Annotated in this window: 44 protein-coding genes and 2 pseudogenes (1 of these 46 running past the window's edge); 30 read left to right on the plus strand and 16 right to left on the minus strand. The window is 68.7% G+C overall.

Annotation, left to right across the window (positions count from 1 at the left end):
- Positions 1 to 352: 352 nt before the first annotated feature.
- From ACWDA7_RS21950 to ACWDA7_RS21960, 3 genes are all read right to left on the minus strand, one after another.
- Positions 353 to 1,060 carry a DUF4232 domain-containing protein gene (locus ACWDA7_RS21950; protein WP_450605917.1) on the minus strand — a complete coding sequence of 236 codons (708 nt, stop codon included), beginning with the start codon at positions 1,058 to 1,060 and terminating at the stop codon, positions 353 to 355.
- 455 nt (positions 1,061 to 1,515) lie between these two features.
- Positions 1,516 to 1,941 (minus strand): DUF1003 domain-containing protein, encoded by a 426-nt coding sequence (locus tag ACWDA7_RS21955; RefSeq protein ID WP_450605918.1) that lies wholly within the window; start codon positions 1,939 to 1,941, stop codon positions 1,516 to 1,518.
- Between the two features lie 1,585 nt (positions 1,942 to 3,526).
- The gene (locus ACWDA7_RS21960) at positions 3,527 to 7,384 is read right to left on the minus strand and encodes a S8 family serine peptidase (protein WP_450605919.1); all 3,858 of its coding nucleotides are present in this window, start codon (positions 7,382 to 7,384) and stop codon (positions 3,527 to 3,529) included.
- A 596-nt stretch (positions 7,385 to 7,980) separates the two neighbouring features.
- On the opposite strand from ACWDA7_RS21960, the gene ACWDA7_RS21965 reads away from it, so the two are divergent.
- The 15 genes from ACWDA7_RS21965 (at position 7,981) to ACWDA7_RS22035 (ending at position 24,753) form a co-directional block, all read left to right on the plus strand.
- Complete coding sequence (locus ACWDA7_RS21965) at positions 7,981 to 8,130, plus strand: hypothetical protein (RefSeq protein ID WP_450605920.1); 150 nt, start codon at positions 7,981 to 7,983, stop codon at positions 8,128 to 8,130.
- A gap of 429 nt (positions 8,131 to 8,559) precedes the next feature.
- Entirely contained in the window at positions 8,560 to 10,671 is a 2,112-nt protein-coding gene (locus ACWDA7_RS21970; RefSeq protein ID WP_450605921.1) for a glycoside hydrolase family 27 protein, read from the plus strand.
- 257 nt (positions 10,672 to 10,928) lie between these two features.
- Positions 10,929 to 12,221: an ABC transporter substrate-binding protein gene (locus ACWDA7_RS21975; RefSeq protein ID WP_450605922.1), complete on the plus strand. Its 1,293-nt coding sequence runs from the start codon at positions 10,929 to 10,931 to the stop codon at positions 12,219 to 12,221.
- Positions 12,222 to 12,223: 2 nt separating this feature from the next.
- Entirely contained in the window at positions 12,224 to 13,120 is an 897-nt protein-coding gene (locus ACWDA7_RS21980) for a carbohydrate ABC transporter permease (RefSeq protein WP_450605964.1), read from the plus strand.
- Positions 13,120 to 14,034 carry a carbohydrate ABC transporter permease gene (locus ACWDA7_RS21985; protein ID WP_450605923.1) on the plus strand — a complete coding sequence of 305 codons (915 nt, stop codon included), beginning with the start codon at positions 13,120 to 13,122 and terminating at the stop codon, positions 14,032 to 14,034. Before ACWDA7_RS21980 ends, ACWDA7_RS21985 begins: the two co-directional genes overlap by 1 nt.
- Positions 14,031 to 16,142 (plus strand): alpha-galactosidase, encoded by a 2,112-nt coding sequence (locus tag ACWDA7_RS21990; RefSeq protein WP_450605924.1) that lies wholly within the window; start codon positions 14,031 to 14,033, stop codon positions 16,140 to 16,142. Before ACWDA7_RS21985 ends, ACWDA7_RS21990 begins: the two co-directional genes overlap by 4 nt.
- Before the next feature lie 56 nt (positions 16,143 to 16,198).
- Positions 16,199 to 16,957, plus strand: coding sequence for an SDR family NAD(P)-dependent oxidoreductase (locus ACWDA7_RS21995; protein ID WP_450605925.1), 759 nt, complete (start codon positions 16,199 to 16,201; stop codon positions 16,955 to 16,957).
- 49 nt (positions 16,958 to 17,006) lie between these two features.
- Positions 17,007 to 17,768: a FadR/GntR family transcriptional regulator gene (locus tag ACWDA7_RS22000; protein WP_450605926.1), complete on the plus strand. Its 762-nt coding sequence runs from the start codon at positions 17,007 to 17,009 to the stop codon at positions 17,766 to 17,768.
- A complete protein-coding gene (gene dgoD, locus ACWDA7_RS22005; RefSeq protein WP_450605927.1) occupies positions 17,765 to 18,910 on the plus strand; it encodes a galactonate dehydratase in 1,146 nt (381 codons plus the stop codon). Before ACWDA7_RS22000 ends, dgoD begins: the two co-directional genes overlap by 4 nt.
- 5 nt (positions 18,911 to 18,915) lie before the next feature.
- Positions 18,916 to 19,731 (plus strand): hypothetical protein, encoded by an 816-nt coding sequence (locus ACWDA7_RS22010; protein ID WP_450605928.1) that lies wholly within the window; start codon positions 18,916 to 18,918, stop codon positions 19,729 to 19,731.
- Entirely contained in the window at positions 19,728 to 20,363 is a 636-nt protein-coding gene (locus ACWDA7_RS22015; RefSeq protein ID WP_450605929.1) for a bifunctional 4-hydroxy-2-oxoglutarate aldolase/2-dehydro-3-deoxy-phosphogluconate aldolase, read from the plus strand. Before ACWDA7_RS22010 ends, ACWDA7_RS22015 begins: the two co-directional genes overlap by 4 nt.
- Entirely contained in the window at positions 20,360 to 21,265 is a 906-nt protein-coding gene (locus tag ACWDA7_RS22020) for an SMP-30/gluconolactonase/LRE family protein (RefSeq protein WP_450605930.1), read from the plus strand. Before ACWDA7_RS22015 ends, ACWDA7_RS22020 begins: the two co-directional genes overlap by 4 nt.
- A gap of 10 nt (positions 21,266 to 21,275) precedes the next feature.
- Positions 21,276 to 22,253, plus strand: a complete 978-nt coding sequence (locus ACWDA7_RS22025) for a sugar kinase (RefSeq protein WP_450605931.1) — start codon at positions 21,276 to 21,278, stop codon at positions 22,251 to 22,253.
- Positions 22,254 to 22,786: 533 nt separating this feature from the next.
- A complete protein-coding gene (locus ACWDA7_RS22030; RefSeq protein ID WP_450605932.1) occupies positions 22,787 to 24,142 on the plus strand; it encodes an NAD(P)/FAD-dependent oxidoreductase in 1,356 nt (451 codons plus the stop codon).
- A 266-nt stretch (positions 24,143 to 24,408) separates the two neighbouring features.
- A complete protein-coding gene (locus ACWDA7_RS22035; RefSeq protein WP_450605933.1) occupies positions 24,409 to 24,753 on the plus strand; it encodes a hypothetical protein in 345 nt (114 codons plus the stop codon).
- A gap of 198 nt (positions 24,754 to 24,951) precedes the next feature.
- Here the strand turns inward: ACWDA7_RS22035 and ACWDA7_RS22040 are convergent, their stop codons facing one another.
- From ACWDA7_RS22040 to ACWDA7_RS22060, 5 genes are all read right to left on the minus strand, one after another.
- Positions 24,952 to 25,545 (minus strand): hypothetical protein, encoded by a 594-nt coding sequence (locus tag ACWDA7_RS22040; protein WP_450605934.1) that lies wholly within the window; start codon positions 25,543 to 25,545, stop codon positions 24,952 to 24,954.
- A gap of 255 nt (positions 25,546 to 25,800) precedes the next feature.
- Entirely contained in the window at positions 25,801 to 26,052 is a 252-nt protein-coding gene (locus tag ACWDA7_RS22045; protein WP_450605935.1) for a hypothetical protein, read from the minus strand.
- 561 nt (positions 26,053 to 26,613) lie between these two features.
- A complete protein-coding gene (locus ACWDA7_RS22050) occupies positions 26,614 to 27,549 on the minus strand; it encodes an RNA polymerase sigma-70 factor (RefSeq protein WP_450605936.1) in 936 nt (311 codons plus the stop codon).
- A 544-nt stretch (positions 27,550 to 28,093) separates the two neighbouring features.
- Complete coding sequence (locus ACWDA7_RS22055; protein WP_450605937.1) at positions 28,094 to 28,987, minus strand: sigma factor-like helix-turn-helix DNA-binding protein; 894 nt, start codon at positions 28,985 to 28,987, stop codon at positions 28,094 to 28,096.
- Between the two features lie 25 nt (positions 28,988 to 29,012).
- Positions 29,013 to 29,156 carry a hypothetical protein gene (locus tag ACWDA7_RS22060; protein WP_450605938.1) on the minus strand — a complete coding sequence of 48 codons (144 nt, stop codon included), beginning with the start codon at positions 29,154 to 29,156 and terminating at the stop codon, positions 29,013 to 29,015.
- A gap of 314 nt (positions 29,157 to 29,470) precedes the next feature.
- Here ACWDA7_RS22060 and ACWDA7_RS22065 point away from each other — a divergent pair, with 314 nt between their 5' ends.
- The 4 genes and pseudogenes from ACWDA7_RS22065 to ACWDA7_RS22080 all read left to right on the plus strand — a co-directional run bounded on the left by ACWDA7_RS22065 (position 29,471) and on the right by ACWDA7_RS22080 (position 33,723).
- A complete protein-coding gene (locus ACWDA7_RS22065; protein WP_450605939.1) occupies positions 29,471 to 29,761 on the plus strand; it encodes a WhiB family transcriptional regulator in 291 nt (96 codons plus the stop codon).
- A 416-nt stretch (positions 29,762 to 30,177) separates the two neighbouring features.
- Positions 30,178 to 31,797 (plus strand): cytochrome bc1 complex cytochrome b subunit, encoded by a 1,620-nt coding sequence (gene qcrB / locus ACWDA7_RS22070; RefSeq protein WP_450605940.1) that lies wholly within the window; start codon positions 30,178 to 30,180, stop codon positions 31,795 to 31,797.
- 241 nt (positions 31,798 to 32,038) lie between these two features.
- Positions 32,039 to 32,988, plus strand: a pseudogene (locus ACWDA7_RS22075) (alpha/beta hydrolase).
- A 207-nt stretch (positions 32,989 to 33,195) separates the two neighbouring features.
- The gene (locus ACWDA7_RS22080) at positions 33,196 to 33,723 is read left to right on the plus strand and encodes a hypothetical protein (RefSeq protein WP_450605941.1); all 528 of its coding nucleotides are present in this window, start codon (positions 33,196 to 33,198) and stop codon (positions 33,721 to 33,723) included.
- Between the two features lie 450 nt (positions 33,724 to 34,173).
- Here ACWDA7_RS22080 and ACWDA7_RS22085 read toward each other — a convergent pair whose 3' ends face one another.
- From ACWDA7_RS22085 to ACWDA7_RS22100, 4 genes are all read right to left on the minus strand, one after another.
- Entirely contained in the window at positions 34,174 to 34,344 is a 171-nt protein-coding gene (locus ACWDA7_RS22085) for a hypothetical protein (RefSeq protein WP_450605942.1), read from the minus strand.
- A 95-nt stretch (positions 34,345 to 34,439) separates the two neighbouring features.
- Positions 34,440 to 35,027 (minus strand): YceI family protein, encoded by a 588-nt coding sequence (locus tag ACWDA7_RS22090; RefSeq protein ID WP_450605943.1) that lies wholly within the window; start codon positions 35,025 to 35,027, stop codon positions 34,440 to 34,442.
- A gap of 333 nt (positions 35,028 to 35,360) precedes the next feature.
- Positions 35,361 to 37,061 carry an L-aspartate oxidase gene (locus ACWDA7_RS22095; RefSeq protein WP_450605965.1) on the minus strand — a complete coding sequence of 567 codons (1,701 nt, stop codon included), beginning with the start codon at positions 37,059 to 37,061 and terminating at the stop codon, positions 35,361 to 35,363.
- Positions 37,062 to 37,250: 189 nt separating this feature from the next.
- On the minus strand, positions 37,251 to 38,474 hold the full coding sequence (locus tag ACWDA7_RS22100) for an NAD(P)/FAD-dependent oxidoreductase (protein WP_450605944.1): 1,224 nt from the start codon (positions 38,472 to 38,474) through the stop codon (positions 37,251 to 37,253).
- Between the two features lie 398 nt (positions 38,475 to 38,872).
- On the opposite strand from ACWDA7_RS22100, the gene fdxA reads away from it, so the two are divergent.
- Positions 38,873 to 39,259: a ferredoxin gene (gene fdxA / locus ACWDA7_RS22105; protein WP_450605945.1), complete on the plus strand. Its 387-nt coding sequence runs from the start codon at positions 38,873 to 38,875 to the stop codon at positions 39,257 to 39,259.
- Positions 39,260 to 39,293: 34 nt separating this feature from the next.
- Here the strand turns inward: fdxA and ACWDA7_RS22110 are convergent, their stop codons facing one another.
- Together ACWDA7_RS22110 and ACWDA7_RS22115 are read right to left on the minus strand one after the other, a co-directional pair.
- Positions 39,294 to 39,716: an OsmC family protein gene (locus tag ACWDA7_RS22110; protein WP_450605946.1), complete on the minus strand. Its 423-nt coding sequence runs from the start codon at positions 39,714 to 39,716 to the stop codon at positions 39,294 to 39,296.
- A gap of 592 nt (positions 39,717 to 40,308) precedes the next feature.
- Complete coding sequence (locus tag ACWDA7_RS22115) at positions 40,309 to 40,806, minus strand: Ohr family peroxiredoxin (RefSeq protein WP_450605947.1); 498 nt, start codon at positions 40,804 to 40,806, stop codon at positions 40,309 to 40,311.
- 841 nt (positions 40,807 to 41,647) lie between these two features.
- On the opposite strand from ACWDA7_RS22115, the gene ACWDA7_RS22120 reads away from it, so the two are divergent.
- From ACWDA7_RS22120 to ACWDA7_RS22135, 4 genes are all read left to right on the plus strand, one after another.
- Complete coding sequence (locus ACWDA7_RS22120) at positions 41,648 to 42,439, plus strand: sigma-70 family RNA polymerase sigma factor (RefSeq protein WP_450605948.1); 792 nt, start codon at positions 41,648 to 41,650, stop codon at positions 42,437 to 42,439.
- A gap of 203 nt (positions 42,440 to 42,642) precedes the next feature.
- Positions 42,643 to 43,116, plus strand: coding sequence for a carboxymuconolactone decarboxylase family protein (locus ACWDA7_RS22125; protein ID WP_450605949.1), 474 nt, complete (start codon positions 42,643 to 42,645; stop codon positions 43,114 to 43,116).
- Between the two features lie 636 nt (positions 43,117 to 43,752).
- Positions 43,753 to 44,157, plus strand: coding sequence for a cupin domain-containing protein (locus ACWDA7_RS22130; RefSeq protein ID WP_450605950.1), 405 nt, complete (start codon positions 43,753 to 43,755; stop codon positions 44,155 to 44,157).
- 96 nt (positions 44,158 to 44,253) lie between these two features.
- Positions 44,254 to 44,850, plus strand: a complete 597-nt coding sequence (locus ACWDA7_RS22135) for a DUF5134 domain-containing protein (RefSeq protein ID WP_450605951.1) — start codon at positions 44,254 to 44,256, stop codon at positions 44,848 to 44,850.
- Positions 44,851 to 44,949: 99 nt separating this feature from the next.
- Here ACWDA7_RS22135 and ACWDA7_RS22140 read toward each other — a convergent pair.
- Positions 44,950 to 45,278 (minus strand): annotated as a pseudogene (locus ACWDA7_RS22140) (thiolase family protein); the annotation flags it as partial.
- 442 nt (positions 45,279 to 45,720) lie between these two features.
- Here ACWDA7_RS22140 and ACWDA7_RS22145 point away from each other — a divergent pair.
- From ACWDA7_RS22145 to ACWDA7_RS22165, 5 genes are all read left to right on the plus strand, one after another.
- The gene (locus ACWDA7_RS22145; protein ID WP_450605952.1) at positions 45,721 to 46,854 is read left to right on the plus strand and encodes a maleylacetate reductase; all 1,134 of its coding nucleotides are present in this window, start codon (positions 45,721 to 45,723) and stop codon (positions 46,852 to 46,854) included.
- Positions 46,847 to 47,716: a dioxygenase family protein gene (locus ACWDA7_RS22150; RefSeq protein ID WP_450605953.1), complete on the plus strand. Its 870-nt coding sequence runs from the start codon at positions 46,847 to 46,849 to the stop codon at positions 47,714 to 47,716. The genes ACWDA7_RS22145 and ACWDA7_RS22150 overlap by 8 nt, the downstream gene beginning before the upstream one ends.
- Before the next feature lie 137 nt (positions 47,717 to 47,853).
- On the plus strand, positions 47,854 to 50,778 hold the full coding sequence (locus ACWDA7_RS22155; protein ID WP_450605954.1) for an AfsR/SARP family transcriptional regulator: 2,925 nt from the start codon (positions 47,854 to 47,856) through the stop codon (positions 50,776 to 50,778).
- A gap of 126 nt (positions 50,779 to 50,904) precedes the next feature.
- Complete coding sequence (locus ACWDA7_RS22160; protein ID WP_450605955.1) at positions 50,905 to 51,393, plus strand: flavin reductase family protein; 489 nt, start codon at positions 50,905 to 50,907, stop codon at positions 51,391 to 51,393.
- Positions 51,394 to 51,482: 89 nt separating this feature from the next.
- Complete coding sequence (locus ACWDA7_RS22165; protein WP_450605956.1) at positions 51,483 to 53,750, plus strand: LuxR C-terminal-related transcriptional regulator; 2,268 nt, start codon at positions 51,483 to 51,485, stop codon at positions 53,748 to 53,750.
- A gap of 19 nt (positions 53,751 to 53,769) precedes the next feature.
- Here ACWDA7_RS22165 and ACWDA7_RS22170 read toward each other — a convergent pair whose 3' ends face one another.
- Positions 53,770 to 55,287 carry a 4-hydroxyphenylacetate 3-hydroxylase family protein gene (locus ACWDA7_RS22170; protein ID WP_450605957.1) on the minus strand — a complete coding sequence of 506 codons (1,518 nt, stop codon included), beginning with the start codon at positions 55,285 to 55,287 and terminating at the stop codon, positions 53,770 to 53,772.
- A 158-nt stretch (positions 55,288 to 55,445) separates the two neighbouring features.
- Between ACWDA7_RS22170 and ACWDA7_RS22175 the strand changes: the two genes are divergently transcribed.
- On the plus strand, positions 55,446 to 57,671 hold the 5' portion of the coding sequence (locus tag ACWDA7_RS22175) for a helix-turn-helix transcriptional regulator (RefSeq protein ID WP_450605958.1). The gene runs 627 nt beyond the window's last position; the window shows 2,226 of its 2,853 coding nt (coding positions 1-2,226); it begins with the start codon at positions 55,446 to 55,448; the stop codon falls past the right edge of the window.

Genomic DNA, 57,671 nt, shown 5'->3' on the forward strand with positions numbered 1-57,671 from the left:
CGCCGACCAGACGTAACACCTGCTCGTCGTCCGGCGTGAGGGCCTTGAGGCGGGTGCGGATCGCCACGCCGGACGGGCCGACGGCCACGAAGGGGACAGCGATCGTGCGCAGCGACTCACCACGCATCGATCTGCCCCCTCCCCAACACGTGATCAGCAACAGGAAGAACGGTACAGGCCGGCACTGACAGTGCCCGCCATGCGCCGTGCGCGCTGCAACACCACGAACAAGTACATGCTCGTGCACACGCACGCACACTCCTGCACACCCGAAACCGAACAGCTCCCAACCCCGCTGCCGCAGAGCGGTTGGCGGTTGCTCTGCGGCAGCGGGGCGTGGAGCGGAGGTGGGTCAGTCGCCGGTGCCCGCCTGGAAGGCCGTCAGCTTTGCGGCGGACGATACGGGCACCGGGCCGCCTGTCCAGTCCACCTTCAGGGAGTCCTTCTCGTCCGGCGGGGTGATCAGGATCCCCGTGGGCGTGGCCGTGCTGGCCCCACTCACCTCGGGGTTGCCGAAGCTCAGCCCCGCCCAGGCGCTCTTGCCCGACGCCAGCGTGATCTTGGTGGGGCTTCCGGAGCCGCGCTTGGGGTCCGGTCCCAGCTGCTTACCCGAGGCGTCCACGAAGGCGGCGCCCGGGTAGCCGTCGATGGTGCAGGTGCGCGCGGAGAAGTTGGTCACGATGAGGGGGAAGTTCTCCTGCCCGGCGCCCGGGTTGTTCTCGCCGACGTGCCCGCGCAGTTCGGACGCGTTGCAACGAGTGCTCGCGGCGCCGCCTCCAGAGGCGGGTGTGCTGCCGGAGCCCTGCGGCGAACCGGTGTTGGCGGAGGAGCCGCCCGTGTTCGTCGTGGTGTCGGCGGCGCTCGAGTTGTCGCCGGAGGCCGGCTGGGCTGTCCCGGACGCCGTCTGCGGAGCGCCGGCGGTGCCTTGGCCGTCGTTGCAGGCTGTGAGCAGGCTCAGGGCAGCTACCGCACCGAGCGCTGACATCACGCGTCGTGCCGTCAGGAAGGTGGCTGTGCTGTCGGGGTCCGGGCTCGCCGTGCCGCGCCGGAAGGTCGCCATGTCTGTTTGCTCCTTGGAACTTGCCGCCCGAGACGAGCGTGTGTGAACGGCGCCGTGCGCCCGGTCATCTCTGTCCGATGCACGCCGGCGCGGAAAAGTTTGCGCGTATTTCAGCGTGCTGTGAGGGCATTCCCACGGTGCCGTACCAGCTGGTGACTCGCGCTCAACTCGGTCGCTGTCGGTCGAGTTGCTGCCGTCGTCCTGGCGCAGCTGTACGTACACCCGGGGCTGGTCCTGGCCATTGGCCGGACTGAGGGAGACCTCCGCGGCGGGTCCCTTTTCGCCCGCGCAGTCGTTACAGATGCGTACCCGCCCCGCCGGGCCGTGCCCCGGTGTTCGTGGCCGATGGCCTTCCCCTGAGTGGTGTGAGCAATCAAGGCAGTAGGCGCGTCGGCTTTGGGCCCACACGCAGCCGTCCAGGCGCGTCGTCGGCGCAGCCGGTCTCCAGGCCACGTTCACAGGGCCTCTGGGTCCACCGGCTGTACCCCGGACCCCGGGTCCATCGCGCTCCTGCTTTGCTGGATGATCTCCTGGACGTGACGCTCGATCTCCTCCGGATTCAGGCCGAGTGCCTTGCCTGTGTGCACCGCCCAGACTTCGGCGCGAAGATTGGTCTCGAAATCCAGATCGGCCCGCACCTTCTCTCGTGCGGCCTGCCGATTCTGGCTCACCATCACGAACGTGGACAGGAAGATGGCCTCCAGGCTCACGATCGTGGTGAGCAGTCCGAACGGGTAAGGGTCGAAGACCGCTGACGAGCCGAAGACCCCGAGGTTGAGAGCGATCCACACCGCAAACCAGACGGTATGGACGTAGACGAACCCCATCGTGCCCGCGAGAGCGGTGATCGCGTCGGCGAACCGGTCTCGCGACGTGCGCATCCTGGCGAACACCAGCTGCTCGTGACGCAAGCTGGGGTCGAGGCGATCAGTAGCGCCGGGAGTGGAGCTCGATCGGAAGGCGCGGTCTCTGGAGTGTGCGGTCATTGTGTCAGCCGTTGTCAGCCTTCCGGTACCGAAATGGCTGGTCGGCCTGCGGGGCGCGCAGGTGGGCCCGCTTCAGCGGTTCGTGGTGGCCGAAACACGGTCCCGAGTGGCGGTGGGGAGAAATTCCGGGGTGATCGGGAAGCCGTTCGACGAGGACGGTCATCCGCGAAGCACCCTTGGGGATGGAGGGCGGCTTGGTGTTCTGCAACATCCTGGGTCCGAACGTCGCCGGGCTCTCCGGCTCGGCAGTCCCGTCCACTGAGTCGCTCTGCGACACTGCGCTGCACCTCCGTAGGGCTGCCCGGAACGAACGATCTCGCATCGTCACCGCCTCCTGGGCCGGTGTACCGGCCTCTCGTTCGGCGGTGACCGCGTTCGTTGATTCCGGGGTCACACACAACTTGCGTCGTAGTGAAGACAGGGCAGGGCCCGTATCTGTGACGCGCCCTGCGCCGTCTGCCTCGCGCGGCGCGGAAGAACGCCAAGCTTCAGATCGACCAGATAGACCAGACCGTCCTGAGGTCCTGGGGAGGCGAGACAGAGCTGGACAACCTGGAGCCGCTCTGCCAGTGGTACAACAACGGCAAGAAGACGTTTCCTGTCGCCCTGCAGCTCTCAAGGGGCCCGGTCAGAGTCGGTGCTCGCCGGCACCGAGGGGCAGGCGTGGCTGCGCGTGCCTGACAGCAAGATCGCTCTGGCAGGATGCCGACATGGGGAACACACGTGCGTGGCCCGTGTTGCGGACTACGGACTTGGCTGAGGCGTTGAGCTGCGCGCAGCGGTTGCTGTCGGTCGCGTCCTGGTACGAGCCGAGCGGCTGCCACCTGGATGCCTGGGCGCGCAACGATGATGACCTGCGGCGTCTGGCTGATGCTTTCCCGGGAGTGGAAGTCACGTCGTACGGAACGGGCGGTGCCGCCTTGCCTGCGAGCCTGTGCCTGGGCGTCGGGACATTTACACAGGTATGCGAGGCTCTGGGAACCTGGGCGGACATCACGCGGTGTTACGTCCTCTGGCACAACCTGAAGTGGCCTCCGGTGCCTGAACTCGGGCTGTCAGAGGAGTACAAGTAGGCCGAGTTGCAGATCGCGTGCAACAGCCACGACATTCACTGTGGAGAGTGGGCAGCTGGGCACACCGTCTTCGTCCATACACGCCCCGGGGATGATGAGCGGGTCGCTTGGTTGGTGGCGCAGATCGACGCCCGAGTTGACGGGCTGCCCGAGTTCGGGTGGTAGCCCGACGAATGGACCGAGTCTCACCAATCGAGTCGTTCGTCTCTCGTTGCCGGAAGATCGTCCAGGGCAGACGTCAAGCATCGCCGACGTCGATCCGTCAACCAGTAACTGAGACTCGATGACTTGACTCTCCGCGTGGTGTGGGCCAAGCCCCATGGCCGGGCCGCACGGCACGGCGGGTGCCAGGGCCTGAAGGGCCCTGGCACCCGCCGTGGCTAAGCCGTGTCAGCGATCCCGGCGGCTCATGCGGTCCCGTGGTGCAGATAGGCGCGGTTCACGATCTGCTGGACGCTGTTGCCGGCGGCGTCCGTGGCGGTGACCCGCAGCGTCACGTAGGCGTCGCCGTGCACGCTCGACGGCCGCGTCACGTTGGCGGTGAACTGCCCGTCACCGTCGTGCCGCGCGGTGCGCGCGGTGGTCCAGGTCTGCCCGTCGTCATACGACGCCTCGACCTTCAGCGTCACCCCGCGGGGCGTTGCCAGGCCGTCCTGCATGCGGACGGTCAGGCCGAGGGTGTGCGTGCGGTCCGAGTCCACCGCGTTCTGCGCGTCGACCGGTACGGCGTAGTCGAGCTGGAGCAGCGGCAGCAGGGTCGACTCGGGCGCGGTGTCCGAGCGGAACGTCCACGAGGTGTGCGTGCCGGTGCCGAAGCGCCAGTCGTCCGAGGTGCGGGCGGTCGTCAGGTCCAGCCGGTACTCGGCGTCGCCCGCGGGCACCTCGAAGTTGCCCCACGCACCGTTGTCGGACGTGGCGATCTGCTCACCGTTTCGGTACAGCTCCGCCTTGGACGTGTCGTTCACGGAAGCCGTGCCGGCGCCGCCGATTCCGCCGATTCCGCCGAAGGGGTCGCTCTCCGGGAACGACCAGTGGCCGGCGCCGGAGTCGTTGAATTCCGGAACGTAGACCGACAGGGTGTCGCCGTGGCGCACCGACGGCAGGCCCTTACCGCGCGGGATCGACGGGCGGACCACTGCTCCGAACCACCGCTCCGTGGCGCGCTGGCCGGGCTGGTAGGTGTGCGAGGCGTCGTGCATGCCGGCCCCCAGCGGGAGGTCGGGGTCGAAGACGACGTTGTGGTGCACGACGTGCTGCCACAGCGTGTCTCCGGCGCTCACGTACTCGACGCGTCCCTGTCCCACCGGAACGTAGCGGCTGTACTGGTCCCACGCGGTGTCCTGGTACGGCCGCCACGCGAAACGCTGCTCGCTCTCCCAGTCCGTTGCACCGGTGCGGGTGTACGTGCTGTGGACCTCTGCGGTGTTCTGCTTCGAGACGGTGTAGACGATCTGCTGGGGAATGGAGCCCTTCGAGACCTGCATCACGTCGTACAGGTACGGGCTGCGTACGGTGCCGGAGAACTCGACCGTCGTGGCGCCCTTCGCCATGCGCTCCAGCAGAGCTGTCCCGTTCTTCCAGGAGGTCTGCATGGTGGGCAGGGCCATCCGGTCACCGTTCGGCTGCCACCTGGTCCAGTCGGAGAATCCCTTGGGCTGCACGATCAGCAGCGCCTTGGCCCCCGCGGCCGCCGCGGACTTCACGAGCGCCTGTCGGTCGTACCAGGCGGAGTTGTCGTCCTGTACGACGGCCAGCTTGCCGCGCGCCCCGCTGAAGTCGGGCGCCGCCGCCAGGCCGGCGGCCGCAGCAGTCAACCGCGCGCCCTGGTCCCCGAAGACCGGGGAGAGCGGCTGGTAGTACGGGGTGAACGCCAGTGAGCTGTCCGAGACCTTGGCCTGCAGTTGCGGAGCGACCATCTGCCAGCGCGAGTAGAACTCAAAGTCGCCGTCGGTGACCGGAGCAGTGGGGCTGACATAGAGCCGCTTGACGGTGTCGAAGAACAGGGCGCCCTGGAGCAGGCTGTGACCGTCGATCTGCCGGTAGAAGGTGGTGCTGAGGACGCCGTGCTGCTCGGCGGGGCGAGGCGTGCGGATCTTCACCTCGGTGGCCTCGGCGGCGTTGAGCGTCACCGTCGTGTCCTTGGTGACCTTCACCTCGGGGTTGACGATCTGGCCTTCCTCTTCGCCGTCATCGGCCCGGTCGTAGAAACCGGCGTTGACGTTGTACGTGCCCTCTTCCACGACGGCGACCCCCGCGGCCCGGTCCGTGTACTGCACGAACCCGTCGGGACCCCAGATGGTCGGCAGTGCGCCCGGCACGATCTGGCCGGCGCGGTTGCGGTAGACCACGGTCAGCCGGTGCAGCGGAGCGTGCACCACGAGGGAGACGGTGGTGTGGGCGAGCACCGTGCCATCGGCGGACTTCGCGGTGATGTATCCGTAGTACTTGCCGCGGACGGCGTGCGTCGCGTCGGTGCGCAGCGGTACCTCGGCGGTGGCGCCGGGGGCCACCTGCACGGTGCTGGAGTCGAGGCTGACCACCCCGTCCGGGAGCGCGCGCCCGACCTCGGTGGCCAGGTTGACGGCCAGGGAGAGCGTGAGCGGGTGATCGCTGGTGTTGGTGTAATGGAGGGTGGCCGCCTGCTGCTGTCCCCCCGTGCCGCCGATCGTCAGCGGGGCGAGGGTGATGGAGCCGGTGGCGGTGACCGGGCCCATGGCCGCGGCCACGTCGATGCGGCCGCCACCCTGCTCGGTCACCTTGGTGCCGGGCACCGTGTGGGCGGTGCTGATCAGGGCGTCCTTGAGCTGCTGGGCGCTCCAGTCGGGGTGCTGCTGGGCCAGCAGTGCGGCGGCGCCGGCAACGTGCGGGGTGGCCATGGACGTCCCGGACAGCGCCACGTAGTTGGCGTCGATCGGGTCGCCCAGGGTGGTGCCGGCCGCGCGGGCGGCGACGATACCCACGCCGGGGGCGGTCACGTCGGGCTTGACCGCCCCGTCGCCGAAGCGCGGGCCGCGGCTGGAGAAGGGGGCGAGGGAGTCGTCGCGGTCCACGGCGCCCACGGTCAGCGCGGCGTCGGCGGCGCCCGGCGTGCCGACGGTGGACTGGCCTGGGCCCGAGTTGCCCGCCGCGATCACGAAGAGAGTGCCGGTGGAGGCGGTCAGGTTGTCGACGGCCTGGCTGAGCGGGTCGGTGCCGTCGGTCTGCTCGTCCGCACCGAGGCTCATGTTGACGACCTTGGCGTGCTCACTGGCCGCCGCCCACTCCATGCCGTCGATGATGCCCGACTCGTCGCCGTAGCCGTTGTCGTCCAGCACCTTGCCGATCAGCAGGTCGGCCTTGGGCGCGACACCGCGTCGGGTCCCGCCGGACGCGGCGCCGGTGCCGCCGACGATGGAGGCGACGTGCGTGCCGTGGCCGAAGTGGTCGCCGGTGTTGCCACTGCCGGAGAAGTCCTTGGCCTCGGCGATGCGGCCGACCAGGTCGGGGTGGTTCGCGTCGACACCGGTGTCCAGCACGGCGACCTTGACGCCCTGGCCCTCGTAGCCGGCCTGCCAGGCGGTGGGGGCGTTGATTTGCTTAGTGCTGCGGTCCAGGGCGGCCTTCATCTTGCCGTCCAGCGAGATCCGCGGGGTGACCGCGGCACGGGCGGCGTCCGACGTTCCGCCGGGGTTCAGCGTCTTCCAGAACGTGCCCAGGTCGTCGTCGGCGACCCGCAGCGACCGCGCGTGGATGCTCTCCAGGTTGCGGGAGGGCGTCTTGGCCGCCTTGAACGCCACCAGTCGGTCGGCGGTGGTTGCGGCGGCCCTCGTCGCCTGCGCGGTGACCCTGGCCCCCTCCCGTGACGGCTCAGGCTGCGAAGAGACGATCAGCGGCAGCGCCGAGGTGTGGGCCTCGTCGTAGCCCTCGGCGATCAGCGCCGTCACATTGAACAGCCGCCGGTCCAGGGTGCCGGCCGACACCAGCGCCTCGGCGTCGAACGGCATCACGGTCAGCGACTTGTCGTCCTCCTCCAACGTCTGGAAGGGGATGTGTTCGCGCCCCGGACCGGGCTGCACCGACGCGGTGCGGCGACCGCCAGGCAGCGTCGTCACGGTCACCCGGTCACCGGTCACAAGCCGCACGGTCGCGGAGCGAGCCCCCGGCACGGCGGCGGGATGAGTGGGGGTCCCGGTGGCTGCCGTCTGCGTCGCGAATGCGGCCGGCACAGCTCCGGCAACCAGCATCAATCCCGTCGATATCGCCGCCGTCAGGCGGATTCTAGACATCAGTAAGGCACCTCTCGTACAGCTGGGGGGGCACAAGCTGTCCGAAAGCATCCGTTGATGAAGCTCAGCTGTCACTGGCCTCAGGTGTCGCAACTGCGACATGTTCCAACTGCGACACGCGCCACCTGCGCGCCGCCGCCACACTGTCAGCACGACAGGGATGGTCATGAATCAGGTGCGTTTCTTCCCAGGGGAAGCCACGTGATGAGGATGAGTACGACGGCGGATGACCCCACCCAGTGTGGTGACGGTCTGTCACTTGCCGAGACTGCTTGATGGAGCGGGGGCGCGGTCCGGCTCGGCCAGGAACGGCTTCACCAACTCAGGTGCGGCCTCAGACCCGCACATCGTCCGGGTGACGGTCATCGCGAGCGGCAGTCCCTCGCCGTCGGCCGAACGTGGCGGCTGTGCCGCCGTGGGGCCTGCGCATGGCGTATGAGGTGCTCATTCTCACAGGCCACCCCCTTCGCTGTCACAGAGGGAGAGGACGTCCGGTCCTGGTGGATGCAGGTCGATTCCGAGCCACCATGCCGGTGATCGTCGACATCCCGCTCCCAGGGGGAGTCGGTCACCCCACTGCCAGGAGGAGAACCGTCATGAGTCCCCCCTTCATCGCGATCGCCTGTCACTCCGGCTATGACCACGCCGAGAGCGGCGACTACCTCCACACGCTTCAGTACTTCGCCGCTCCGGCGGCCGGGCGCGATCGCGGTGGGCTCGTACAGCTCCACCGGCTCCGAGAGTGATCTCGACCGCTCCGGCTTCTACCTGAGTGCGGGCAGACCGGGCGGTCCCTCTCCATTGGCGACGCCGACGTCGGGCTCCGCCTCCGGCAGCGCACCGGTGACCCTCCGGCGCAACGGGTACGGCCGCCGGACAGCACGCTGTTGACGTGCGGCCGCGGGGGCCGTACGCCGACGAACCTCGCCGCACGCGGCGAATCGAGGCCGTCCGGCGCCAGGGCTGGGACATCGCCGCACCCATCGAGACCGTCCAGGGAGCAGTGGCTGAATCACTGCGCGATCCCGTTTTTAAGTTAATTAGCAATTAATATTGACAGGCTTCAGGGGCCTGGGCACAGTTTCGGCCGTGGCACCGGCGCCCGGTACGACCGGAGTGCGGTGCCCCGTACCCCCAACTATCGGGAGACTTCAGTGGCTTCGCATCGTGCAGAGATGGCGCGTGTGCGGCGGACCGCGGCGGTGCTTGGCGCCGCGGTGCTGGTTGGGTCGGCGGTTCCGGCGGCGCATGCCGCGGACGACCAAGGCGCGCCGCAGTACTACGACAGCGGCCTCGCACCCACGCCGTACATGGGATGGAACACCTACTACGGGCTCGGCGCCCCGACCGAGGACCAGGTAAAGAAGGTCGCCGACTACCTCGTCAGCAGCGGGTTGCGCGACAGCGGCTACAACATCGTCTGGCTGGACGGCGGTTGGCAGGCGGACCAGCCGCGCGACCCGGAGACGGGCCGGCTCGTGGCCAACCCCACGCGCTTCCCCTCCGGCATCCCCGCCCTGGTGACGTACCTTCACAACCGCGGTCTCAAGGCGGGCATCTACACCGACGCGGGTGAGTACGACGGCGGCAAGTGGTGCGGCCTCGGCAGCCGCGGCCACTACGAGCAGGACGCCCGCCAGTTCGCCGGCTGGAAGGTCGACGCCATCAAGGTCGACTTCCTCTGCGGCATCGGTGCGGGGATCGACCCGGGGCCGGCCTTCAAGGAGTTCAGCGCCGCCGTCGCCAAGTCCGGCCGGAGGATGTTGCTCAACCTGTGCAACCCGCTCACCGACGACTGGGGCATGCCGCACACCCCCGAGCAGGACGCGCACAACACCTTCGTCTACGGCCCGACGATCGCCGACTCCTGGCGCACCGGTACCGACCTCGCCTGGGGCAACCCGACCGCGGGGGAGTGGCCGAACATCCTGCGCAGCATGGACGCCAACGCCTGGCACCCCGAAGCGCAGGGCCCCGGGCACTGGAACGACCCGGACTACCTCATCCCGATGCGCAAGCTCGCCGAAGGCGGCTACGAGCTCAACGAGGAGGAGTCCACCACGCAGTTCGTGATGTGGGCCGAGATGGCCTCGCCGCTGGTCATCGGAAGTGATCCGCGCACCCTGCCGCAGTCGATGCTCGACACGCTGCGCAACCCCGAGATCCTCGCCGTCGACCAGGACCCGCTGGGCATCCAGGGTGCCCGCGTGGCCACCGACTCCGTCGGCGACGTCTACAGCAAGGTGCTTCAGGGTGCGGGCAAGCGGGCGGTCGTCCTGCTCAACCGCTCCGACCAGGCGCAGGACCGCACGGTGAACTTCGCCGACGCCGGTCTTGCGGGCAAGGTCGCCGTCCGCGACCTGCGGGCCCGTACCTCGCGCGGTAGCTTCACCGGTTCGTACACGGTGCGCGTCCCCGCGCACGGCACCGCGTTCCTCAAGCTGACCGGCACTGACGACGCCCCGGGTACGCAGCTGCCCGGTCGTTCCTCGGCGAGCCCGGCGCTGGTGCGCGACGGCGACGACCTGACCGTCTTCACTCGTGGCACGGACGGGTCCCTGCGCGCACAGACGGCGCGCGGCGGTGACTGGTCCAAGGCTCAGACCACCGACCTGGGCGGCCCGACGCACGGCCGCATCCTTGGCCAGCCCGCCGCGTACGCCTCGGCCGGCGGACGGATCGACGTCTTTGTGCGCGGCGCCGACGACACCGCCTACCGGCGCGTGTACGCGAACGGGCACTGGGGTCGCTGGGAGAACCTGGGCGGCACGCTGACGGACGCGCCGACCGTCGCCTTCGCGGGTCCGGACGACTGGACGCTCTTCGCTCGCGGCGCGGACGGCAAGCTGTGGTCGCGCGGCCCGGCCTCCGGCTGGACCTCGCAGGGCGCCCCGCAGGACAAGGCGTTCTATGGCCGTCCGTCGGGCGTCGTGGACGACGCGGGCCGGCTGCATGTGGCCGTTCGCACTCCGGACGACTCGGTCTGGACGCGGACCCGCGACGCCTCCGGCGCCTGGTCCGACTGGACGGCTCTGGGCGGCACGATCAGTGGCAGCCCGACGCTGGTGGCCTCCGGCGACACGGTGCACCTGTATGCCCGTGCCGGTGACTACACGCTGTGGATGCGCAGCTGGACCGCGTCCGGCGACTGGGCCGGCTGGAGCAAGGACAACGACTTCGTCAGCGGTGCCTTCGACGGCGCGCTCGGGGCCGTGGCAGGGCCGGACGGTGGCGTGCTGGCCGCCTTCCGCGGAGTGGACGGCCGCGTCCACCAGACCGAGCTCTGAGCTTCGCGCCGACCCCGCTCCACCTGGTTCGACCTGTGTCGATCCGCACCACCGCACCACCGCGTCACCCGGCATCACCCAGCAGCAACAGGTGTGCCTCAGGGTCTTCTCGGCCCTGAGGCACACCTCCGGAAAATAAATTACTAATTAATCTTGACGGCGCCCTGACCCCTGCGACAGGCTGTGCCTGCCGCGCCCGGAGCCGGGCCGTCAGGGGGCCTCAAGCTCCGTCCCGTGGGCACCTAGGGAGTACACAGATGACCGACTTCACCGCCACCCGCCGCAGATTCCTCATAGGAACGGGCGCAGTCGGCGCCGGCGCCCTGCTCAGCAGCTGCGTCACCAACAGCTCGTCCTCCTCCGGAGGAAAGTCCGGCGGCCCCGTGACCCTGCAGTCCAACCTCTCCTCCCCGCAGGCCAAGACCGCGATGCAGCAGATCGTCGCCGCCTTCGACAAGCGCGGCGACACCAAGGCGCAGCTCAACACCGTCGCGTCGGAGACCTTCCGCACACAGCTGCCGACCTACCTCACGTCGGCCAACCCGCCGGACGTCTACACCTGGTACCCCGGTTCCGTCGCCGAGTCGTACGCCAAGAAGGACCTGCTCCTCAACCTCGACGACATCTGGACGAAGCCCGAGCTCTCCGGCTACTCCGACGCGTTGAAGAAGCTGTGCACCTCGGCCTCCAGCGGCAAGAAGGTCTTCGTGCCCACCAGCTACTACTGGTGGGGCATGTTCTACCGGAAGTCCAACTTCGCCAAGTGGGGCGTCCAGGAGCCCAAGACCTGGGACGAGTTCCTCGGCCTGTGCGACAAGCTCAAGAGCAAGGGCGTCGCCCCGATCGGCCTCGGCGCCGGCGGCGACACCCCGTGGGTCGCCTCGGCATGGTTCGACTACCTCAACATCCGCGTCAACGGCGCCACGTTCCACCGCGAACTCCTCGCGGGGAAGCACGGTTTCGACGGCCCCGAGGTCCGCAAGGTCTTCGACAAGTGGGACGAGGCCCGCCCGTATTTCGACCCCAACGGCACGGCGATCCCCTTCCAGGACGCCACCACCGCCCTCCTCCAAGGCCGCACGGGCATGATGCTCATCGGCACCTTCTTCGCCGACGCCGCGCCCAAGGACGCACTGGGCGACCTGGACTTCTTCCAGTTCCCCATCATCGACCCGAAGGTGCCGGTCGCCGAAGAGGCGCCTACCGACGGCTACTTCGCCAGCGCGCGCAGCAAGCGCGCCGACGGCGTCAAGGAGTTGCTGCGCTACCTGGCCACCGCTGAGTCGCAGGAGCTGTACATCAAGAGCTCCTCGGGAACCGTGCTGCCCACCCACCCCGACGCCAAGGACGCCGGCACCCCGCTGGTCGCCAAGGGCCGCAAGCTCGTCGAGAGCGCCGCGGAGATCACCCAGTTCTTCAACCGCGACTCCAGCGACGCCCTCCAGCCGACCGCCGACACGGCGCTGGTGCACTACCTGGCGAAGCCCAAGGAGATCGGCTCCATCCTCACCACGTGGCAGCGCAGCGCACAGAAGATCTGGAGCCAGTGACAATGGCGCTGATCGGCTCCACACGACGGTCCAGGGCCACTCGGGTGCCCCCGGTGGTCCTGGCCTTCGTCCTCATCCCGCTGCTCGCCGAGGCGTTCTGGGTCTTCTGGCCGGCCCTCCAGGGCTTCTACCTCTCCCTGACGTCCTGGGACGGCCTGGGGTCCGCGAAGTTCGTCGGCCTCGGCAACTACAGCGAGATGGTGCACGACACGGTCTTCCGCACCGCCGCGATCAACACGGTGCTGTGGCTGCTGCTCTTCGGCGGGCTCTCCGCCGCCCTCGGGCTCGGTGCCGCGATGCTGCTCCAGAAGGAGCGGCGCGGCATCGGGTTCTACCGGGCGGCGCTCTTCCTGCCGGTGGTCTTCTCGCTGGTGGCGACCGCGCTGGTGTGGCAGGCCATGTACCAGCCGGACGGCATGATCAACAACCTGCTGGAGGCCATCGGTCTCGGCGGCTGGAAGCACGCCTGGCTCGCCGACCAGGACACCGCCTTCTACGCGGTGATCGTGCCCGCACTGTGGCGCCAGGTCGGCTATGTGATGGTGCTGTACCTGGCCGGCCTCAAGGGCATCGATCCCGTCCTCTACGAGGCGGCCAAGGTCGACGGCGCCACCCGCTGGCAGCAGTTCCGGTACGTCACGCTGCCGCAGCTGCGCAGCGTCAACGCGGTCGTCCTGTCGGTCATCATCATCGACTCGCTGCGCTCGTTCGATGTGGTGTGGGCGCTCACCCGCGGTGGCCCCTACCACTCCTCCGAACTGCTGAGCACCTACATGTACTCCACCGCGTTCCAGTCCCTGCGCCTGGGATACGGCTCCGCGCTCGCCGTCGTCATCTTCGTGCTGGCCTTCGGCGTCATCGTGAGCTACCTCGTGCGCGCCTTCCGGGAGGCCGACTGATGACCGCCACCCACGCCACCAGGCACACCGAGGACATCGAGGGGCAGGCCGGCCCCGCCGAACTCGCGCCGCCCCGTCGCTCCGTCCTGGACGGCCGCAAGCTGCGCACCGCCGGCTTCCACCTCACCGCGAGCCTGCTGTCCGCACTGTGGCTGTTGCCGATCGCCCTCGTACTGGTCACCAGTACCCGGACCTTCGACGATATCGCCGCGCATGGCGTCGGCAGCTGGCCGCACTCGTTCACCTTCGACAGCTTCCGCCAGGCGTGGGTGGACGGCGGCCAGCAGCGCGCCCTCATCAACAGCCTGCTGGTCACCATCCCCACCGTACTGCTCTCGCTCGGCCTCGCCTCCATGGCCGCCTTCGCGCTCAGCCGCTACGAGCTGCCCTTCCGGCGCGGCCTGCTGCTGCTCATGCTCGGCGGCAACCTGCTGCCCCCGCAGATCCTGCTGATCCCGGTCGCCAAGGTCAGCGAAGCGCTCGGCATCTACGACCATTTGTACGCCCTGATCGGCGTGCAGGTCGGCTTCGGTGTCGGCTTCTACGTCTTCGTCCTGCACGGCTTCATGCGGGCGATCCCCAACGAGATCCAGCAGGCCGCCGTCATCGACGGGGCGGGCCCGTGGCAGATCTACTGGCGGATCATCCTGCCGCTGGCCCGCCCGGCACTGGCCGCGCTGACCGCGCTGTCGTTCACCTGGATCTTCAACGACCTGCTGTGGGCCATCACGGTGCTGCGCACCGACAGCCAGATGCCCATCACCGCCTCGCTGATCGGACTGCAGGGCCAGTACGTGTCCATGTGGAACGTGATCGCGGCCGGCTCGGTGATCGCCGCCGCCCCGACGGTGGCCGTCTTCCTCCGCTTCCAGCGCCACTTCGTGGCCGGACTGAACCTCGGAGCCGTGAAGTGACCGCGCACGACCGGTGGCTGCTGCGTACCGACACCACCACCTACGCCGTCACCCTCGGCGGCGACGGACGCTGGGCCGAGCTCGCCGCCTGGGGGCCGCACGGCGCCGAGGACGGCCCGTCGCCCTTGGACTGGTCGCGCCGCACCCACTTCATCACCCCCGCAGACGCCGCCCCGGCCGAGTACATCCCGTACGGGCTGCGGCCGTTCACCGGCGCCGACCTGATCGCCTCCCGCCCCGGCGGCGACCGCGGCAGTTGGTGGCGGTTCACCGGCGCCACCCAGGACGGCGAGCGCGCGCTGCGCCTGGAGTTCGCCGACGACCTCCTCGGGCTGAGCACCGCGCTCTGCTACGAGACGGTGCCCGGCACCGACGTCGTCCTGCGCTGGACAGAGCTGACCTGCACGGGCGAGGACCAGGTGCGCCTGGAGCGCTTCGACTCCGCGGCCATCAACGTGCCCGTCCAGGGCGGCGCGCGGCTCACCTACCTGGCCGGCCAGTGGTCGCAGGAGTTCCAGCTCAAGGACGTGGAACTGGAGCGAGGGCGCTTCGAGATGGAGAGCACCCAGGGCTCGGCGGGCCACGCCTACCACCCCTGGCTCGCTGTCCAGGACGCCGCCGCCCCTGCCGAGGGAGCCACTCCCACCTACGGCATCGCGCTGGAGTGGTCCGGCAACTGGCGGATCACCGCCGACGCCGAACCCGGAGGCGCCGTACGGGTCCGCGCCGGGCGGGTACCCCACGAGGGCGCCGTCCGCCTCGCGCCCGGCACCACCCTCGTCACGCCCCGCCTGGCCTGCGCCTTCAGCCCGTACGGTCTCGACGGCCTGGCCCGCGTCTGGCACCGCTATGAGCGGCACCTGACCGGCGAGCGTATCGACCGGCCCCGCAAGGTCCTCTACAACTCCTGGGAGGCCACCGGCTTCGACGTCAACGCGGCAGGCCAGCTGGAGCTCGCCAAGGTCGCCGCCGAACTGGGCGCGGAACTCTTCGTCGTCGACGACGGCTGGTTCACCGGTCGTCCCGACGACACCGGCGGCCTCGGCGACTGGGACCCGGACCCGGCCGAATTCCCCGGCGGATTCGACCGGTTCATCGAGGACGTGCACGCCCTCGGCATGGACTTCGGCCTGTGGGTCGAGCCCGAAGGCATCAGCCCGCGCTCGAAGCTCTACGCCGAACACCCCGAGTGGGTCTACCGGATCGACGGCCGCCTCGCCACGCTCGTGCGCAACCAGCTTCTGCTCGACCTCGGCCGCGAGGACGTCCAGGAGTTCGTCATCGGCACACTCGACCGGCTGCTCGGCTCCCACGCCATCGGCTACCTCAAGTGGGACATGAACCGCCCGCCCACCGAGCGCGGCCGTCCCGGCCACCCGGCGGGCAGCGACCCGGAGCGGCAGGACCTCGATGCCGCACACGTCGCCGGCTACCTCCGCGTCCTGGACCATCTGCGCACCGCCCACCCCCATGTCACGGTCGAGGGCTGCGCGGGCGGCGGCGCCCGAGTCGAGCACGCCACGATCGCCCGCACCGACGTGGTGTGGCCCAGCGACAACACCGCGCCCATGGACCGGCTGCGCATCCAGTACGGCTACCTCCACGCGCACGCTCCGCACACCATGAGCTCCTGGGTCACCGACGCCCCCGGCGTCTTCGACCCCCGGCCGCGCTCGCTCGCCTTCCGCTTCGTCAACGCCATGGCGGGCGTGCTCGGCATTGGCGCCGACATCCGTCACTGGATGCCGGAACAGCGGGCCGAGGCCGCGCAGTGGATCGCCCGGTACAAGGAGATCCGGGACGTCGTCCACCACGGCGAGGTCCATCTGCTGAGCAGCCCCGCCGAGCCGACGTGCGGTGTCCAGTACGAGGAACCGGGCGGTGGCCGCGTGGTGGTGACGGCCTGGAACACCGGGCCGCTGGACGGCGCGCCCCTGGTTCCCGGACGGCCCGCCCGGCTGCGGCTGCGCGACCTCGCCCCGGACGCCGTCTACACCGACAACGCGACCGGCACCCGGTACAGCGGCGCGTATCTGCTCCACTCGGGGCTGCCGTTCGCCTGGACCGCCGAACACGACGCGCAGTTGACCGTTCTGGCCCGTCAGTGACGACAGCGGAAGAATCTGCACCCCACCGGCCTTTCGAACAGGAGAAGATCCACCCCATGAACCCAGCCGCCCGCTTCACCAACCGCGTCGCGGTCGTCACGGGCGCCGCGTCGGGCATCGGCGCGGCCACCGCGGCACGCCTCGCAGGAGAGGGCGCGGCCGTCGTCCTTGTTGACATCGCCGCCGAACGCGGCGAGGAGGCGGCCGAGCGGCTGCGCAAGGACGGAGCCCGGGCCCTCTTCGTCGCCGCCGACGTCGCGAGCGAGGACGACTGGCAGCGGGTGATCACCGCCGCCCATGGCTTCGGGCCCGTGGGCGTCCTGGTCAGCAACGCGTACACGGTGGCGGTCGCGCCGGCCCACGAGACCAGCCTCGCCTCCTGGGAGCGGCAGCTCTCGGTCAACCTCACCGGTGCCTTCCTCGGCGTCAAGGCCGCCCTGCCGGACCTGCGTGAGCACGGCGGGGCCGTGGTGCTCGTCTCCTCCGTCCACGCGTACCGGGGCATCCCGGGCCACCCGGCGTACGCGGCGAGCAAGGGCGCACTGCTGTCGCTGTGCGGACAGCTCGCCGTCGAGTACGGCCCGGACGTCCGCGTCAACGCGGTGCTGCCGGGGCCGATCCTGACCGCCGCCTGGGACCGGGTGGCGCAGGCCGACCGTGAGCTCAGCGTCGCGGAGACCGCGGCCCGCCGCTTCGGCACCCCCGAGGAAGTCGCCGCCGCCGTCGCCTTCCTCGCTGCCGACGAAGCCTCCTACATCACCGGATCGAGCCTGCTCGTGGACGGCGGCTGGAGCGTCGCCAAGGCCTCCGCCTGATGGAACCGACCGCTTCGGCCACCGACCGAACAGCAAGAAAGGCATAGACATGACGCCATACGCGCGCCGCGGAGTGCACGGCCAGACCGTGGAGACCCTCGCCCGCCGGGTGCTCAGCGGCGAGATCCCCGAGGGTGCGACGCTCGACATGGCGGCCCTGCAGAGCGAGCTGGACGTCAGCCTGACCGCTCTGCGCGAGTCCTTGAAGGTGCTCGCGGCCAAGGGCATGGTCGACGCCCGGCAGAAGCGCGGGACCTTCGTCCGGCCCCGCTCGGACTGGAATCTGCTCGACGCCGATGTGCTGCGCTGGCAGTTCGCCGAGAGCAGCGGCACCGGCGCCGATCCCACACTGCTGCGCAACCTCGGCGAGGTCCGCGGCATCATCGAGCCCGCCGCCGTGCGCCTGGCCGCGGACCGGCGCACCGACTCCGACCTCGAGGCGCTGGATGCGGCACTGACCGCCATGGGCCAGGAGGGCGGCGCGAGCGACGCCGTCGAGGCCGACCTCGCCTTCCACCGGGCGCTTCTCGCAGCCACCCACAACGAACTGCTGGAACGCATGGAGATGGTCATCGAGTCGGGCCTGGCCCAGCGAGACCAACTCGTGCACAGCGCCCCGCACAGCGAGGACCCGGTGCCCAGCCACCGTGCCGTCCTCGACGCCGTGCGCGACCAGGACCCGGACGCCGCGGAACACGCCATGCGCGCCCTGCTCGACCAGGCGACGCGCGATCTGGACAAGGTCAGCGGTCCCTCCGCGCCCGAGGGCGCGGACGGTTCCACCGAGGAGAAGGACGGTCAGGGACAGTGAAGATCGCGCGCGTCGAGACCTTTCTCATCCCGCCCCGCTGGCTGTTCTGCCGGATCGAGACCGACGACGGGGTCGTCGGCTGGGGCGAGCCGGTGGTCGAGGGCAGGGCCGAGGTGGTCCGGTCGGCCGTCGAGGTGTTCTCGGAGTACCTGATGGGCCAGGACCCGCTGCGTATCCAGGACCACTGGCAGGTGCTGACCAAGGGCGGCTTCTACCGGGGCGGCCCGGTCCTCTCCAGCGCCGTCGCCGGCATCGACCAGGCCCTGTGGGACATCGCGGGACGCGCCCTCGGAGTGCCTGTGCACACCCTGCTCGGCGGTCCGGTCCGCGACATGGTGCGGGTGTACGCCTGGGTCGGCGGTGACGAACCCGAACGACTCAAGGAGGAGGTCACCGCCCAGGTGGAAGCCGGCTTCACCGCCGTCAAGATGAACGCCGCCGGGCGCACCTCGCGGATCGGCAGCCCCGCCGAGACGGCTGCCGTCGTCGAGCGCGTCGCGGTCGCCCGAGAGGCCCTGGGCCCGCACCGCGATGTCGCCGTCGACTTCCACGGCCGCTTCAGCGCCGCCAACGCGCGGCGCGTGCTCCACGAGATAGCCCCGCTGCACCCGCTGTTCGTGGAGGAGCCGGTCCTGCCCGAGCAGGCGCACCTGCTCCCGGGACTGGTCGCCGCCTCGTCGGTGCCGCTCGCCACCGGTGAACGGCTCTACGGGCGAGCCGACTTCCTCCCCGCCCTGACCGCGGGCGTCGCCGTGGCGCAGCCCGACCTGTCGCACGCCGGCGGGATATCGGAGGTCACCCGGATCGCCTCCCTCGCCGAGACCTTCGGGGCCCACCTGGCACCGCACTGCCCGCTCGGCCCCATCGCGCTGGCCGCCAGCCTCCAAGTCGCCTTCGCCACGCCCAACTTCCTGATCCAGGAGCAGAGCCGGGGCATCCACTACAACAAGGACGCCGACCTGCTGTCCTACCTGATCGACACCGAGCCCTTCCGCTTCGTCGACGGTCAGGCGCACCGCACAGGACTGCCTGGACTCGGCATCACCGTCGACGAGGACGCGGTGCGCGCCGCCGACCGGTCCGGCCACGCCTGGCGCAATCCGGTCTGGCGGCACGCCGACGGCTCCTTCGCCGAATGGTGAGCGTCATGCGGCTGCCTGTCCGCGTCGTCACCGACGCGGACCACGGCGGGCGCTGGACGTCGCTGACCGCGGGGGACCGCGAGTGGCTGTGGCACCGCGACGAACCCCGCCGCCGTGGGGTCCGGCCCGGTGACGCCTTCGCCGACGCCGGGGGGCTGGAGGAGTGCGTGCCGACCGTGCGCGGGCTGCCCGACCACGGGGACGCCTGGTCGCGGCCCTGGCGGACGGCCGGGGAGGAGGACGTCGTGGAGTGCCCCGACTTCCGTCTGACCCGGCGCATCCGCGAGCGGGAGGATGCGGTCGTCGCCGACTACACGCTCGCCGCCGAACCCGGCTACCGCTTCGTGTGGGCCGCACACGCCCTGCTGGACCTCTCCGAGGCCGCCCGGATCGACATCGGCGGACCAGCGGCGACCCGGCTCTACCCGGACGAGGGCGACCGCTGGGCCGGCGGCGCCTGGCCCACCGTCGACGGCATACCGCTGGACCGGCTCGGCCCGCACGACGGCAGCGCCGTCGGAGCGGTCGTCCTCGCCTCCCAGGTGTCCGTACACGACGGCACCGACGCCCTGCACCTGTCCGTCGAAGCCGACGGCCAGCCGGTCGCGGTCGCCCTCTGGCGCAACCTCGGCGGCTTCCCCCAAGAGGCGCCGTACCGTTCGATCGGCGTCGAGCCGATGCTCGGCCGCGTCTTCGACCGCGCCGCGGCGGACGACGGGGACACCGCCGTCGTACCGCCGACCGGCGAGGTCGCCTGGCGGCTCACCGTCACCGCGACCCGCCGACCCTCAACCCCCGTCACCAGAAGGGATGCCGGATGAACCTGCTCGCCGCGCTGCGCGACCACCGGCTGCTCGCCATCGTCCGCGGCAGTGATCCGGACGCCGCGCTGACCGCCGTGCTCACCCTCGCAGAAGAGGGCGTCACCCTCATCGAGGTCTCTCTGTCCGGACGCGACGCGCTCGATGTGATCGCGCGGGCCCGCGCCGAGCTCGGCCCCGGCGCGACGCTCGGCGCCGGAACCGTGCTCAGTTCCGACGACGCCCGTGCCGCCCAGAAAGCCGGCGCCGCGTTCCTTGTCACGCCGGCGGTCAGCGACGGTATCGCCACCGGGCGGGAACTCGGACTCCCCGTACTCGCGGGCGTGATGACCCCCACCGAAATCCTTGAGGCACGGCGGCTCGGCGCCGAGGCCCTCAAGCTCTTCCCGGCGGGCAGCGCCGGGGGCCCCGGCTATCTGAAGGACCTGCGCGCCCCCTTCCCGGACCTGCCCTTTGTACCGGTCGGGGGAGTGGACGCGGCCGCGGCCGCGGACTACCTGCGCGAGGGAGCCACGGCCGTCGGCGTCGGATCGCCCCTGGTCGGCGACGCCGCCGCGGGTGGCGACCTCACCGCCCTGCGCGAGCGCGCCCGCGCCTTCCTGGACGTCATCCGCACGCAGGCCCGCCCGTGACCAATCCCGCGGTCCTCGGGACCGACCGCCTGGAACTGGGCGAGGGCATCCGCTGGACGGACGGCCGCGCCGTGCTGACCGACATCCTCACCGGGCGGCTGCTCGCCCTGCCCGAGGGGCCCAACGCGCCGCTCACCCCGATCACTCGACTGCCCTGCCCCTTGGGCGCCGTGGCACCGGTGGAGGGGCACCCCGGCCACTGGATCGCGGCGGCGGGCACCGGCATCTGCCGCATCGACCCCGCGGGTCGCGTCGACTGGATCGCCCGCCCCGAGGACGACGCACCCGTAGCGATGCGCATGAACGACGGCGTCGCCGACCCGCACGGCCGCTTCTGGGCCGGCAGCATGGCGTACGAGGCCACCGAGCACGCAGGCTCCCTCTACCGCCTGGACCGCGACGGCCGCGTCACCCGTGTCCCATGGGACATCACGATCCCCAACGGCCCTGCCTTCAACACCGACGGCACCGTCATGTACCTCGCCGACAGCGCCCGGGGCGTCATCCGCCGCTACCCGGTCGACCCGGAGAGCGGCGACCCGGGCACCCCCGAGCCCTTCGTCACCGTCGAATCCGGCAGCCCCGACGGCATGACCACCGACGTCGAGGGCGGCCTGTGGACCGCCATCTGGGGCGCCGGGCAGCTCCGCCGCTACCACCCCGACGGCAGCCTCGACCGGATCGTCGACCTGCCCGCCGGGCAGCCCGCGGGAGTCTGCCTCGGCGGCCCCGACGGCCGTACGCTCCTCGTCACCAGCGCGCACATCGGCCTTTCCGCCCCGGAACCCCTCGACGGTGCCGTCTTCGCGGTCCGGGTGGACGTCCCCGGCGTACCGGCCGCCCCGTACCGCCCGGCGGCCCTCTCCGGCCCGGCCCCGGCGGACCGCGCCGACACACCCTAGGAATCCCACCATGAGCACCCATCGGCCACTGCGCCACGGCCCCGTGGCCTGCGTCGGCGAGACCATGGTCGCCCTCGCCCCCGACCCCCTGGGGCCGCTGGACGGCGCCGACCTGCTGCACGTCGACATCGCGGGCGCCGAGTCGAACGTCGCCCTCTACCTTGCCGACCACGGCATCCCCGCCCGCTGGGTCTCCGCGGTCGGCGACGACCCCTTCGGCCGTCGCGTCCGCACCCGGATCGCCGCGGGCGGCGTCGACGTGAGCGGCGTCCGCATCGACCCGAAACGACCCACCGGACTGCTGCTCAAGGACCCGGGCGCGCACGGCACCCGTGTCCACTACCACCGCTCCGGATCCGCCGCCTCGGCCCTCACCCCCGACGTACTCGACGACCCGGCGCTGGCGGGCGCCGCGCTCGTCCACCTCAGCGGTATCACCCCCGCCCTGTCGCCCGGCTGCCGCTCTCTCGTCGAACGCGCGCTGCGCCCCGACCGTCCCTGGCCCGTCAGCTTCGACGTCAACCACCGCCCCGCCCTGTGGGTCGGCCGGTCCGCTGCCGACGTGCTGCGTCCGCTCGCGGACCTGGCCGACATCGTCCTTGTCGGACTCGACGAGGCTCAGGCTCTGTGGGGGGACGGCATCACCGACGCCGAAGGAGTGCGTGACCTGCTGTCCGGTCCGCACATCGTCGTCGTGAAGGACGGGGATCGCGCGGCCACCGCCTTCGTCGGGGAAGCCGTCCACAGCGTGACCGCCCTGAAGGTGCGTGTCGCCGAACCCGTCGGCGCGGGCGACGCCTTCGCCGCAGGATTTCTGAGCGGCCTGCTGAGGCAACTCCCCGTGGACCGAGCCCTGCGCCTCGGCCACCTGACCGCGGCATCGGCCCTGAGGGTCGCCGCCGACCACGGACCGCTGCCGGACCCCGCGCTTGTCGCGGCGCTCCTGGACGCCGACGAGGGCACCTGGCGGGCCGCCGTGATCGACTGATCCCTTCGGAGGGAACCGTCCGGGGTGCCTCTTCCCCCGGTGTGATGTGTCGTGACGGACCGGGCGGTTGCCGCACCCGCCAGGGCACGGTCCATCTCACGGTTCATCGCGAGGAGTTCACCACCCATCCCCACCCCGTCCCGCGTGGCTGCGGGAGTGGGGCCCGCGGTGCGTGCGCCCGCCCCGAAGCCAGGGAACCGTGTCTGATCGTCGGCCACTACATCCGACAGTCGCCCTCACGGACTTTTGGTTCGCCAAGGACTTCCGTGTACCGGGACCCCTCTCGTAGTACGACGAGCCAGTCCTCGGCCGGCGTATGCCTCACCCCCGCCCGGCACGCGTCCGGTTCGCCCGTGCCGGGCGTTGTATCGGCCGCATGCTCGTGGTGCTGGGCGGTCGCATGGCCGGCGACCTGTCGTCCGGGTGTGCTCTGGACCTGCGGAGGAGGCGGTGAGACTCTTCACCGCCATGGCGTGTCACACCACCTTGCGTCGCTCTGTCTATGTGGTGTCGAACAACGAACAGAGGACAGCATGCGTGAGATTCTGATCGTCGGTGGTGGCTACGCGGGCTTCTACACTGCATGGCGCCTTGAGAAGAAGCTGCGTGCGGGTGAGGCGCGGGTCACGGTCGTCGATCCGCGTCCCTACATGACCTACCAGCCCTTCCTGCCTGAGGTGACGGCCGGTTCGGTCGAGGCACGTCATGCCGCCGTGTCGCTGCGCCGGCACCTGCGCAGAACCCGGCTGATCGCTGGGAGTGTGACCGAGATCCGCAACGCGGACCGGACGGTCACGGTCCGGCCCGTGAACGGCCCCGACCATCAACTGAGTTACGACACCATCGTGGTGACCGCCGGCGCCGTGACCCGCACTTTCCCCATCGCCGGAATTGTGGAGCAGGCGATAGGCCTGAAGCACGTGGAGGAGGCGGTGGCCATCCGCGACCGGTTGATGACCGCGTTCGACCAGGCCGCTTCACTGCCGCCCGGTGCCGAACGACAGAGACTGCTCACCGTCACGTTCGTGGGTGGCGGGTTCTCCGGCGTCGAAGGCTTCGGTGAACTGCTGGCGCTGGCGACCGCGATGCTCAAGTCCTATCCGGAGCTGAGCATGGCCGACCTCTCCTTCCATCTGGTGGAGGCCCGGGGCCGCATCCTGCCCGAGGTGGGCGACAAGCCCGGGGCCTGGGTGGTGCGCCACTTGGAAGGCCGCGGCGGCCACGTCCACCTGAACACACAGATGGTCTCCGCCGTGGACGGGCATGTGGTGCTCTCCGACGGAACGGAGTTCGACTCGGCGCTCATCGTCTGGGCCGCCGGCAACGCCTCGAACCCCGTCGTTCACAACCACACGGATCTGCCGGTCGACGAGCGTGGCCTGATCGTGGTCCGGGCCGATCTTCGGGTGGGCACCGACAGCGATCCTGTGCCGAACGTGTGGGCGGCGGGAGACGATGCGGCCGTTCCCGACCTGGCTTCCCCTGTGCCGGGGGCGCACACGGTGCCGAACGCGCAGCACGCCGTACGGCAGGGCAAGCGCCTTGCCAAGAACATCGTGGCAGACCTGCGCGGGGGAAGGGTCCGTGACTACCGCCACAACAGCCTGGGAGTGGTGGCGACCTTGGGCCTGGGGCGAGGCATCTTCCAGTACAAGGGCCTTGTCATCAAGGGATTTCCCGCCTGGCTGATGCACCGGGGCTACCACGTCCTGGCCGTGCCTTCCTGGGAGCGCAAGGTGCGCGTTCTCGCCGTCTGGCTCACCGCCGCCGCGTTCGGCCGGGATCTCGTCTCCCTCGCCTCTGTACAGCACCCGCGCGACGCGTTCGTCGCGAGTGGCAATCCGCCCCGTTCCGGCCAGGACCGCGAGGGTGACCACACCACCGCTTGAGCACGCGAGGGGGCTGTCGCTTCGGCTGACGGGCGGTTCTGACACGCGTGCCGTCAGGCGATGAGCGTGAGCCGTCCGGCCCGATGACGACCAGCAGCACGGTGAACACCCTTGCCTCTGTCCGGCGGGGCCGACGCTATCGGCGGCCCCGCCGGACAGACGCCACACGGCCCGGACCTCCGCCGCCCGCCATGCACACCTTTTCTTCCACATGTCCGAATCCGGCATCGCCGGGACCGAACTTTCCGTACCCCCTGGAGCACACCATGGACGCGAGTGAGGAGGCCGCACGCGGCCTGAGCGACATCGAGAACTTCCTCTACAGAGAGGCCCATCTGAAGGCAGCACATCGGCGTGTGGCGGCTTTCACCGCACGGATGCCCGAACTCACCGAGGAGCAGACATCGGACATCGAACGGTGGTACGTCGGAGAGCAGATGTACATGGCCGAGATGGTGACCCAGCACATCGCCGACAGTGTCACTGCGACGGAGACGCGGTACCGGACCCGTCTGACGCGATGGCGTCGCGGAACACTGGCCGCGATGAGCCTGCTCAGCGCGGCCATGATGAGCCTGTGCATCGCTCTCATCCTGAGCAGGAGCGTTTGACCCGCGAGGTCGCCGTCGGCGTGCCCGACCAGCGGCTTGCGCGCCACACCGCTCGAGGAACGGCGATGTCTCAGCGCGCCCTCCGAGTACACGAGCGTGTTCTGATGATTGCTGGTGGTTACCCTACTGCCCTCGGGTACGTGTCGGAGGAGCACCAATGCCGCCGCCGACAAAAGACTCCCGCACGGCGCTCGCGCGCTAGGAACGTTTGGCGCGGTAGAGGCCTCGGCCGGTCCGCTGGATACGGGACGTACCGACCAGGCGATCGAGGGTACTGCGGACCGCGTTGATGGTTCCGCTGTCGGAGTCACGACCCAGCGCCGTGGCGACATCACGGGCCCGCACGTCGGCGTCGCCGACTGTGCCGAAGTACTCCATGATCTGCTCGGTGAGCTTGCCGTATTTCTTCTGACCGTCCGTGTCGGTGCCGGCGGGAACAGTGCGCTCCTCGTCATTGCCGCTCTTCGGCTTCTGTGCCAGGGACGCGGACTCAGCGGTGGCCTCCGCCGACCTGGGGGAGGCTACGTTCTTCTCCGGGGTGGTGGGCAGCGCAGCCTGGCCCACCTCGGCAATCCCGGCACCGGTGGTGCCCGCCGAGGTCACCGCGGCAGCCGGGTTGCCCATCACGGCCTGAAGGGCACGGAGGGCCCGCTGCACCGAGCTGAGATGCGCCACGACCGCAGCCAGTTCCCTTTCCAGCGCCTGCTTCTGGATCTGCAGGCGGGCCAGGTCCTCTTGAAGGCTCTCGGCGGTGATCTCGATGTCGTGTGCCGCGCGAGTTACGGAGACCATGTGTTCCTCTCGTCCTCTACCCGTTCTGTCGCTCCCCGGCTCGCCTGCTGCGCCAGCCGGCCTGAACGCGAGAGTGGGTCCACTTCACATCATATGCAGTGGGCACTGGGAATGGAGAGGCATCAGAACGGCCCAACGGCCTCACAAATGTTCACCCTGCCTGCGCTGAGGACGGTTCGGTGCGCCCTGAGCGACGTCGTACTGATGATTGCCGCTGTTCGCGGAAGATGCAGCGGGAGTGAAAGTACATGGTTGTCAGTCAACTGATGGTTTGCCCGTCCTGTCGCCGGACGGTCCGCAGCGTTCCTCGGTGCCCTCAGCTCCGGCTGGAGTGTGGGACATGGTGTGCAGTCGCCGCAGCGCGTCGCCGATTGCCTCGATGCGCGCGTCGACGGTGTCGATCGCCTCTTGAATCATGCGCATACGGGCCTCGAGGAGGGCGGCCTCGGCTGCCAGAGACGCACTGGCCGCGGCAGGATCGGGGTGCTTGTCCGGGTCTCGTGCCATTATGTGTCTTTCTGCGGCTTCAGCCGGTTTTCGTACCAACCAGTGGGTGTGCGGGGCAGCAGAGCATCGGCAGGGCCGCCCGTACGGTGCCGCAGTCGCCCGCGGTCGGTACCGCGAACAGGCCGGCGCCGCCGCATCAGTACCCCCTGCATCGGGCGTGCCCAGAGGTACGCCGGACGGGACACACAGGATGCAGTGTGTCGACAGAGCTCGACGACGGCCGGGACCTGAAAGGACGGATGCCCTGATGCCGGCCCCGCCGGCCGGGGAAAGCGGGGCCATTCGACGCGTGGACGCATCGGTGGTCCCTGGCTTCTGAGGCCATACGTGCTCCCTTCCTCGCTGCGAGAGCTTGCGCGAGTGGCCGCACAAGTCACATCCGCATTGACCGAGTAACTGAGAGAGCTGTGACAGACGCGGGCGACGGACGCTGTCTGCCTTGCGGGGCCGGCCCGTCGCGCCTGAGATCGCCTACAGCCAGGGCACCGGGGCATTGCGCCAGGCGGCCACGGGGTGGATCAGCCGCTCGTCCCCGGCGGTGCCCCGCCCTGCCTGCTGCAGTCACCCGTCGCTCGGCACGGGGCCGAGAGCGGCTGTGAAGCGGGAACGCGAATCGAGGAACGCAGTGATCTTGCTCGGGTTGAATACCCACATCACCTTGTGGACGCCTTCCTCCGAGGCGGCCATCGTCAGGATGGTGCTGGGCACACCACGGTGGTAGAGCATCACGCCGGCGCGGCCGTTGACCTCGACGAATAGGAGATCCGCGGTACCCCAGAACCATGGAGCGGCGGTCGACAGATTGGCCACCCTTGCACGACCCAGAACCGGTTTGCGCGCGGCTCCCCGGATTCCGTTGCCGTCGGACAAACTGACGGCATCCGGGGTGAGAAGGGCTTCCAGCGCCGCCACATTCCCGGTTTGAGCCGCTGAGACGAAGGTATGCAGCAGGCGGCGGTGCTCCGTCGTGTCAACGCTCTCCCGCTGCTCGGCCGTCAGATGCTTGCGTGCACGGCTCACTATCTTGCGCACGTTGACGAGGCTGAGCTTCAGGATCTCGGCGATCTCGGGGTAGCTGTAATCGAACGCCTCGCGGAGTATGTAGCAGGCGCGCTCAGTGGGGTTCAGCCTCTCCAGCACCAGCAGCAGGGCCAGTTCCAGAGCCTCTGCGCGCTGCGCCCCCACCTCCGGGTCCGAGCTCGTGTCGATGGGTTCGGGCAACCACGGCCCGATGTAGGTCTCCCGACGCAGACGCGCGGATTGCGCGACGTTGATGGCCAAGCGGGTCGTGGCGCTCGACAGGAAGGCCACCGGGCTCACCACGGCGGAGCGGTCGGTCTTCTGCCATCGAAGCCAGACTTCCTGGACCACGTCCTCGGCCTCGACCACGCTGCCGAGTACGCGGTACGCGATTCCGAAGAGACGCGGCCGGTGCTGCACAAAGACGGAAGCAGCCTCACCGAGGGTACTTGTCGTGGGGGAAGGCTCGAGATGCATGATCCTGCGGCCTTCGTCTCTGCGGTCGTGGCTGTCTGAAGGTGGGGTCATGCTGGTACTGCGTTCACGAGGGGTGGCGTCGACGAGCGGTCCTCGGACGCATTTCTCGAGCCCGGTGTCCTGCAGGGTGAGAGGCGCTGCGTGGCCAGCTCCGGCATTGCAGGAACTGCGGTCACTGCGAGTCACGGCTGCTCCAATTGCATGTGTTCCAGAGGCCGAGACCGGCCCCGTTCATGTGTCAGGACCTGAGCAGAGGGACGTCACCGCCTGCCGTAGGTGGAGGCAGCCTCATTTGCAGGCACACCGTGTTTTCACGGACCCGCGGCTTGACCGTCTGATCAAGCAAACTTCTGAGCAAGAGTGCCTCATACAGGTAACGACGCCCGTATGGCCCTCAGGTCAAGGCTGTGGAACCGTTCCCAACAGTGTCATTAGAACACTGTCACACCGTTGACCGGTGGGTGGGTCGGCCTACGGTGCCGATGAGACCTGAGGGCGCCCCCGTATCGGCGCTGTCATGGCGGCGTGGCGCCGGTCGGCAGGGCTATGCGGAGCTGGGGTCCGGGAGCGGGGGCCGGTTCCAGGAGTGCAGCTTGTCGGGGTTGAGGACGACCCAGATTTGCGCGACTCGACGGTCGGCGATGCCGAGGGTGATGACGGCGGCAACCTGGTGGTTGTAGCGGGCGACGAGGCCGGTTCGGCCGTTGACGGAATGCGTGGACAAGCTGGTGCGCAGGGGGCGCGCCAGCAGCGTCAGCATGCTGTCGGCGACCTGCCGACTGCCCCGTACCGCCTTGCTCGCTGCCCGGACCTTGCCGCCGCCGTCGAACCAGGCCGTGACGTCCGGGGACAGCAACGGCGCCAGCAGTTCGGCTTCCCCGCTCACGCAGGCCTGCCGGAAGGCGCGGGTGAGGATGTCGTGCTCCTTCGGTGTCGTGGGTCGTGAACGCTGAATCCGAAGGTGACGGCGTGCCCGATCGATGAGTTCGGCGTACTCCGGTTCTGTGCGTCCCACGATGTCGGCGACCGTGTCCGGACTCATCCCGAAGACGTCATCAAGCACGAACGCCGCCCGTTCGGCCGGCGGCAGGGAGTCCAGCGCGTCCAGAACGACCGGGCCGACCTCCTCCTCCCGTGTGGCAGGGGGAGGCTCGGTCCCCTGGAGGTCAGGGACCGTTGCCGGGAAGCCGGAGCTATCGGCCCAGTCAGGCAGGACAAGCCGGTCCAGACAGATTTCGCCCGCGGTCTTCGCAAGCCAGGACCTGGGAGAGGTGATCCGCTTGTGCACCCCATCCGGCAGCCGGTACCAGCGGCGGTAGGTGTCGTCGACAACGCTCTCCGCCTCGCTGGGGCTGCCCAGCATCCAGTAGGCGACTTCGAGCAGATACCGACGCTCCTCGAGCAACTCCGCGATCGGCGCCACGTCAGTATGGTCCATACCGCATCTTCCCCCTCGCACGACATCACTCGACGGAGCCACACATATCGGCCCAGTCGACGTCCAGGAAGGCTTCAGCGACACCGACGACCTGGCGGTGCGCCACCCACGAATTGCCCGGGCGCCCGGTACGGGGGCCGCAGTAGCCGACGGCTGAATCCTTGAGCACGACACACCTCACCCATTTTGTCGGCTCAATTCTTTAGACCGAGTACGCACTGAACCTGTGACATGGGTCTCCGCACACGATCACGGGGACGCGGGCGCCGTCATTACGCCCAGGCCCACCGAGCTGCGCGGGTGCGAAGGGCTCCGGCGCTCAACGATGCCCGCAGGGGCCCGCACACGCCTCCTGCGTGTCACACATGTGCCGGTTGTCCGGTCTCACGTGACGGCCCTGTCACCTCTTCGCAGAGATGAGAAAGCCCGTGATCAAGTTCGGCCTCTCCCGCCGACTTTCGAACCCAGAAAGGTCCCCTCCCCATGGCGATTGCACAAGGTGACTACGCGACGTACTGGCGCGAACGGGCGGCTTGCCTGCGCATGGACCCTGATCTTTTCTTCCCCGTGGGAAACAGCGGCCCGACGCTCAAACATATCGAGGAAGCCAAGGCCGTCTGCGGGCGCTGCCCTGTCGTAGAGCAGTGCCTCGCCTGCGCCATGGAGTTGGGGCAGGTGGACGGCATCTGGGGCGGCACCACGGCGAGCGAACGCCGGGCGATGTATCGGCGTGCGGGCCGCCGAGAGAAGGAGACGGTCACCACAGTGGCGTGAGAGACCGAGTACACCACCCGGCCGGCCTGAGAACGACACAGCTGCACCGGGCCTGCGCCCGCACACTCAAGGAGGAACCGTGGCCGGGAGCGTCCTGGAACGCACCCCCCGGCGGCGCGAACTTCGCAGCCAGACTCGACGAATTGCGCTGGGCCGCACTCGTGGACGCAATGGAACGGATCCACGATCACCGCGCGCATCCTGCCTATGGCCAGCCCCGACTGTATATTCGCCAACTCTTCGGGCGCGGCCGTCATACCCGCCCGGAGCCTGCACCGAGTGCTGGAGGTCGCTCTTGAATACGAAAGTCAAGACTCCCTTTTCATGAAGGAGACCCAGACCGAGGAAGTGCCCTTCTGGGGATCTGCGGAGTCGAACGCATTCCTTGTGGGTGATCTATGAATGGTGGTTGCGGCATGAGTGGCGGGAATCGGGAAAAAGAAGCGCACCGAGGCGGCAAGGGGGAAATAATTGCCGAATGGGTCGACGGGCGCCTGGGTGGGTACAGTTCAGTCAGAGCAAAGGCACGAAAAGCCTTTCCTGACCACTGGTCGTTCATGCTCGGCGAGATCTGTCTATACAGCTTCATCGTCATCGTCGTCACGGGCGTGTATCTGTCACTGTACTTCCATCCGTCGATGAATGCAGTGGAGTACAACGGCGGTTATGTGCCGCTGCAGGGCCGGGTGGTTTCGGATGCATTCAATTCGACCATGCACATCTCCTTCGATGTGCGTGGCGGGCTGCTGATCCGTCAGGCCCATCACTGGGCAGCGTTGGTCTTCGTTGCCGCTCTATTCGCCCACATGATGCGTATATTCTTCACCGGAGCCTTCCGTAAACCCCGTGAGCTCAACTGGGTCTTCGGATTCCTGCTGCTCGTCCTCGGGCTGTTCGCAGGACTGACGGGATACGACCTTCCGGATGACCTTCTTTCCGGAACCGGACTCGCAGTCGTGAACGGAACAATCCTCTCCATTCCGATTGTCGGAACCTACTTCTCGATGTTCCTCTTCGGTGGCGAGTTCCCGGGGGGTGATCTGGTGGCACGTTTCAACACGATCCATGTTCTGCTCATCCCTGCCCTCATGGTGGGACTGCTCGCCGCCCATCTGTTCCTGGTCTTCTATCACAAGCACACGCAGTATCCAGGCCCGGGACGGACCAACGAGAATGTTGTGGGCCTGCCGCTCAAGGTGCACGCCGTGAAGTCCGCAGGATTTTTCTTCCTGGTCGCCGGCGGCATCTTCGTCATCGCTGCGGTTGCACAGATCAACCCCATCTGGCTGTACGGCCCCTATCGTGCCGACCAGGTCTCGGCCGGATCGCAGCCCGACTGGTACATGGGCGTAGCGGACGGGCTGCTGCGGGTCATGCCCGGCTGGGAAGTCGACTTCTGGGGCCACACCCTGGCTCTGGACAACCTGATCCCGCTGGTGGTGGGCGTCGGCCTCTTCTTTGTCATGGGCGCATACCCGTTCATCGAGTCCTGGGTGACCGATGACGACCGTGATCAGAACATCCTCGATCGACCACGTAACCGCCCAGTGCGAACGGGGCTTGGTGTCGCTTGGCTCAGTTTCTTTCTCGTGGCCCTGATCGGTGCCGCGAACGACATCATTGCCACTCGGTTCGGTGTCGCGGTCGAATCAGTGTCGTGGGCGGTTCGCATCGGGCTCTTCGTTGTGCCTCCCACTGCTTTTGCCGTGGCCAAGCGCTTTGCTCTCGGTCTCCAGCGCCGAGACCGCGACAAGGTGCTGCACGGCCGCGAAACGGGCATCATCAAGCGGTTGCCGAACGGCGAGTTCATCGAGGTGCACGAACCGCTGAGCCGAGAAAAGCTCCACGCCCTTACCCAGTACGAGCAATACAAACCGATCACCCCCGAACCTTCAGGTGACGCGAGCGGCCCGGATACGGGATCTGGTCTTGCTCGGCGCCTGCGCGCCAGGCTCAGCCGGGGCTTCTACGGCGAAGACGCGCAGATCACCAAACCGACGGCGGTGGAGTACAAGGAGATCACCAGCAAGCATTGACGCACACCCGTGGGTGCAGCGGTGGATCCGTGCAGTCTCGGCACGAACACCGTTGTCCACGCGTACGCACCTTGCGCTCTTCCCGACGGTACTTCCTGACCTCGCCGAAGCCCTCCCGCGGCGCGCTCCGCGAGCGGGAAATGGTGGCGCCTGCTTTTTCTTGGCATGTGTCACATCTTCAGTCAATGCCCTGTCATACAGGTGAAAGCAGGAAAAGCCTGCCGATCCAAGGAGTGCAGTGATGACCGAGCCCGTACTCGAACCTGCAGCGCAGGCGTTCGAGGACGCGACGGCCAACCCGCCTTTTCTGTACGAGGTCGGTCCGGAGGGTGCCCGGAAGGTCCTTGACGACCTGCAGGCGGCACCGGTGGAGAAGGCGGAAGTGGAGGAGAAGTGGGTCACGGTGCCTGCCGAGGTGGGAGACGTGCGGGTACGCATCGTGAAACCTGTCGGCAGCGACAGCCCGCTGCCGGTCGTCCTGTATATGCACGGTGGCGACTGGGTCATCGGCAACGCCGGCACCCATGACCGTCTCGTGCGGGAGCTGGCCGTCGGAGCGAATGCAGCCGTCGTGTTCGTCGAGTACGACCGTTCTCCGGAGGCCACATACCCGGTAGCCATCGAGCAGGGATACGCGACTGCTCGGTGGATCACCACGAACGGCGCCGAGGAAGGTCTGGACACCTCCCGCCTGGCTGTTGCCGGCGACTCCGTCGGCGGCAACATGGCCGCGGCACTGACGCTCATGGCCAAGCGGCGCGGTGACGTCACTTTCATCCACCAGTCGCTGTACTACCCCGTCACGGACGCGGCCCAGGACACCGAGAGCTACCGGGAATTCGCGGACGGGCCCTTCCTCACGGCCAAGGCCATGGCTGGTTCTGGGACTGCTACACCACTGGCCCTGTCCAGGAGGCGGAGATCACCGCCTCGCCGCTGCGGGCGAGCCTGGAGGAGTTGCAGGGGCTGCCGCCCGCGCTCGTCATCGTCGACGGTTACGACGTGCTGCGGGACGAGGGCGAGGCGTACGCCCGTAAGCTGCCCCAAGCCGGCGTTCCCACCACGAGCATCCGTATCAACGGCACCCTGCACGACTTCATGATGCTCAACCCCCTCAGGTCCACGCAGGCCTCAACCGCAGCGATCGAGCAGGCGGTTCACACCCTGCTCACCGTTCTGCGTGACAACTGAGAGTTCGACGCAACCACCTGAGAGATCGGGCACCGAGGCTGCTCCCAGCCGCCGGCAACGGGGCCTCGTGAAACTCATCGGCTCCCCGGCAGGCCCCGAATACCTTCCCGCTTGCCGACTCCGGCCCCTCTCTTCGTACATGCGACAGCGTCGGCCGTATCCGTGCGTCCGGACACGGCGGAGACGTCTGCCTCGAAAGGGTCCTTCATGAACCGTCGACTGCTCTACCGACGTGCCCGCACTCCGCTCTCCCTCTTGGTCACGGTCACGGTCGCCGCCGGTCTTTTCGCCGCCTCGATCCGTCCGGCCGGCGCCGGCGAGCACGCTGTCTCGCAGCAGAGCAAGCCGACCGTTGCGCGCGTACACGGCGCGTTCGCCGACTCCACCGGCTGCAACGGCGTTGTCAAGAAGCTGAAGCGCGAGGGCTATCCGGTGCTGGCGGAGGCAAGTCCGTTGCGCGGGCTCAGGATCGACGCCGCTTACCTCAAGGATCTCCTCGCGAGCATCGGCGGCCCGGTTGTGCTCGCCGTGCATTTCTACGGCGGAGCGGTCATCGGCAACGCCGGCTACGGCGCCGGCAATGTCAAAACGGCCGTCTACATCGACGCGTTCATCCCGGACAAGGGGGCGAGCGCGCCGACCCTCGCGGACACGTTCCCGGGAAGCACCCTCGGCGATGCTCTGCGCCCAGTTCCGATCTCCCTGTTGGACGGCTCCAACGGGACTGACTTCTAGATCGACCAGAGCAAGTTCAACCACCGGCTCGCCGCAGATGTCCCCTCCGAGGCCGAGGGACGTCCGCTTGCACCAGGAGCGTCCATGTCACCTGCCCATCTGGGGCTACCTCGTGGACACGGACATGGCTCACGGAAGAGGTGAGCGAGTCCGAGATGACCGGCCGCATGCGGGCCAGGAGAACGTCAGCGCGGGTCTGACCAGTCGGGCACGGGTCGGCGTCGGGATCGCGAGGAGGCGTGGACGACCGAGTGCACAAGCCCAGCCGTGCGCGGCCGAGACAGCGGCAGAGAACGGGTCAGAGTGCGACGGCCGATGGCATCGCAAACACCCCTGGACCTTGATGCGGCCTCGGCTCGGCCCCACCACGGGCCACTGGCATGGATGGATGCGCCTCAGCCTGCCGCTTCGGAGTCCGACCGACGGCTGGGTCGCGCGCCTGCCGACCGCTCAACCGACGGTGGACCGGTGCGGCGCGGAGGAGACGATTCTCATCCGTTCGTTGAGGTTCTCGAGCTCTTGGCGAAGCTCGTCGGCCCGGGCCTGAAGCGCGGTGGCTTCGGCGGTCAACGACGCGACTGTGGCCGCGATGTCGAAGTGGTTGTCAGCGGTTTGGGTCATGGTGTGTCCTTCAACGGCAACGGTCGTGAGGAACGGGGCTGCGCCCGCTGGGGAGCACTGCCGGTGTACGCGACATGGGCATGGCCTCCGCCGGTTCAGGCGGCTTCCGCCTGCTGTACCTGTACAGCGGAGATGTCGAGGGTCAGCTTCACCTTGTCGCTGATCAGGGATCCGCCTGGCGCCATGGCCGGGTTTTCGTCAAGCCCCCAGTGGGAGCCTTGCAGAGTGGCCCTGGCCTTGAAGCCGACCCGATGGCGACCGCGGGCGTCCTGGTGAGCTCCGCCGAACTCGAGGTCGACGTGAACAGGCAGCTCGAGGCCCTTGATCCGGAGGTGTCCCGCCACGCGGACGTGGTCGTCCCCTGCATCGAGGAGTCCGGTGGAGCGGAAGGTCAGGAGGGGGAACGTCGCCGCATCGAGGAAGTCCGGTCCGGTGACATGCGCTTCCCCCTCGGGAGACCCTGTGTGGAAGCTGCCGGTCTGGACACTGAGGTGGACCGCGGATCGGGTGGGACGTGATCCGTCGAGCCTGAGGATCCCCTCGAAGGTGGTGAACTTTCCGCGCAGGCCGGTGCGTTGGGCGGAGAAACCGACCGTGCTGTGGACCGGGTCGACGAGGTAGACACCGGCCGGGTCGTCATAGGGGCGTGTGCGAAAAAGAGTGGATTTCCCGCGGTTGGACATGATGAACGGTTCCTCCGTCCGTGGATTGAGCAAGGCGCACATTCCGGCACACAACGGCCGTCAGCCGGATTCAGGGATGCCAGTCGAGCGAAGTGGTGCCTGCCGCACGTTCCGAAGCCCGGCCCTGAAGCGGGCGCGCCTGGGTGGCCCCGTTCGTCGTAGGGGCCACCCAGGCGCAGGGCCGCTGCGCGGCCCAGTGGGCGAACCGTCTCTCTCGGTGCTGCGGGAGACGAGCTGCTCACCGGTCGTGAGCACATCGGCTGCACCAGAAATGACAGGGCGGCGGCACTGCTTGTGACAGAGGTTCGCAGGAATCGGAAAAAGCGAGCGAGGCTATTCGGCGAGTTTTCCGTCCGTGGAGACCTCCTCCATGAGAGTGGAAATCTCCTCCGGGATGGGGGCAATACTCTCGTGGGTGATGCCGGTCGCCGGGGACCACACGAGGTTGACGTGCAGTGCGGGGTCCAGGGCGGGGTAGTCGCTGCGGTTGTGGCAGCCGCGGGTCTCGCGGCGCTCCAGTGCTGCTTCGAGGGTGGCCCGCGCTGCCAGGGCGGCGGATTTGAGATCGAAGGCGTGGGCGAGGTCCTGGTAGCCGGCGATGTCGGGGTGGACGCCGACGTCCTGCATCCTCTTCTCGATCGCGGTGAGCTCGGCCAGTCCGGTGCGCAGGCCCTCTTCGTCGCGTACGACTCCGGCATGCTCGGTCATGGTGTTGCGGATGGCGCGCTGCAGGGCGCGGACGTTTTCCGGTCCGTCGGCGGCGAGAAGGTCGTTGATCTCGGCACGGGCCTGTGCCACAGCCGTGGCCGAGCGCGGCTGACCGGTCAGCGACTGTGAGTAGGCGGCGGCTGCCTGGCCGGTGATGCGGCCGAAGACGAGCAGTTCGATGAGGCTGTTGCCGCCGAGGCGGTTGGCGCCGTGCAGGCCGCTGGAGGCCTCGCCGATGGCGTACAGGCCGCGCACGTCAGTGCTGTGGTCCTCAGGTCGTACCCACACCCCGCCCATGGAGTAGTGCGCGGTGGGTGCGACCTCGATCGGCTCGCGGGTGATGTCCAGCATCTGCAGGTCCAGCAGGGTCTGGTAGACCCGGGGAAGCCGGTTCATGATCGTCTGCCGGGGCAGGTGGGAGACATCGAGCCACACGCCCCCCTTGGGGGTGCCGCGGCCTTCCTTGATCTCGGTGTAGGAGGCCAGGGCCACGCGGTCGCGGGTGGACAGTTCCATCCGCTCGGGGTCGTAGCGGGTCATGAAGCGTTCCCCGAGCTCGTTGCGCAGGATGCCTCCCTCGCCGCGTGCTGCCTCGCTGACCAGGGTGCCGGCCGCGTTCTCCGGCTCGATAATCCCGGAGGGGTGGAACTGGACCAGTTCGGGGTCGCGCAGACGCGCTCCGGCCTCCACGGCCAGGCGGAAGGAGTCTCCGGTGTTCTCGTCGCGCCGCGAGGAGGTACGCCGCCAGATCCGGGTGTGGCCGCCCGCGGCGAGAATGACCGCGTCCGCGTGGATCAGGTAGGGGGTGCCGTGGGCGAGGTCGAAGCCGTACGCGCCGAACACGGCGCCGTCGTGCACCAGGAGCCGGGTGATGTAGACACCGTCCAGGACGGGGATATCCAGCTGCTGCGCGCGCCGGATGAGGGTGCGCTGGATCTCCAGACCGGTGTAGTCACCGGCGAAGGCGGTGCGCCGGTACTTGTGCGCGCCGAAGAAACGCTGGGAGATCCGCCCGTCGGCTTCCCTGGCGAAGTTCATGCCGTAGCGTTCCAGGTCGTCTATGCCCCGGGCAGCGCCCTGGGTGACGATCTGCACGGTGCGGGGGTCAGCCAGGAGATAGCTCTCCTTGAGGGTGTCGGCCGCGTGCTGCTGCCAGCTGTCCTCGGGATCCATGGTGGCCAGGGCCGCGTTGATGCCTCCCGCGGCCAGTGCCGTGTGGGCGTCGTCCTTGGGGCGCTTGCCGACTGCGAGGACGTCGACACCGGACTCGGCCAGCTCGATCGCGGCGCGCAAACCGGCACCCCCGGTGCCGATCACCAGCACCATGGTGGAAAGACGTCGTTCAGTGATTGCCACGGTCCACTCCGATCGTTGTGATTGTCACTGATTAGGACAAAGCTGTCCCGGCATCTGTGACACCTTTAGCCGTCGGCAGGGCCTGTGACGTGGGGCATCAGCTCTCGACGCGGGCGAGAGACGGTATGCACCCACAACGCTCCCGCCCGGGCCGCGGCGTCACGGCAGGAGGCTCTCCAGGGGGACGTCCGGGTCGGACAGGCGTGCGTCGTCGACGTCCTTCCCAGAGGTGATGAGGGAGCGGATCGGTTCGACGACGTCCCACACGTTGACGTTCATGCCTGCCAGGACGCGGTTCCCCGCCATCCAGAAGGCGATGAAGCGCCGTTCGGAGGGGTCACCGCGGAAGACGACACGGTCGTAGCCACCCGGTTCCGCGTAGCCGACGTACTCCATTCCGAGGTCGTACTGATCCGTGTAGAAGTACGGCAGCCTGTTGTACACGGCTTCCTTGCCGAGCATGCCGAGCGCCGCCACCTCCGGCTGGTTCAGGGCGTTGGCCCAGTGCTCGACCCTGAGGTGGCGGCCGAGCAGTGGGTGGTAGGCGTTGGCGACGTCGCCCGCGGCGTAGATGTCGGCCACCGAGGTCTGCAGGCGCTCGTCGGTGACGATGCCGTTGAGCACGTCCAGGCCGGCTTCCTCGGCGAGTTGGACGTTGGGCGTGATGCCGATGCCCACGACCACGGCGTCCGCCGCCAGGTGCCTGCCGTCGGCGAGCCGTACCCCGTCCACACGGCCGTCCGTTCCGGTGAGGGACTCCGTCTGCACCCCGGTGAGCAGGTCCACGCCGTGGTCGGCATGCAGCGCCGCGAACACCCCGGCCGTCTCACGCCCGAGCACCTTCAGCAGGGGAAGTTCCCCATGCTCGAGCACGGTCACCTCGGCGCCGGCCGTCCGGGCGGCTGCGGCGGTCTCGAGGCCGATCCATCCGCCACCGATCACGACGATCTTCGCCCCCGCCCTGAAGGCGGACTTCAGGCGTTCACTGTCTCCCACACGCCGCAGATACAGCACGTTGTCGAGGTCGGCCCCCGGGAGGGACAGCCGGCGCGGGGACGAACCGGTGGCGAGAAGCAGCTTGTCGTACGGCACCTGACGGCCGTCGTCCAGTTCCACCGTCCGCACCCCCGGGTCGACCGCGCGCGCCCGCGTGCCCAGCAGCAGGTCGACATCGTGCTCCCGGTACCAGTCGTCGGTATGCACGTAGATCGCGTCACGTTCCTCGTTGCCCAGCAGATAGCCCTTGGAGAGCGGCGGCCGCTCGTACGGCCTCTCACGCTCGTCGCCGATGATGACGAGCGGGCCGCTATGGCCGTGCTTGCGCAGTGCCTCCGCCGCTTTGCCCGCGGCCAGACCGCCACCGACGATCACGAAAGTATTCATGTGGTTCCTCATCTCGGCCGGCGCACGTCGCGAGTCATGTTGGGTCGGTCACCCATCAGACCGCTCAGCTCATGATCGTGTGACACCCCCCGGCGAGGGCCGAGACGGACGGCTTCGTCCACCGCGGCGCGCACATCGAGTGACGGCCGACGCTCGGACTTGCCGCTGACAGAAGACCCTTAGGACTCGCGGGACGAGGTCCGGCTGCCACCTCGTGTGCGGGCGAGGCAACAGATACGAGCTGCGACCGGCCGGGACCACGGTTGCCCCAGCGGTACGGACGCCAGGGACGAGCCACGGCCGTCACAACATCATGTGCTTCCCGGTCATACCTCAAGCCGATGGTCGCCCGCATGCGGCCGGCCGGTCACCTGGATCATCGGACGGGAGAGAGGGACATGACGTACGTCATCGCGCAGCCTTGCGTCGACGTCCAGGACAGGGCCTGTCTCATCGAATGCCCGGTGGACTGCATCTACGAAGGCAACCGGACGCTCTACATCAACCCCTCCGAGTGCGTGGACTGCCGGGCGTGCGAGCCCGTCTGCCCGGTCGAGGCCATCTATTCCGAAGAGGACCTCCCGCGGTACTGGGCGCAGTACACCACTATCAACGCGGAGTACTTCCGTACGACTTCGGCACAGCAGGCCGAGCCGTTCGTCGTCGACGACGATCACCGCCTGATCGCCGAGTTGCCGCCGCAGACTTCGCACAAGAAGGACATCGCCGCTTTCAGCATCCGCAAGGAGGAGGCCGCAGACGCCGATCTGTGGTTCCCCTTCTGACGCACACGCGTCCCAGCGGGCGGCGCAGGCAAGGTCATTGCGGTAGCGGCCGGCCGCGCGCGGCGTGGTTCTTGGCCGCAACCGTGGGCACGGTGACGACCGGGACCTCCCGGGTCAGCAGACGTTGCACAGGACAGCGAGCGGCCACGGCCAGCAACTGCTTGATCTGCAAGGCGTCCAAATCGCCGGTCAAGCGAATGTTCTTGATGATCTGCTCGTGCGGATCGAACCGCAGCGCCACATCGACCTGGTCGAGCGGCCAACCGTGCCGCTCCGCTGCGGCCCGAACGGCCATGGAGGTGCATGCCCCCAGCGCGGCCAGGAGCAGTTCTTCGGGCCTGGGACCGGTGTCCGCGCCGGCCGGCTCGTGCGCGTCCGCGGCCAGGGTATGAGGACCGACCTGAATCGAGCGGGCGAGACGCCGGCCTTCACTCACCGACACGAGGCGTGCATTCATCGATCTTCCTCTCGGGCGAGCCACACCGCCGTGTGACCTGTGATCACAAGGGGTGGCGAGCGGTGACGGGATGCGGTTGCCCGTCCCTTTACCGCTACGACAGCAAGGATCTTCCGTATGTGACATGGAAGCTGTCAGACGGCGAGGAGATGCCCGGCCTATTGACGGATCGCCCCAACACGCCACTGCTGACCATGCCAGACCTCATGCGCAGGACGTACCGTGCGCACAACTGCGGAACAGAGGGCCATGCGCGACGAATCCCGGATTATCCGTGCGGGATGACATCGAACACGCCGCGGCCATGCATCGCAGGTGCTCAGTGCACACGCTGTGAAGTCGGTACCACAGGGCGATGCCCGTCGACGAGAAGATCTCCGCCATCCGGCGCCACGCCGCAGTGTCAGATCCACCGCGTGTCCGAGCAGGGAGTCACCACGGTGTGGACCGAGACGCTGCTTCGCGACCGCCGTGCCGGTGCCGCGTCAGAGAACGGCATCGGATGCGCGGAGTGTCGGTCCCCGGCTCGGCCCCGTATACAGCCGCGGAGTGCCACCGTCCCGCACACTCCGCAGCAGGCATCCGTCGCCGGTCAGGGGGCAAGTGTGATGGTGGCCGGTGCTTCCTTCCCGGGCATCCTCGCGTACGGGGACAGAGAACCGGCCTTCTCCAACAGCGGCGCGGCGACGGCGGGATCGATGCCAGGCCACGTGACCACGAGGCCGACGGACACGGCGTAGCCGCCGTCTCCCGGGTCCCGGCCGAACGCCACAGTCGCCTCCACAGAGATCGCGGAGTTGTCGAGCCCGGCCTGTCGCGCCAGCAGGCTCAGCGCCCCGTGGAAGCAGGCCGCACAGCCGGCGGCGTACAACTGCTCGGGATTCGTCCCCCGGCCGTCTCCTCCCAGTTCGGCGGGCATGCGCAGGTCGAGATCCAGGACCCCGTCCGTCGAGCGCGCTCTTCCCGAGGCCCGACCGTGATGCGCTGTCCCCCCGCTCACCGTCACCGTCGTGGTGTAGATGGGGGTGAAGGAATCTCCCTCGAAATCTTTGTCAGTGGACAGATGGGGCAACCGGATCCCCTCGGTCACCGCACGCCTCCCTGGACGCGGCAGTCCACGGCTGGGCGCGGAGCCGGCATCGACGCGGGAGGACCGGCATCCATCGGCCTCTGCGGACCATGCCGCGATCCGGTGCGCGACGCCGGGCCATGGGCACAGGACACCGGACTACCGCCCATGCTGAATGCCATATTTTGTGCCCCTTCGCGTCCTTGAGGATCATGTTTTCGGATAGCTGGTTGACCAAGAAGTCACCCCGGTTGTGACACTCGTCGGAAGGCAGGGGCACGGATCAGCCGCCCGTTCTGGACTACTACCGGGCGAAGGTGCTCCGCGAAGACATCCTCACGGCCGGACCGATGCCGTACAGGAAGAGAACCAGGGGCCCCCGCGACGCGGACCCGCCCCCGCCGAACACGTCCACATCGGCGGAGGCCGAGGTAGTCCCACTCCGTAGCATCGGCCGCTCGCTCAGCCCCACCCGCCGGCACATTTCGAGCGCATTCGACGACGTCCCAGTCGGCTGGACCCGTAGGGCCGGGGCATTGCCCGAAGAGACGGTCGCGGTCGTCGCCGGTGTCGGCGATGACCGCACGCTCAGCGCCACGCGCTACCGGCGATCCCGTATGCCACACCGTCTCCAAGGCACACCTGGTCGGCCAGGCGAATCGAATCACTCGATTATGCGATGTGGTCCGGTCCCTCCGGTCTCACTCTGGGCCAAATAGCCAAGAAGAACATCCGGCTCAAGGGAATCACACACGCTCTTTGAAGCGGGTTTTGGACCGATGGTCGGGCCATGAGCCCACGGTGTGTCCGCCTGAAGCCGGGTGATCCGACAGCAGCCAGCGATATCCCTCCCAGGGGGAGGATGATGCATTCCGAGCCGAACCTCATGACAACTGACCTTGAAGAGGCTGTTTCCGTCTTTGTGCAGCAGCGGCCGCGCCTCTTCGGAATTGCCCGCCGTGTGCTCGGCAGCGCGGTCGAGGCTGAGGACGTGGTGCAGGAGGTGTGGCTGCGTTGGCAGAAGACCGACCGTTCTGCGGTGGTCAGCCCGGTGGCCTTCCTTTCGTGCACGGCGACCCGCTTGGCCATCAACGTCAGGCAGTCGGCGCGCGTGCGTCGGGAGACCTGCATCGGCCCGTGGCTGCCCGAGCCCGTCGACACGAGCTCGGATCCTGAGGCGGATGTGCAGCGCGCGGAGGATTTGCAGCTGGCTCTGGAGCTCGTGCTGGAGAAACTGAACCCCACTGAGCGCGCGGTGTACGTCCTGCGCGAGGCATTCGACTACGCCTACTCCGAGATTGCCGAGATTCTGCAGCTCAGTCTCGTCAATGTGCGCAAGATCGTGAGCCGTGCTCGTAAGCGTCTGTCGGAGGACCAGCGGGAGAGCGTGGACACGACTGAGCATCGTCGTCTTCTGAAGGCTTTCGTCTCAGCGGCTCGAACGGGGGACGTGGCCGTGCTGGAAGCCCTTCTGGCGCCGGATGCCGCCAGTCTGTCCGAGGGCAACGCCATCCGGGGAACTGCTTGTATGCCGACGCAGGACCGTGCGCGCGTGGCCGATCCGGCGACCGACTGCGCACGACCGCCTGCCCACGGTTCTGGCGGGAGGCGGCCCCTGGACTGGTCGCTGCCGTCGGCCGTGCGGGCGTCGTGATCTACCGGGATGCACGCCCAGCACGCTGCTGATGACGTCGGCCTCGGAGGCCGGCGTCCACAAAGTCCATGCACGAGCCCGTCCGTCCGGGACGGTAGGGCGATGACGTCGCCGTCGAGACCTGCATCACACAGCCTTTGGTGTCACACCTCGCCCGGCTGTCCGGTCAGTTGTGTGTATCCGCATCCGGGCTAGGAGGTCCCATGGAATCGCGTCTCAACTACTTCGGTAATCCCCTCGCGGGCAAGGTGCTGAAGCACCTCGCCTCGGCCAGCAAGGTGCTGTCGGACTCGTCGCTGCCGGCCACCATTGCGCATCTGGTGGAGATCCGCGCCAGCCAGATCAACGGCTGCGGCTTCTGCACCGACATGCACACCAAGGAGGCCGCCCACGCCGGGGAGACCTCGGTGCGCCTCAACCTGATCGCGGCCTGGCGGGAGGCGACGGTGTTCACCGACGCCGAGCGCGCCGTGCTGGAGCTGACCGAGCAGGGCACCCGGGTCGCGGATGCGGCCGTTGGGGTCACGGACGAGGTCTGGGCGAACGCCGCGAAGCACTTCGACGAGGACCAGCTTGTCGCGCTGATCTCCCTCATCGCCATCATCAACAGCTACAACCGCATCAACCTCATCAACCAGCAGCCGGCCGGCAGCTACCAGGTCGGCCAGTTCGGCTGAGCCAGGGGGTTCGGCATGGCCGGAGGGTCCGTCTCCGCGTCGCCCCGACCTTCGGCGGGGAGACGGACTTCCGGCGTCAGCCGACTTCACTGATCCCATGCGGCCCGCTGCGTTTGATTCTCAGCGGCGCCGTACTGCGCCTCCTCCGTCGAGTCGCAGTCCTGAAAGTCAGAGATGGAGCGCGGGTCGCCCCGGTACCTCTCCGGATGAGTGACCCGGACGAGTCGGAAAACAGATCGCCCGGCGACGGCCTCAGCGCGGGCGCTCTTGCCGGCAGACCCTGGCATTGTCCCGGGAATCGGCCCCGGCCCCGGCCGTGGGAGTCGCCGTGGGTGCGCGTTCAGCGCAGCGATTGCCGCGGTGCGATGCGTTCTCGATGCCGCGGGATCCGGAATGTGCATGCCGCCGACCGGGAGCAGAGTGGTCTTGGGTCCCTCTGCGTGAGGCATAAGACGCACGGCGTGTCACAGATACGGGCCGTGTTTTGTCTTCACTTTTAAGCAAGTTGGGAGAGTCCGGAGTCGACGAACCCGGGCGACGCCGAATGGGAGGCCGGTACACCGGCCCCGAAGGCGGTGGCCGACGCGGGATCGTTCGTTCCGGGCAGGCTGATGGAGGTGTAGCGCAGTGCACGAGATGGATTCAGTGGACGGTACGGGACCCAAGATGCTGGCGGACGTCAAGCCGCCGTTCATTCCCGAGGGCGCTTCGGGGATGACCGTCTTCGTCGAGTGGCCTCCCGGTCATCCCGGGACTCCACCGCACCGCCACTCGGGGCCGTGCTTCGGCTACGTCACCGAAGGGGAGGTCCGGTGGGAGCTCGAGGGTGAGCCGGAGCGCGTGCTCAAGGCCGGTGACACCTTCTGGGAGCCGGGCGGTGACGTGATCCACTACCAGAACGGCAACGCCCAGTCGGATGCGCCGGCCAAGTACATCGTGTTCATGCTGTGCGCGCCAGGCCAGCCGATGCTCACGCTGGTCGAGGAGGAGGAGCTGGAGAAGCGGGCCCACCTGCGCGCCCCGCGTCCCGCCGCAAACTGACCCGCCGCCTGCTCGTACTGGCCGGTTCCGAACGGAGCTCGTCCGCTCCGTGAAAGGGCGCGATGAGGCATGAGTGCCACTGATGTTGTGCGTGGCATGCTGACAGCGCTGTTCGCGGCGGCGGCCGTCCGCGAGCTGCGGAATGGCGTCCTGTCACGAGGTTCCGGGTGGCGCAGCCGAGTCGACCAATTGCTGCACACCGCCATGGCCTTGGCCATGGCGGTGATGCCGTGGCGCTGGGGCGGCATGCTGTCGGAGGTTTCCCTGACGGCCTTCTTCGCGGCCGCCGCCTTGTGGTTTCCGCTGACGGCTGTCAGCTCCCGCCAGAAACCGAGACCGACCGCAACTGCGCGGCGGTTGCCGTACGCGGCCGGCATGGCCGCGATGGCATGGATGACGCACTCCATGGCGGACCTGTCGCACGAGACCCTGGCTGGCGGTCTCTCGGCGGCGAACCACGCCGCGCATCTCGGTCACATCGCAGGGGAATCGAAGGCCGGCAACGCGGTCACGGGAGTGCTGGCGCTCTACCTCCTTGTGTGCGCTCTTCGGTCGCTCATGCGTGGCATGCCCACGCTGCGCTGGGCGTCGGACACCGTGGCCGCCTCAACCAGCATCAGGGAGTCCTGCGGGCACTTCTGGGACGGATCGATGCCTCTGGGAACGGTCATCATGCTGCTCATGTACCACTGAGCGCCGAATCAGGCTGGTTGGAAGCTAGCCGGGCGCCTGCTCGCCGAGGGTCGATCGCGGGACGCAGGCCCCACCACCGCGCATTCCGTCGTGCTTCAACTCCACGCCACCGGCGACGGCCAGGGCACGGGCGGCCTGAACAACGGCATCCAGACCGGTAGCGCAGAGCCGGTCGACCGTCATACCCGGTGCGGAGGTGGGCAAGCCGACCAGCAGCGCCGCCATGCGGCCGACATCGCGGTTCTCCTCGCCGACGCCGTTGGCGTTGCCGAAGTACACGTCAGCAATGCGCGCGGGGTCCAACAAGACCCTGGGGGCGTGGAGTTCGCGGATGGTGAGTGCGGCCAGGTCGTCGGGGCGTAGGCCAAGGCGCCGTTGTGACGCCTGATCTGCGTGCGCACGGCGTCGATGATGTCCGCGTCCTTCACTTCAGGCCGTCCGCAACGGTCAGTTCGGCGTCACTCTTGGCGAGGCGACCAATTTATCCATCTTTTTACCCTGCCTCTCGGAAATGCCGACCCCGCCGGACGCTCTTTCCGGAAGGCAATGTCACCTACCGGGCCGGGTCTCCGTGTATTTGTGCAGGGTCGGTGGAAATCGTGGAGATCGTTTCCGTCGCAGGCGTGTCCGTAGAATGAGCATCTCGCCCGACTCGGGCATGCTTCCACGGTCCACACCTTGACGTCCCTCCGCATCCCGCAGATGAGTGATGTCGGCCGCGTCTCCGGGGCCACGGTGCCGGTGCCCGTCGCTTGAACAGGGTATTTCCGCGCCGGTTCACCTCATCCCCTGCAGATTCCGTTGACGTGCGCCATTCGACTGCCGAAGCTTTTTTCATAAACAGACGAGCGGCGGGCTGAGGAAATTCTCATGAAGACATTCGTGCATCGGGGGCAGATCACCAAGGTGGTCTTCGGCAGCGGGACGCGCAGTCGTCTCCCCGAAGAGGCCGATGCTCTCGGATGCCGCCGGGTGCTCATCCTGTGCACACCTGGTCAAGTGGACCAGGCAGCGAAGATACGCGACCTGCTGGGTGCCGCAGCCGTGGGGACTTTCGCCGAAGCGGTCCCGCATACCCCGGTCGAGGTCACGGAGAAGGCCCTCGCGTACGCCGGAACCGTGGGAGCGGACTCCGTGCTCGCCATCGGCGGCGGATCGACCGTCGGCCTCGGCAAGGCCATCGCCGCGCGGACCGGACTTCCACAGCTGGCGCTGCCCACCACCTATGCCGGCTCGGAGATGACGCCGATCCTCGGCGAGACCGAAGGCCGCAGGAAGACGACCCGGCGGCTGCCGGAAGTGCTGCTCAAGACAGTGGTGTACGACGTCGACCTGACGCTCACGCTTCCCGCGGCGATATCGGTGGTCAGCGGCATCAACGCGATGGCCCACGCCGTGGAGGCCCTCTACGCCCAGGACCGGGACCCGGTCGCCTTCCTGATGGCCGGTGAAGCACTCGACTCCCTCACCCGATCCCTTCCGGTCATCGTTCAGCATCCGGACGACGGCGAGGCGCGCGCCGATGCCTTGTACGGGGCGTGGCTGGCGGGCACGTGCCTGGGCACGGTGGGCATGGCACTGCATCACAAGGTCTGCCACGTCCTGGGCGGCACATTCGGGCTTCCGCACGCCGAAACCCATGCAGTGGTCCTGCCGCACGTGGTGGCCTACAACGGGCCGGCGGCCCCCGAGGCCATGACACGCATCGCGCAGGCGCTTCCGGGGGACGACGCCGCGAGCGCTCTCTTCGACTTCGCAGGGCGGCTCGGCGCCCCCAGGGCACTGCGTGATCTCGGTATGCCGGAATCGGGGATCGAGCAGGCGGCCGAACTCATCGTTCGGGACGCCTACTGGAATCCGCGACCAGTGGACCGGACGGCCGTTCGAGGCTTCCTGACCCGCGCTTGGGCCGGGGAGACACCGTGGACGTCACCCGGCGACGAACTTCCCCAGTCCGACTCCGTCATCGAACACTCAACCACCACGGGAGCGCGACATGCGTGATCTGACCAGCGACACCATCACCGAGGCTGTGATCGCGACCATGCGGGACACCAAGGACTCCCGCGTCGCGGAGATCCTGGAATCACTGGTGCGGCATCTCCACTCCTTCGTCCGCGAGGTCGGACTGACGGAGGAGGAGTGGGCCCAGGGAGTGGACTTCCTGACCCGTACCGGGCAGAAGTGCACCCCGACGCGCCAGGAGTTCATCCTGCTGTCCGACGTCCTGGGCGTCACCATGCTGGTCGACGCCCTGAGCAATCGACGCCCCGCCGAAGCCACGCAGAACAGCGTCCTGGGCCCCTTCTTCAGGGAGGACAGGCCGCGGTCCGCCGACGCCGCGGACATCTCAGGAGGTCTGCCCGGCACCCCGCTGTTCTTCGAGGGACGGGTCGTGGACCGTGAGGGAGCGCCGGTGGCCGGCGCCGCGGTGGATGTATGGCACAGCGACGCGGAGGGCCATTACGACGTGGATGTGCCCGGCCAGGTGGACCCGGCGATGCGCGCGCTTTTCCGGACCGACGAGACGGGACACTTCAGTTTCCGTTCCATTCGCCCGTCCAGCTACCCGATACCCGGTGACGGTCCGGTCGGCGAACTGATGAGCGCGACCAGCAGGTCGCTCATGCGTCCCGCCCATGTGCACCTGCTGATGGAGGCTGCGGGATTCCAGCGCCTGACCACCATGCTGTTTCCTTCGGACGACCCGTACCTGGACATGGATCCGGTCTTCGGGGTCAAGGAGTCGCTGGTCGAGTCCTTTGATACGTACGGGGCCGAAGCCGGGCCCTACCGCGGGCAGACCGACGTGCCGTACACCCTGCTGCGCCGCACCTTCGTCCTCGAACCCCTCCCCGCGGACTGAGCGTCACTGCCACCGCGCACGCAGTCGAGAAGCGGTCATCCATGAGAAGCAGCGATCCCGGTGAAACGGGTGGTGTCCTGCCCCGGCTGCCCAGTCACGTCATACCCCGACCGAGGCTGGTCCGCAGAATCCACGAGGTGCTGGACCAGCACTCGGTACTCGTCATGGCGGCTTCGGCGGGGTCGGGGAAGACGACCGCCGCGGTCCAGGCGGCGCAAGGGCTGTCCAGCCCCGTCGCCTGGGTGTCGCTCACCGGGATGCCCGGCAACGTCAGTACCTGTGCGGGTGATTCCGGTGCCGACGAGCTGACGCTGACGCGCCTTGTCGAGGCAGCCGTCGTGCCCCATGTGCCGACCGCGGCGACCGCACTGACCGGCGCACTGGCGCGAGGGCTGCCGGCGTCGGAGGTGGGTGCCCTGCTCGCCAGGAAGCTGGCCGGCACCGATCTGGTGCTGGTGCTGGACCGCGTGGAGACGATCGGTGGGAGCGCCGGTGCGGCGGGGCTGCTCGCCGCACTGGCCGGCAGTCTGCCGGAAGGGCCGCGGCTGGTACTGATCTCCCGAGTGAATCTGCCCCAAGGCCTCGGAGGTCTCGGCGATGTCCATCGCGTCGCCTTCCTCGAGGACGGGGACCTGGCCTTCGGCGTGCCTGAGGCCGCCGAAGCCCTGCACGCCATCGGCCGCAGCGACGACGCCTGCCAACTGGTTGATGCGATGCGCGGCTGGGTCACCGGCGTCCTGTACGACTGGTGGGGTGTCGATCCCGCAGCCTCCGCCGTGCAGCACGATCGCCTCGCGGCCGAACTGCTGACCCAGCTCATGCCCGCGGAGGCGTCGCTGCTCGTCCGCACGAGCCTGCTCGACGACGGCGTGACGGCCGAGCAGGCGAACGCCCTCGGACTGGCATCGCCGGACCGGACGATGGCCGCCCTCCGCAGCCGACGGCTGCCGCTCACCTGGTCCTCCGACGGCAACCGTATGGTCGCCCTGCCGCGGTTCCGCCACTATCTCCAACGCGAGATCGGACGCCTGGACGACGACAGCCTGCGTGCGTTGCGACGGGGGTACGCCTCGCTGCTCCAGGGCAGAGGGCGCCACGAGGATGCCGTGGACGAGCTGCTCATGAGCGGCGACACCGACTCCGCCCGACGAGCCGCAGAACGCGCCCTGCCGGATGTACTCGGCCGACTCGACCTGGCGACTGCCGAGAGCTGGCTCGACCGCATGCGCCCGGCGCCCACGCCGAGTTTGGCCTCAGCCGTGCTCCGCGTCGCCTTCGGGCTCGAACAGTGCTGGCGGGGCGTGCAATTGGCCGACCACCACGGTCGTGCATGGTGGGGCAAGCTCGCTCAAGAGCCAGGCGGAGCCGAGGACTTGGCCCTGCTGGTGTGGTGCTTCTGGCACGTGGGGCGGATCGACGAGGCGCGCGAGATCCTGCACGTCGCGCCTCCCGGGCCCCCTCGCGACATCGCGGCGGCCGTGCTGGCTCTGGCGGACAACAGCGCAGCCCAGCTTGCCCCGGACCTTGTCGACCGTGTCGCGGGGCCCCTTGAGGCCATGGTGATGCGCGTCGCCTACATGGCCGGGCAACTGCGCGAACTGCAGGACGGCTCGTCCGGCGCTTGGCGGAGAGTAGGCGGGACGCCATGGGCGGTCGCCGCCCTGCGCGCCGAGGGACGTATCTCCCAGGCCAAAGCGGCATACACGGCGGTCGGCGACGGACCGCGCCCCGTCTGGCTGGGCGCGATCGAGGCCCCGGAGCTGATGGCGGATCTCGGGTGCCGGGACGAGGCCTGGACCGCACTACTGGTCGGGCGGGAGCAGATCGCCTCGACCGGGTCCCGCGTGTACGAGATCCTCAGCCTGCTCCTTGAGGCGAAACTGGCCCTGCGCCTGGATCACGACCTGCCGCGAGCGGCGCGAGCGCTCGCCGAGGCGGAGCGCAGGGGGTGCGCGCGCTACGCGCTCACCGCGGAACTGGCGGGCATCTGGCGGGGATTGGAACTACTGCTGGCCGGTCGCAACGACGACGCCGTACCCCACCTCACCACGGCGGTCTCCGCAATGCGCACGAGTGGCAGACGACTGGAACTTCCGACGGCTGCCGTCTACTTGAGCGAGGCCCTGTGGCGCACCGGCGATGAGGACGGTGCGGATGCCGCTGCCGACCTGGCTTTGGAGGTCGCGACGGCCCAGGGCCCCCGCAATCTGCTGTTGCAGGCTCTGGAGGACGTGCCCTCCGTCGCCGCGCGTCGGGCCGACGCGGAACCCACGCGCTCCTCACGCTGGCACGAGCTCGTGTCCGCGCTGTCCACCGCCAGACCGGTGACCGGGTACGCCGCACCCCGACTGGCCCTTGAGGATTACGGCCCGGTGCGGTTGGTCGCCGACGGGCGGGAGGTCCACCCGCGTCTCGCCAAGAGCGTCGAGTTGCTCGCCTACCTGCTGTCCCGGCCCGCGGCGAGCGCCAGACGTCAGGCTCTCTTGGAGGCGCTGTTCCCTGGGCGGAGCGACGCCACGGGGCGCAGCTACCTTCGGCAGGCCGTCTACCGGCTGCGCGAGGTGCTGCCCGACGGCCTTTCGCTCCTTCAGGACGGCGACGTGTACGAGCTGACACCGGCGTCCGCGGTAGTGAGCGCCTCAGGGAACTTCCAGCGACTGCTGGCGGAAGCCGCACGGCAGGACGGCGAGCACCGGTGGGACACGCTTCAGCGCGCCCTGGCCATCGCCGAGCGCGGCTCCTACTTCGACTCCCTTTCGACGCACTGGCTCGACACCAGGCGCGCCGAACTCGACGCCGCGCTCCTGCAGGCCCGCGTGGACGCGGCAACCGTAGCGCTGCACCTCGGCCGAGTGCGGGACGCCCGTCGGCTCGCACATGCCGTGCTGGACAGCGACCCCTACCGGGAGCAGGCCTGGCGGCTCGCCCTGTACGCCGCGGAGGCGGCCGGCTCCGACGATGAACTGCTCGACCTGTACCGAGGCTACCTGCGCGTCATGAAGGACCTCGGGGTGCCGCCCTCCGCTGACCTGAGACGGCTGGTCGACCGACTGCGCAGGTGAGCCGACGGGCCGTGTGAATGCCCGGTGTCGTCCGAGTAGGACGCGATTTCCCCGGCATTAACAGCCGACGTTGCACGCTTCATCACACGCAGCAGGGCCCAGCCCTACTATCACGGAGGTCCTCCGATGATTGAAACCCGCGACATGACAGTCGATTTCCGAGCCACGATGAGCCGGCTCGCCACCGGTGTCAGCGTGATCACCACGTGCTCCGGCAGCACGCCGATCGGCATGACGGCCAGCGCCGTGTCCGCCTTGTCCCTCGAGCCGCTCCAGTTGCTCGTGTGCATCGCCAACCACCTGTACACGCGGACCGCGATAGCGGAGCACGGCCGCTTCGCCGTCAACATCCTCGGCGAGGACAGCGAGCCCCTGGCGCGGAACTTCGCCGCTTCCAAGCCGGACAAGTTCGCGGGCGTCGAGACTGTCGACGACCACGGGGTGCCGGTGTTGAAGGACGCCATCGCGGCTGTTGTGTGCGACGTCGCCGCGGCGCTCCCCGGTGGCGATCACACCATCTTCGTGGGTGACGTCCGCTATTGCGGACACAGGGGCGATGGCCGGCCTCTGCTCCACTTTGCGGGAGGTTTCGGCGCGATCAGGGCTCCGCACTAGTCCTGCCGGCAGCGGTCCGAAGGGCGCCGCTGCGGGGCCCGTGACCGGCCCGCTACGGCCCCCGATGTCCGGCTCTTCCGAGGTGAGCCATGGACGTCGGGGGCTCCGCCCGTTCCGACGAGTCCACGGAAGGCGCCATGACCAACTTCGTGCCGACCTTCAAGCTGCATCCTCCGGCCCAGCCCCCGCATCTCCTGACACGCCCGCGTCTGCTGCGTCGGCTTGACGCGGCGACCGAGCCCGTGGTCGTGGTCTCCGCGCCGGCTGGTGCCGGAAAAACGGTGCTCCTGACCGAGTGGTCGCGAGGCCTGGCGGCTCACGGAGAGTGCGCCTGGCTCACCCTCGACGCGTACGACAACGTCCCCGGCCGGCTCTGGGCCGGCATTCTGCGGGCGTTGCACGAGGCACGACCGACACTGCCCGCCCGCCCCGACAGCGATGAATGGACGCTCGACGCATGGCTCGAGGAGATCCTGCCGAGCCTTGTGGCCGGACGGGGCGGAGAAGGCCCGCTCACGCTGATCCTCGACGGACTGGAATCCATCACGGACGCCGACGCGGTCCGCGGACTGGGAGACTTCCTGACGAGGCTGCCCCAGGGCTTCCGCATCGTTCTGTCGACCCGGCACCTTCCCGGAAGGCCCCTTCCGGCCCTGCGCGCACGGGGCCTGACCGCCGAACTGGACCAGTACGACCTGGCCTTCACCCTCGAGGAAGCACAGGCAGTGCTCACCGATCTGCTCGGCTCCGCTCCGACCCCGGACACGGCGAGCGCGCTGCACGAGGCCACCGAAGGCTGGGCGGCGGGGCTGAGCATCATGGGGCGCACCCTGGCCCGCTCGGCGAACAAGGCTGACGCGGAAGGGAATTTGGCCCGCGGCAGGCATGCGGTCACCGAGTATCTGGCCACCGAGGTGCTCTACCGGCTCACCACCGAACAGCGCCGATTCCTGCTGCATACCAGTGTGCTCGACGAGCTGAGCGCCGGGCCGTGCCAGGCGCTCGCTGGTGACCGGGCGGGCGTACTGTTGCACGAGCTCGCACGGACCGTACAACTGCTCGTGCCCGTCGCCGCTGTTCCGTCGGCGTACCGGCATCACCGGGCATTGTCTGCGCTTCTGTCCGACGTCCTGTCGTCCAAAGGGCCGGATACCGTCGGGTCCCTGCACCGGTCGGCGGGTCAGTGGTACTCCCGGCAGGGAGAGACGACCGCGGCCGTACGGCACTGGGTGCTGGGCGGCGATGAGTCCGCGGCCGTCGCGTCGATTCTCGGCGCCTGGGAGAAGGCGATCTCGGCAGGCCGTCGTGCTGAGGTCTCGCATTGGCTGGACCTCTTGCCGCCCCGCACGGTGGCCGCCGACGCAAGGTTGTGCGTCGTGGCGGCGATGGCGGCTCTCTCGGGGGGCGCCCCGGAAACGGCGCGGCGCTGGCTCGAGGTGGCCCGACTCAGACAGACGGGGCCTGAGACGGTCGGCGACGGCAGCACGGTGTCCGATGCGGCAGCCGTCGCTCAGGCTGTCGCCTGCTGTCTGGAGGGGGAGATCCTGACCGCCGAGCATCTCGGCGAATCCGCCGTGGCCGGCACCATGCCGTTGACTTCCTGGCGTGCTCTGGCCAGTACGGCCCGCGGTGCTGCGATGCTGTGGACCTCCCGGTATGAGGAAGCGGAGGCGCTGCTCGGCGAGGCGACCCGTGACGCGCATGCGGCCGGGCACAGCTTGGCGCTCGTCCGCGCGCTGGGCTTGCGGGCGGTGTCCGCGGTGCTGGCCGGCCGGCACGAGCCGGCGCGCGTGCTGAGCGACGAGGCCCTCGAGGCGGCCGCGACGGCCGGCCTGAGAAGGCACTTCGTCGCTGTCTCCGCCTACATCGGCCGGGCCGGCGTACTCGTCGAAGAGGGACAGGTCGACGAGGCAGAACGCGTTCTGGCCGACGCCGAAGCGGCGCTGGTGGGCTCGCCCCGCGCCGGAGGCGAACCCCACGTACGCGCCTTGTGCCACTTCACGCGGGCACGACTTGAGAGTGCGCGGCACAATCCCGACGCGGCGCGAGTGGCCCGCGAGGCGGCCGAGCGGGCAGCGGACCGGTGCGAGTCACCAGGGGTACTGACGGATCTGCTCGGGCGGCTCGGCAAGGAATCAATGGTGGCGCTCGCCGTGCCCGGCCCCCAGGACCTGTCGCTGGGGGAGCGCCGAGTGCTCCGCGCCCTGTGCGGTCCGTTGACGCTGCGGGAGATCGCCTCGGAACTCTATGTGTCCCACAACACCGTCAAGACACAGGTACGGGCGATCTTCCGCAAACTCGGCGCGCACGACAGGAGCGGAGCGGTCGCAAGGGCCCGGGAGTGCGGCGTGCTCTGATCCGGGCCCTTGCATCCCGCTACGAAGCGTCCTGGCGGCGGGCGTAGTCCGCCTGAGACGTGTACGCGGTCTCCTTCTGCTCGGCGCTCGCGCTCTCGATGCCGCAGACCTTGCGTGCGAGGTCAGCCATACTGCCGTTCGGGGACATCTCGGCACGCTTCATGGTGAGCGTGCGGATGGCCAGCAGAGGAGTGCCGTTGAAGTTCTCGAAGGTGCTGATGCGGTCGCCCCAGTCGGACAGGAACAGATCGCGGATCACGCGGCTGATCTTCAGCCGGTCGTGCGGCCTCCCGACCGGTCCGGTCTGCAGCGCCTCCAGCCACGGCCGGAGTTCGGACTGCTGCCACTGCCCCTCGGTCGGGAAGATGAGCGAGGCACGTCCGGCCAGGTCGACGACCTCGTGGACCATGCCGGCAATGTTCTCGAGGTAATACGCCCGCCCGAAGTCGAACATCAGGACGTTCGGCTTGTAGAGGCCACCCGGCGTGGTGAACCCCTCGTCCTCCGAAGCGATCACATGCGCCTTGAGCGTCTGGTGGAAGCCGGCGAACCGGGCGATCCGGGTCTGGACGGGCGGCAGTTGATAGGTACCGATGTGCTCGGTGATCAGCAAGACCAGACCGAGCATCAGCTCGGCGCGCACCATCTGGCGCACCAGGGCCTGGTAGTGCAGCCAGTCGAAGACGCGCTGCGGGTACAGCGACGCGTGCTTGGGATTACCGATGTGGAACACCCGATTCCAGGGGATGAGCACATCCTCGAACACGATGACCGCGTCCAACTCGTCGCCCTGCGAGGCGAGCGGGTGCTCGACCTCCTCGCCGTCCCGGACGTTGCTCTCCCGGCAGATGATGGTGACCCCGGGGGTGTTGGGCTTGACCGCCCCGAAGATGACCTGTTCCGGCAGAATGCCGGGGCGGTAGAAGACGCCGATGTGGATCCAGTCACCGAAGGCAGCGCCGGTGCTGATCGCCTTCACGCCCCGCACGGTGATGCCCTCGTCCGAGGTGCCGACCACCTGCAGGGCCGGGGACTCGGCCTGGGCGGAATCGCGCGAGCGGTCCGTCTGCGGGTCGACGAACGCCGGCGTCGTGTTGAGGTCGCTCTCTCGTACCTCGTTCCAGAAGTCGATGATCCCCTTGGTCAGATCCCGCCCATCGGTGCCGACGGACTGGCTGCTCCAGGGCTCCGGGTCGTCGACGTAGGTGATCAGTACGTAGTTGTTGACGTCCGGAGTACGCGGGGTCGCCCCGCCGCCGAGCTCCCGCAGCACCGTCTCCATGTAGCGCCGCTTGCGCTTCAGGTCCTTCTTGGTGCGGTGCTGGAACCACGTCATGGACCGCCTGACGCCGTCCTCGTCCACGAACGTCATGACGTCCTGGAGGTCCGGGCGGTGGTGCAGGTCGTAGAAATCCGCGAGCCTGCGGGCATACGCCCGGGTCTTGGGGTGCGTGGCCACGTTCTCGACGAGCTCGTCACCCACCCACACCTTGCGGCCGTCGTTCAGTGCCGCCAGGTATTCCTTGCCTGTACGCACGTCGTGCTCCTCTCCAGGGGCAAGAGATCTGGACGGCACGGAGCATGCGTCGCGGCGGGGTGAGAGGACGGCGCGGAACCGGGAATCACCCGGGTGAAAGCGCTGAGCACAGGGGAAGCGACGTTGAGGGCACATGTGCCGTGCGGCATGCTTGATCCATGCGCAGCACAGACCCCGCGGGCGACCGGGCCCGTGGGCCCGGAAACCGGGCCATGACCGGGCTGCGCCTCAGGGGACGGGACCGCGAGATCGTGGCTGTCCGTGAGGCCTTGGAAGCGGTGCGTGGTGGACAGGGTGCCTGTGTCGTCGTGGAAGGCGCACCTGGCGTCGGCAAGAGCCGGCTGCTCGCGGAGCTGGACGAGCTGGCGCGGCAGTTCGGGTTCGATGTGGTGTCAGTACAGGCCGACGAGCTCGACCAGTACGCGGCAGGAGCTGCCCTGCAGTCCGCCTTGCAGCCCTCCGGCGATCGCGACCGAGCCGCCGCAGCCACCGACGACCAGCGGCTGTGGCTGCTGGACGGCATCACGGACGCACTGGAGGAGCGAGCTCAGCGCGCCCCGGTGGCCGTGCTTGTGGACGACGCCCAGTGGGCGGATCCGGCAACCCTCTTCGTGTTCCGCACCCTGCCCGGACGACTCACCGCCTCGCGGATCCTGTGGGTTCTGGCGGTACGGTCGGAGACCGAGCGGCCGACCGTGGCCAAGGTGCGAGAGGACCTCGAACATCTCGGAGCCCGGTGGTTGACCCTTGGCCCCCTGCCGCAGCAGGAGCTGCAGCACATCGCGGCCGATGTCCTCGGGGCGAAGCCGTCATCCGGTCTGGCCAAGCTTCTGCGAGGCGTCGCGGGTAATCCGTTCCTGGCGATCGAACTGGTGCGCGCTCTTACCGACACGGATGCCGTCGAAGTGGAGGGGGGCGTGGCGAACCTCCTGCACGACTCGATCCCCGGCGGTTTCCGGCGGAGTGCCGCCGCACGTCTGGACCGGCTCCCGGAGGATGCCGTGCGCCTACTCCAGATCGGGTCCGTCCTCGGCCGCGAATTCGACCTCGGCACGGCCGCCCGAATGCTCGGCAAGCAGGTCGGCAGCCTGCTTTCGGGTGTCGAGGCCGCCCTGAACGCCGGGCTGCTCTCGGCCGACGGCCCACGACTGGCCTTCCGCCACGACCTCATACGGCAGGCTGTCCACGAGAACCTGCCGCTGGCCGTACGGACCGCTCTGCATCGGGAGGCTGCCGACACTCTGCGGAGCATCGGAGCACGATCGGCGGAGCTGGCCTGGCACGTCGTCATGTCGGGCGGCCCGGTCGACGACGCCGCCGTGACCACGCTGACCACTGCCGTACGGGAACTGTCGTTGACGGCACCCGACGCGGCTGCGGACTTCGCTCAGCGGATCGCCGGCCTGCTGCCTCCACACGATCGGCGTCGAATCACCCTGCTGACCGACGCCGCCGAGTACCTCGGCCGGACCCGCCGGGTTCACGAGGCCCTCGACCTGATCGACTCCGCCCTGTCAGACGGTCTTGAGCCGTCGCAGGAGGCATGCCTGCGCCTGGTGGCTGCCGAGATCTACCAGGCGGCGGGCGAGGACGCCGCCGCCATGACCCACCTCGAGCGGGCCCTGGACCTTCCTGGGCTTTCGCCTGACGTGCGCATCCGCCTGCTGAAGACCAAGGCGACGGGCCACGTGTACCTCGGGGACATCGCCGCTGCCGAACAGATCGACACCGGACTGGTCGAGGCTGCCTACCGCAGCGACGATCCGGCTCTCGTCGTCAGCGCCATGGTGTTCCAGTCACAGACGTGCTTCTACCGCGGGCGCCTTGCCCGCGCCCTCGAGCTTGCCGAGCAGGCCACACGGCGCGCCGGCACGGAGTCCGCCGTGCTCTACCTGCGGCCCCCGCGGATTCCGGCGCTGTGGCTGGCCACGGTACTGACCACCAGCGACCGGCTCGCAGACACCGAGGGGATTTTGCGGGAGGGACAGCGCGAAGCGGAGGCACTGGGCCTCGGCTGGTCGCTTCCCCACTGGCATGCCGCCCGTGCCTGCGCACTCCTCGAACGGGGAGCACTGGACGACGCGGCCGTGGAGGCCGAGGCGAGTCTGACGGTGGCGGACGAACTCGAGATCGCTCAACCGAATCCGCGGGCCCGCTCCGTGCTCGCATTGGTGGAGACCAGACGCGGTGACCTCGCCAAGGCCAGGGACCATCTCGGCGCCGCCGAAGCCGGTTCCGGCACACCCACGCAGCGGTACGGCCTGTGGGTGTCGCTCGCGTGCGCCTGCCTGGCGCACGCGGAGGGCCGGGATGCCGCGGCGGCAGGGGCATTCAAGGACAGCTTCGGACAGCTCGAGCCGACGCGGCTGCTTGCGGTACCTCCG

Source organism: Streptomyces sp. NPDC001156 (assembly GCF_053598275.1).

Bases quoted from the DNA above. Each gene is read 5' to 3' on its own strand.
- ACWDA7_RS22035 (WP_450605933.1), top strand. From the start codon at position 24,409: ATGGACGCGAGTGAGGAGGCCGCACGCGGCCTGAGCGACATCGAGAAC.
- ACWDA7_RS22110 (WP_450605946.1), bottom strand. From the start codon at position 39,716: ATGAATGCACGCCTCGTGTCGGTGAGTGAAGGCCGGCGTCTCGCCCGC.
- ACWDA7_RS21950 (WP_450605917.1), bottom strand. From the start codon at position 1,060: ATGGCGACCTTCCGGCGCGGCACGGCGAGCCCGGACCCCGACAGCACA.
- ACWDA7_RS22055 (WP_450605937.1), bottom strand. From the start codon at position 28,987: ATGGACCATACTGACGTGGCGCCGATCGCGGAGTTGCTCGAGGAGCGT.
- ACWDA7_RS22130 (WP_450605950.1), top strand. From the start codon at position 43,753: ATGGATTCAGTGGACGGTACGGGACCCAAGATGCTGGCGGACGTCAAG.
- ACWDA7_RS22150 (WP_450605953.1), top strand. From the start codon at position 46,847: ATGCGTGATCTGACCAGCGACACCATCACCGAGGCTGTGATCGCGACC.
- ACWDA7_RS22145 (WP_450605952.1), top strand. From the start codon at position 45,721: ATGAAGACATTCGTGCATCGGGGGCAGATCACCAAGGTGGTCTTCGGC.
- fdxA (WP_450605945.1), top strand. From the start codon at position 38,873: ATGACGTACGTCATCGCGCAGCCTTGCGTCGACGTCCAGGACAGGGCC.
- ACWDA7_RS22080 (WP_450605941.1), top strand. From the start codon at position 33,196: ATGAACCGTCGACTGCTCTACCGACGTGCCCGCACTCCGCTCTCCCTC.
- ACWDA7_RS22135 (WP_450605951.1), top strand. From the start codon at position 44,254: ATGCTGACAGCGCTGTTCGCGGCGGCGGCCGTCCGCGAGCTGCGGAAT.
- ACWDA7_RS21960 (WP_450605919.1), bottom strand. From the start codon at position 7,384: ATGTCTAGAATCCGCCTGACGGCGGCGATATCGACGGGATTGATGCTG.
- ACWDA7_RS22025 (WP_450605931.1), top strand. From the start codon at position 21,276: ATGAGCACCCATCGGCCACTGCGCCACGGCCCCGTGGCCTGCGTCGGC.
- ACWDA7_RS21985 (WP_450605923.1), top strand. From the start codon at position 13,120: ATGACCGCCACCCACGCCACCAGGCACACCGAGGACATCGAGGGGCAG.
- ACWDA7_RS22095 (WP_450605965.1), bottom strand. From the start codon at position 37,061: ATGGTGCTGGTGATCGGCACCGGGGGTGCCGGTTTGCGCGCCGCGATC.
- ACWDA7_RS21980 (WP_450605964.1), top strand. From the start codon at position 12,224: ATGGCGCTGATCGGCTCCACACGACGGTCCAGGGCCACTCGGGTGCCC.
- ACWDA7_RS22125 (WP_450605949.1), top strand. From the start codon at position 42,643: ATGGAATCGCGTCTCAACTACTTCGGTAATCCCCTCGCGGGCAAGGTG.
- ACWDA7_RS22165 (WP_450605956.1), top strand. From the start codon at position 51,483: ATGGACGTCGGGGGCTCCGCCCGTTCCGACGAGTCCACGGAAGGCGCC.
- ACWDA7_RS21955 (WP_450605918.1), bottom strand. From the start codon at position 1,941: ATGCGCACGTCGCGAGACCGGTTCGCCGACGCGATCACCGCTCTCGCG.
- qcrB (WP_450605940.1), top strand. From the start codon at position 30,178: ATGAGTGGCGGGAATCGGGAAAAAGAAGCGCACCGAGGCGGCAAGGGG.
- ACWDA7_RS21995 (WP_450605925.1), top strand. From the start codon at position 16,199: ATGAACCCAGCCGCCCGCTTCACCAACCGCGTCGCGGTCGTCACGGGC.
- ACWDA7_RS22000 (WP_450605926.1), top strand. From the start codon at position 17,007: ATGACGCCATACGCGCGCCGCGGAGTGCACGGCCAGACCGTGGAGACC.
- ACWDA7_RS21970 (WP_450605921.1), top strand. From the start codon at position 8,560: ATGGCGCGTGTGCGGCGGACCGCGGCGGTGCTTGGCGCCGCGGTGCTG.
- ACWDA7_RS21965 (WP_450605920.1), top strand. From the start codon at position 7,981: ATGAGTCCCCCCTTCATCGCGATCGCCTGTCACTCCGGCTATGACCAC.
- ACWDA7_RS22090 (WP_450605943.1), bottom strand. From the start codon at position 35,027: ATGTCCAACCGCGGGAAATCCACTCTTTTTCGCACACGCCCCTATGAC.
- ACWDA7_RS21975 (WP_450605922.1), top strand. From the start codon at position 10,929: ATGACCGACTTCACCGCCACCCGCCGCAGATTCCTCATAGGAACGGGC.
- ACWDA7_RS22015 (WP_450605929.1), top strand. From the start codon at position 19,728: ATGAACCTGCTCGCCGCGCTGCGCGACCACCGGCTGCTCGCCATCGTC.
- ACWDA7_RS22160 (WP_450605955.1), top strand. From the start codon at position 50,905: ATGATTGAAACCCGCGACATGACAGTCGATTTCCGAGCCACGATGAGC.
- ACWDA7_RS22065 (WP_450605939.1), top strand. From the start codon at position 29,471: ATGGCGATTGCACAAGGTGACTACGCGACGTACTGGCGCGAACGGGCG.
- ACWDA7_RS22100 (WP_450605944.1), bottom strand. From the start codon at position 38,474: ATGAATACTTTCGTGATCGTCGGTGGCGGTCTGGCCGCGGGCAAAGCG.
- ACWDA7_RS22040 (WP_450605934.1), bottom strand. From the start codon at position 25,545: ATGGTCTCCGTAACTCGCGCGGCACACGACATCGAGATCACCGCCGAG.
- ACWDA7_RS22050 (WP_450605936.1), bottom strand. From the start codon at position 27,549: ATGCATCTCGAGCCTTCCCCCACGACAAGTACCCTCGGTGAGGCTGCT.
- ACWDA7_RS22045 (WP_450605935.1), bottom strand. From the start codon at position 26,052: ATGGCACGAGACCCGGACAAGCACCCCGATCCTGCCGCGGCCAGTGCG.
- ACWDA7_RS22085 (WP_450605942.1), bottom strand. From the start codon at position 34,344: ATGACCCAAACCGCTGACAACCACTTCGACATCGCGGCCACAGTCGCG.
- ACWDA7_RS22120 (WP_450605948.1), top strand. From the start codon at position 41,648: ATGATGCATTCCGAGCCGAACCTCATGACAACTGACCTTGAAGAGGCT.
- ACWDA7_RS22010 (WP_450605928.1), top strand. From the start codon at position 18,916: ATGCGGCTGCCTGTCCGCGTCGTCACCGACGCGGACCACGGCGGGCGC.
- ACWDA7_RS22030 (WP_450605932.1), top strand. From the start codon at position 22,787: ATGCGTGAGATTCTGATCGTCGGTGGTGGCTACGCGGGCTTCTACACT.